The following is a 57,671-nucleotide window of genomic DNA, read 5'->3' on the forward strand; positions in this document are numbered from 1 at the left end:
CCTTCGCGCCGAGCGCAGCCGCAACGACGATCAGGGGATCTTCCGGGATCTGGCGCCGGAAGACTACGACCTCTGGGCGGTCCATGCCGGTGGCCGCACGATCCTGGACGCGGTGGAACGCGCGCTGGAGCTGCCCCCCGCAGCGCTTGGCCCTTCGCGCGACGTGCTGCGGCGCTATGGCAACATGTCCTCGGCCACGCTGATGTTCGTGCTGGCAGCGATGATCGAGAGCCATGCGGGCGCGGCGCCGCAGGACGATGAGGGCGACTTCCGCAAAGCAAAGGCCAAAGGCAACGGCATCGCCATGGCCTTCGGCCCCGGACTCGCGGCCGAGAGCTTCCGGTTCACAATGGTCCCCCGCTAGCCATGCGCGGCCTTCGCCATCGCTCCCACGAGGCGGAATGGATGGATGGCGAAGCCGTGACCGCGCAGGAATTCGCCGCCTGCATCGAGGACCTGGCCCAGGTCAACACCGTCACCCTGGCGCGCCCGCCGACCCTGGCCTTCCTGGACCGTGCTTTCGCCGCCACGCCGCCCGCCCGCACGCTGACCGTGGTGGATGTGGGCTACGGCGCGGGCGACATGCTGCGCGCGCTGGCGCGGCACGGGCGGAAACGGGGGCGTTCGCTGCGGCTGATCGGCTTCGACATCAACCCCCGCAGCGAACCCGTGGCCCGCCGCCTGACGCCGCCCGATCTTACCATCGACTTTCGCACCGGGGACGCTTTCGCCATGGCGGCGGACGAGCCGGTGGACCTGGTGGTGAGTTCGCTCGTCACGCACCACATGGACGACGCCGGGATCGTGGCATTCCTGGAATGGATGGAGCGCAAGGCCGCGCTCGGCTGGTTCGTCAACGACCTGCACCGGCACTGGTTCGCCTATCACGGCTTCTCGCTGCTGGCGGGGGCGGTGCGCTGGCATCCTTTCGTCCGCCACGATGGGCCGCTCTCCATCGCCCGCGCCTTTCGCCGCGAGGACTGGGCCCTGCTGCTGGCCGCCGCGGGGCTGGAGGATCGCGCCGAGGTCCATTGGCGCTTCCCGTTCCGCTACTGCGTGGAGCGGCGGAAATGGTAGGCCCGGACGATCCGGCCGGATCGGACGTCGCCGTGCTGGGCGGCGGCCCCGCGGGTGCCTCGGCCGCCTTGCGGCTGGCGCGGGCAGGGGCGCGCGTCCAGCTGTTCGAGCGCCAGGCCGGGCCGCACCACAAGGTCTGCGGCGAATTCCTTTCGGTGGAAGCCCAGCGTGACTTGCGCGACATGGCCTTCGAGCCGCTTCGGCTGGGCGCCGTGGCGATCGACCGGGTGCGGCTGGTCAACGGGCGCAGCAGCGCGGAATCGCGCCTGCCCTTCACCGGGCTCGGGGTGAGCCGGCTGCTCCTCGACGAGGCCCTGCTGGAAGCCGCGAAAGCGGCCGGGGCCGAAGTGCGGCGCGGGGTGAAAGTGATCGGCCTGGACGCGGCGGGCATGGACACCAGCGCGGGCCGGTTCGATGCGCCGGCGCGGTTCCTCGCCACCGGCAAGCACGATATTCGCGGTGCCGGAAGGGAGCCCGCCGGTGGCGGCAGCTCCGGCTATGTGGGCTTCAAGATGCACTGGCGCATCACGCCCGAGCAGGACGCCGCGCTGGGCAATGCCGTGGAACTGGTGTTCGTCGAGGGCGGCTATCTGGGGCTGCAGCGCGTGGCCGCGCGGGTGATGAACTTCTGCGTGCTGGTCCGCAAGGACCGCTTCGGCGGTTCCTGGAGCGCGCTGCTGGCCGAACTCGGGCGCGACGAGCATGTCGCGCGGCGGCTCGACGGCGCCAGCGAACTGTTCGAGCGGCCCTGCTCGATCGCCGGCCTGCCTTACGGCTATGTCCACCGCCCCTCGGAAGATCGCGACGGCCTGTTCCGGCTGGGCGACCAGGCCGTGCTCACCGCGCCGCTCACCGGGGACGGCATGGCCATCGCCTTGCGCAGCGCGGCCCTGGCGGTGGAGGCATGGCTCGCCGGACTTTCTTCCGCCGACTATACCCGCCGCCTGCGCCGCGAAGTGGCGCCGCAAGTCCGCAAGGCCATGGCGCTCCACCGGGTGACGGGCCTGCCCATCGCGGCGCGGCTGGCCTCGGGCCTGCTCGGGCTATGGCCGCCCCTGCTCGGCCGTCTCGCCGCGGCGACCCGGCTGCGGGAGAGCGCCTCGCGTTGAGACGCTCCCGTTACGTCGCCACAGCGCCCTGATCGAATGGAGAGGTCAGCCCGCCGCCGCCCTTTGATAGGCTTGCGCGCAAGAGGATGATAACGGCTGGTGGGCGCTGGAAAAATCGCCCCGTGAAAGGATCTGTCGATGGCGAACGTGGCAATCACCGGGGCGGGGCGCGGCATCGCGCTGGAACTCGTCAAACTGCATCTGGCGAAGGGCGACCGTGTCTTCGCCCTGCTGCGCGATCCCGATGGTGCAGACGCACTTCGCGGCGTTGCCGCAGGCTCGGGCGGGAAAGTGACGCTTCACGCCATGGACGTGGCAGACGATGCCTCGGTAAGGGCAGGCGCGGCCGATACCGGCGATGCCGCGATCGATGTGCTCTACAATGTCGCGGGCGTTTCCGGCAGCACCGATTCCGAGCTGGAGAGCGCCAATTTCGCTGACTGGCTGGATGTGTTCAACGTCAACGTCAATGGCCCGATGCGGGTGTTCCAGGCCTTCCTGCCGCGCCTCGGATCCGGCGCGAAAGTGGTGAGCTTCGGCAGCCAGGTCGGCGCCTCGACCTGGCCCTATCCGGGCTACGAGGCCTATTCCGCCTCCAAGGCCGCCCTGCACCGGCTGATGGTTTCGGTGGCCCTGGGCACCAAAGACCGCGGCATCATCGCGATCAGCGTGCACCCCGGCTGGGTCCAGACCGACATGGGCGGCCCCGCCGCCGAACTCACCCCGCTGGAAAGCGCGCAGGGCATCGCCGCCCTGGCGCAGCGGCTGACACCGGAAATGTCGGGCGGGTTCTACAAGTGGAACGGCGAAACCCACGCCTGGTAACCGGGAGAACCGTGCAATGGCCTTTACCGGACCGCTGGAAGACCGCATCCTGATCCGCGAACTGCTGGACACATATGCCCACGGCGTGATGACGCGCGATGCCGAAACCTGGGGCGGAACCTGGGCGGAGGATGCCTATTGGGCGCTTCCCGAGTTCCCGGACCTGGGCGGCTATTCGGGCAAGGCGGCCATTGTCGCGGCCTGGGTGGAATCGATGAAACGCTATGGGCTGGGCGGCGGCGAGCGAGCGATGATCTATGTCGCCCACCCGGGCGAGATTCGCGTCGCGGGCGATGCTGCGACCGCGATCTCCTATACCTCGGAAATCTTCGAAGACCCCGCTTCCGGCAAGACCCTGCGCCTGCGCGGCCGCTATGCTGACGAATTGGCGCGGATCGAGGGATCCTGGCGCTTCACGCGCCGTGAATATACCACGATGGACGCGCGGGAGGATTGAAACGGCGGCTGAACGGCAGATACCTTCCGACATGCGAATCCTTCAGGGCTCCTGCCTCTGCGGCGCTTGCACGTACGAGGTGGAGGACGACTTCGAATATGCGCTGATCTGCCACTGCTCGCAGTGCCGCCGGGCGACGGGAGCAGGGTCCAAGCCTTTCGCCGGCATTCGGGCAGAGCGGCTGCGCGTCCACGCGCCCGAGCGGCTTCTGCGTTATGGCGAGAGTGGCGAGGGCGAACGGGGCAGCCATGACGGCCACTGCGCGCGCTGCGGATCGCTGTTGTTCTCCCTCGTTCGCAAACAGCGATATGTCCATGTGACGCTGGGCACTTTGCTGGACAGCCCGACCATCCGGCCCAGCGCGCATATCTTCGCCGGTTCCAAGGCCGATTGGGACCCGATCTGCGACGGCCTGCCGATGTTCGACGCTTTTCCTCCCGACTAGGGATCGAGCACCGACACCGACTCGCTTACGCTGAAAGCCCGGATCCGCTCGCGGTCGAACAGGCGCGCCTCGTCCTCGGCGATCATCGCCTGGGTCTCGGGCTCGGCCAGGGCGGCGAAGCAGGCATCGCGCGCAGCTTCGTCGGGAAAGTCGATCTCCATCACCACGTCGGCATCGCAAGGCTGGTCCACGCCGTCGAGCGGGGCGAGGTAGCGGCGCACGTAGCGCGTGGCATGGCCGGCCAGCACCCTTTCGCCGATGCGGCGGTGGTGGCTTTCGTAATAGGCGCGGAATTGCTCCCGGCTCATGCCCTCGCGGCGCTTGAGCAGGGTGATGACGGTGACGGTCATGCCAGTCTGTCCAACCAGCCGCGCGTGGCATCGAGCACGGCCTTGGCGCGCAAGGCCGGATGGCTGAACGCCTCGCGCAGCGCGGCCGAGCGCAATTCGATGGACAGCGGCACGTCCGCCGGCAGCGCTTCCAGCAGCGCCGCCAGGGGCAGAGCGCCTTCCCCGCATTGCTCGCGAAAGTCCACGGCATCGGCGATCACGGCGGCAAAATCGCCGGGATCGGGCCGCGTCGCCCGGGCATCGCAGAACTGGGCATAAGGCAGCAGCGCCGGATCGATCGCGGCCACTTCGGCCGCCGTCGTGCCCGAGCGGTCGACATGGATCGGATCGACCAGCACCGCCGCCAGCGGATGATCCACGCGCCCGATCACCGCGAGCGCCTGCTTCAGGTTCCGGACCTCGGTAAAGATGCCGAACTCCAGCGCCACGCGCATACCGGATCCCTCGGCATGGCGGCACAGTGCTGACAGCTTCGCCGCCGCGGCGCCGTGGTCGGGATCGGAGGAAACGCAGAGCACGTTCCCAGCGCCCAGCTCCGCGCCCACATCGATCACGCGGCGATGATCGTCCAGCGCGGAGTCCGGCTTGATCCACACCACTTCCACGTCGAGCACCGGCATCCCGGTGCGCGCCAGCGCCGCGCGGGCCTCGCGGGTGTGCCGTGCGGTCCATGTCTCGGGGTCTATCCAGAGACCGACGGCGTCGAACCCCGTCGCCGCACCGGCCTCCACCACGTCGACCGCGCCGAATTCGGGCAGCACGCCCGAGGCGAGCGAGAGCTTGCGCGCCATCTGTCCCGCCCGCCCTACATCTGCGGTTCGGGAAGGGAGGCGTCGTCCTGGAGGTACCAGTTCAGCCACTCGTGGAAGTACTGGTTGCCTCTTTCATTGCGGCCGAAAGTCAGGTCGTCATGTGCGCCGGATTCCAGGCCTTTCTGGATCTCCAGCCCGATCACGTAGTCTTCCTGATAGGTCACATCGCGGAAGAAGTTCATGGCCGCTTCCACGCCCTCGCGGTCGGCCTCGTCGCGGATGGGATCGCGGCGCAGGTAGTTCAGCACCGTGCGGTTGCGGTCCGGCGTCGGCCCCGGGAAAAGCTGGGCGACCTGGGTGATCTCCGGCGCGATGAAGATCGAGACATTGGGGAAGAAGATGCGCACGAAATCGTAGCCGTAGTTCTCCTTGTTGCCCCATTCCGCGCGCGGCACGTCCTTCAGCTGCTCGGCGATCGAGTGCTGGGGAAAGCCGATGCGGATGTTCGGACCGAAGCCTTCGTAATGCGTGCAGTTGGACGGCGTGCGCGGGAAGATCGTTTCGGGATGGAGCGACTGGAAGTGATAGCCTTCCAGATAGCCGTCGAAGGCGATCTTCCAGTTCGCGCCCTCGATGGTGCGGTTGCCCAGATAGGTCCAGTCCGCGAAGTCCAGCGCGTCGAAATCCTCCAGAAAGCCCCGGAAATGGTTGTCGAGGTCCATCGGCGCATTGGGCGTGAGGCAGACGAAGATCATGCCGCTGCGCTCCTCGCAGGGAAGCTGGCGCAGGCCCATTTCGGCCTTGTCGACCTGGCCGAACGTGCTCGCCTCGGAAATGCCGAGCAGGCGGCCGTCGGCCCCGTAAGTCCAGGCGTGGTACTTGCAGGTGAAGCGCGCGCAGTTGCCGTGTCCGTCGGCGGCCACGGGCGCACCGCGATGCGAACAGACGTTGAGGAAGGCGCGCACCTGCCCCTGTTTGTCGCGGGTGATCAGCACCGGCAGGCCGACGGCCTCCATCGCCTTGTAATCGCCCGGATTCGGCATTTCCGCCGTGAAGGCCAGCATCAGCGGCACGCGCTTGAACACCAGCTCCATCTCGGCGTTGAACTGGTCCCTGTCGGTATAGCTGGCGGTGGGGACCTTGAACGTCCGGTCCGTCTGGAAGGTCTTCCTGTTCTCGACATAGTCGAGCATGATTTCGGCGACATCGCCAATCTGCTTCACGCGGTCCACTCGGTCCTCTCCCGCATCGTTATCGACTGCGATCCTGTGCGCCGCCGCGAGTGGCGGCAAGCTGCGCAAGGTGATAGGTCGAACAGAAAGCTTGGTACTTTGGCCAGTTGGCCGCGACCACCGGCAAGGGCAGTCATCGGCGATGATGGAGAGGAACGACAGCCCCTGGGCGTGGCTCGAAACGCCGCCGCAGCACCTTGCCGCCTATGCCGGTACCGGCGTCTGGGACGAACGCACGATCGCGCAGCAGGCCGCCGCGCTGGCCGAGGCGGACCCAGACTTCGTGGCCCTGATCGACGGCGATGTTTCCGTCACCCGCGCGCAGGCGTTGGCCGATGCCGAGGCTCTTTCGGCCGCGCTACATGCGCGCGGATTGCGGCCGGGCGATGTGCTGGCCTTCCAGGTGCCGAACTGGCGCGAAGCGATGGTCATCAACCTGGCCGCCGCGATGTCGGGCCTGGTCGTCAACCCGATCGTGCCGATCTACCGCGACCATGAAGTCACGCAGATGCTGGCCGACTGCCGCGCCGCCGCGCTGTTCGTGCCGGCCGCCTTCCGCAAGTTCGACTATGCCGCCATGGCCGCGCGCATCGCCGCCGATCTGCCGGACTTGCGCCATGTCTTCACTGTGCGCGGCAGCGGCGGAAACGACTATGCCGCGCTGGTCGCGGAAGGACGCGGCGCTCGCTTCGACCGGCCCGCCGTCGATCCGCTGGGCGTGAAGATGGTTCTCTACACCTCGGGCACCACCGGCAGGCCCAAGGGCGTGCTGCATAGCCATGTGTCCATCGCCCGCATCCTGCGGACAAGCGCCGCGCACTGGGGCTTCGCGTCCGGCGAGGCGGCGCTGATGCCCTCGCCCGTCACGCATGTCTCCGGCTATGCCAACGGACTGGAAGCGCCTTTCGTCTGCGGCACGCGCACGGTGCTGATGGAAAGCTGGAACGCCGGCGAGGCGCTGGCACTGATCGACCGGCACCGGCTGGTCGGCACCGTGGCGGCGACCCCGTTCCTGGTCGAACTGGCGGCGGCGGCACGCGAATCGGGCAATCCGCTTCCCTCGTTCCGCTTCTTCGCTTGCGGCGGCGCGGCGGTTCCGGCCGACCTCATCCCCGCTGCCAACGCCGCCTTCGCGCAGTGCCGCGCCTTCCGCGTCTTCGGTGCCTCGGAAGTGCCGCTGGTGACGTTCGGCTGGCCGCACGACGAGCACCTGGCCGCCACCACCGACGGCAAAGTGGTCGATTACGAAGTCCGCATCGTCGATGACGAGGACCACGCCCTGCCCGATGGCCAGGAGGGCGAAATCCTTGCGCGCGGGCCCGGCATGTTGCTGGGCTATGCCGACGCCGGCCAGACGCGCGAGGCGATCACCGCGGACGGCTTCTTCCGCACCGGCGACCTCGGCGTGCGCACGGCCGAGGGGGCAATCACGGTGACCGGCCGCAAGAAGGACCTGATCATCCGCGGCGGCGAGAATATCTCCGCCAAGGAGATCGAGGACGTGCTCCACGCCCATCCGCTGGTGCGCGAGGCCGCCGTCGTCGCCATGCCGCATGCGCGGCTGGGTGAAGGTGTCTGCGCTTACGTGATCGCGGCGGAGGGCCTGATTTCGGCCGAGGATCTGGCCGCCCATGTCGCGGGGAGCGGCCTGGCGCGGCAGAAGATCCCGGAGCGCTTCGAATTCCGCGGCGATTTCCCGCGCACCGCTTCCGGCAAAGTGCGCAAGGACCTGCTGCGTGAGGATGTGCGGGCGAAGATGTGCGTGCGGTGACGCCGCCCGGGACCTGACCCGGGCGGAACGGCGCCCGGTCTATCCTTCCAAGGCTCCCGCCACGGCCGCCTCGATCTCGCTCTTCATCGGATTGCGCCGCAAGGTCAGGCCGCCGTTCACCTGCAGGTTCTCGCCGGTCATGAAGCACTCGTCGCTGGCGAGCCAGACGGCGGCGGCGGCGATGTCGTCGGACGTGCCGATGCGGCCGAGCGGATAGCCGGCGAGGAACGCGTCGAACAGGCCGGGCACCTGCTTGGCATCGGCAGTCATCGGCGTATCGGTCAGACCCGGCGAGATCGAGTTCGCCCGCACCCCCTCGTGCCCGAACTCGTTCGCCACGCAGCGTATCACATGGTCGGTCCCCGCCTTGGTGCCCATGTAGGCGGCGTGGTCGTCCAGCATGATCGTTGCCGTGGCGGAACTGATCTGGATGATCGAGCCGCCCTCCCCGCCCCGGCTGCGCGCCATGCGCCGCAGCATCGCCTGGAAGAAATGGAACGGCCCCACGTACTGGAGCATGGTCATCGCCATCACATCCTCATGCGTGGTGTCCAGGAACGGCTTCAGCAGCCCCCAGCCCGTGGCGTTGAGGGCAATGTCGATGCCGCCCAGCTTCGCGGCGGCGGTCTCGGCCAGCCCCTCCACGCTCTGCGCGTCGGTGAGGTCGCACGCGGCCCATTCGCAGTGGTTGCGCGCAGCGAAGTCGGCCAGAACCGCTTCCTTGCGGCCCGAAACCAGCACGCGTGCGCCTTCCGCGATGAAGCGCCGGGCGATGTGCTGGCCCATGTTGTCCGGGCTGCTGGCGCCCAGAATCACGGCGCGCTTGCCTTGCAGTCGTCCCATCGTTCTCTCCCGGTTGTTCCATGGGGCTAGCACGGCGGGCGGCGCGCCGTTCCTGACCAAAATAGGAGTGGCCCCCGCCCCTTCGAGAGGCGACAACCGGCGCACAGAACAACGCGCGAAGGCAGAGGACAGGCAGCCATGGATCTTGGACTGAAGGGCAAGAAAGTCATTCTCACCGGCGGCAGCCGCGGCATCGGCCGTGCGGCGCTGGAAGTCTTCGCGGAGGAGGGCTGCGACATCGCATTCTTCTCGCGCAACGCCGAACAAGTGGCGGAAACCGTCGAGTCGCTCGCCCGCCACGGCGGCATCGTGGTCGGTGAGGCGCTCGACATGCTGGACCACGACGCTTACGTCGAATGGCTGAAATCCGCCGCTGAAAAGCTGGGCGGCTGCGACGTGTTCGTGCCCGGCGCCAGCGCCTCCGGCTCCGGCGCGACCGGAGACTGGGAAGCCTGCTTCGCCGCCGACATCAAGGGCACCGTGCTCGGCTGCGAGACCCTGCAGCCCTGGCTGGAGAAATCGGGCGCCGGCGCCATCGTCATCATGGCCTCCACCGCCGGGACCGAGACGTTCATCGTGCCCCAGGCCTTCAACGCGATGAAGGCGGCGCTGATCGCCTATTCCGGTCAGCTCAGCCAGATGGTCGGCCCGATGGGCATTCGCGTGAACTGCGTCTCGCCCGGCCCGATCAAGTTCCCCGGCGGCAACTGGGAAGCCATCGGCCAGGCCATGCCCGAGCTTTACCAGGCCACCGAAGCCGCATTCGCGCTGGGCCGCTGGGGCGGACCGGAGGAAGTGGCGCGCACCATCGTCTTCCTCGCCAGCGCAGCCTCGTCCTACACCACCGGCACCAATGTCGTGGTCGATGGCGGCTATACCAAGCGCGTGCAGTTCTAGGCGTTACCCTCCAAGCACGGAGCTGACGGCGGACCGCAAGGTCCGCCGTCTTTTTTCGCGGTGGCGCGCGGAGCGACGAGGTCTTCGGTTGATCGGCCGCTCGCAGGCCCGCGCTCAGGCGATCCGCAACACCAGCTTGCCCGTATTCGCCCCGGAAAACAGCCGCATGAACGCCGCATAGGCGTTCTCCAGCCCTTCCTGCACGTCCTCATCCGCGCGGAGCCGCCCTTCCGCCAGCCACTGCGCCATCTGCGCGCCGCCCTCAGCAAAGCGGTGGGCGTAGTCGGCGATCAGGAAGCCGTGCACCGTCGCCCGCCGCGTCAGCACCTGCCAGAGATTGCGCAGGCCCAGCTTCTCCGGCGCGTTGTATTCGCTGATGAGTCCGCAGAGCACGATCCGCGCATGAAGCGCGAGGTTGAACACTTCCGCCTCCAGCACCGGCCCTCCCACGTTCTCGAACACGATATCGGCGCCGTCCGGCGCCGCTTCGGCAATCGCGGCGACGAGGGCTGCGTGGTCCTTGCCCTTGTAGTCCACGGCGGCGTCGAAGCCGTAGTCCTCGATCAGGCGGCGGCACTTCTCCGCCCCGCCCGCGATGCCGACCACCCGGCAACCGGCGATCTTGCCAAGCTGGCCCACGGCGGACCCCACTGCTCCGGCCGCGCCGGACACCAGCAGCGTCTCGCCTTCGCGCGGCTGGGCCACTTCCAGCAGGCCGAAATAGGCCGTCAGCCCCACCGCGCCCAGCGCCGAGAGATAGTTCGAGGGGGAGGCCACCGCAGCGACGTCGATCGCCATGGTGAACCCGCCCGGCATCGCCACCGAATAGTCCTCCAGTGCGTTCAGCCCCATCACCCATTGACCCACGCGGAACTCTGGATTGTCCGAGGCATGCACCACGCCCACCGTGGTCGCGCGAACCGCATCGCCCAGCGGGATCGGCGGCATGTAGCTGGGCGCATCGTCCATCCACCCGCGCTGCGCGGGATCGAGCGAGGCGTAGTGGTTGCGCACCAGGATACCGCCGGGCGGAGCCGCCGGCACCGCTGTTTCCACAAGGGCGAAGTCTTCCGCCGCGGGTTCTCCCCGGGGGCGGCGCGCAAGCAGGAAACGGCGGTTGGCAGTCATGACAAGGTTCTCCTCTCCAGCCTGCCTTGACTTGTCGTTCACTGGCCCTGCCGCACCTGTGCAAATGGTCAGTTCGGGTATCTCTCGAATTCGTAGCATAGTGATCAAGTAAATTCGGCTACACGAATAGTCGGGGAGAGGGAGGAAACCAATGGCATCCGCACGTCGTCGCGGAGCGTGGCTTGTCGCATTGTCGACAAGCGCGCTCACTTGCATCGTATCTCCGGCACAGGCGCAAAGCGAAATTCCGGGAGAGGCACCTGCCCCCGCTTCGGAAGCCGCCGCGCAGCCATCTCCCATCGGCGCGACCGAGATCATCGTCACCGCCCGCCGCCGCGCGGAAACGCTGCAGTCCACGCCCGTGGCCATCACCGCGGTCAACGCCGCGATGCTGGAGAACAAGGCGGCCGTCAACATCGGCGACTTGCAGGGCGCAGCACCGGGCCTGCTCATCACCCAGCAGAATTCGGGCGCGCAGGCGGCCAATATCTCGATCCGCGGCCTGACTTACGCCGATATCGAAAAGTCCCAGACGCCCACCGTGGGCGTGGTGGTGGACGGGGTGACGATCGGCACCAGCACCGGCCAGCTCCAGGACGCGTTCGACATTGCCCAGATCGAAGTTCTGCGCGGCCCGCAAGGCACGCTGTTCGGCGCCAACACCATCGGCGGCGTCATCAACATCACCCGCACCAAGCCGACCATGGAGCCCGGCGTAAAGGCCGAATTCACTTATGGCCGCTGGAACACCTGGGCGGCCAAGGCCATCGTCAATTACGGCGACGGAGAGACCTGGGGCATCAAGGGCTGGTACTTCCACAACGAATCCGACGGCTTCTACCACAACGCCATCCGCGACACCCGCGCGGGCGGCAGCAAGGGAGACAGCTATGGCGCCAGCCTGCTGTTCCAGCCCACCGGCAGCGGTTTCGACGCCCAGCTCAGCGTCGAGAACGTGGTGCAGGACTTCGAGCCGGTGGTGAGCAACCTCACCAACAGCACCGAACTGTTCTGCGGACTGATCCCGGCCAACGAGTGCAACCGCAACAACACCAGCGATCTCTACACCGTCTTCACGCTTCCCGCGAAGAGCAAGTACCGTGCGCCCAACGCCACGTTGCAGATGAATTACGACCTGGGCGCGGTGAAGCTCAGCTCGATCACCGGCTGGCGCCACAGCAAGGAAGCCCAGACCCAGGACTTCGACGGTTCCTCCACCGATCTCTACTACGTGGACCGCCGCCAGCACTATACCCAGTGGAGCCAGGAACTGCGCGCGGCGGGCAATCTCTTCACCGGCTTCGACTATGTGGTGGGCGGCTACTACTTCCATTCGAAGTACGACCTGACCCAGTGGACGCGCTTCTTCGGCTTCGATCCCTCGATCCCGCCGATGGAATTCGACCAGAACCCCCAGACCAATGTCGGCAAGACCACCAGCTACGCCTTCTTCGGAGACTTCAACTGGGCCTTTGCCGACAAGTGGCGCCTCTCGTTCGGCGGTCGCTGGTCGCATGACAACAAGAAGCTGACCAACAGCTTCGCGCAGGCCGGGCTGATCGGCTCGGGCGATGCCAACTTCACCAAGTTCACGCCCAAGATCGGCGTCGACTATCGCCCGAACGACGACGTGATGCTCTATGCCTCCTGGTCGCGCGGGTACCGTTCGGGCGGCTTCAGCCCGCGCGCGGCGACGGCGCAGACCGCCGGCACGCCGTTCCAGCCCGAAACGGTGGATGCCTATGAAATCGGCGCCAAGCTTGCCGCCTTCGACAAGCGGGTGGAAGTCAACATCGCCGGCTACATCTCCGACTACAAGGACATGCAGCAGAACCTGACCGTGCCGGGCGGCCCGCTGGGCAACCAGACGATCACCGGCAACGTGCCGGGCGGCGCGATCATCAAGGGCATCGAGATGGATGCCACCTTGCGCATCACGCCCGAACTGACGATCACCGCCTCCTCCGCCTACATGAAGTCCCACTTCCGCAACTTCGTGACCGACGGCATCAACGGCGCGCTGATCGTGCCCTTCGACTATTCCGCCAACAGGCTGATCTACGCCCCCAAGTTCACCGGCTCGGTCAATGCCGACTATTCGGTGCCCACCAGCTTCGGCAAGATCGTCGCCACGGCGGGCTGGCGCCATATCAGCCCCTATGACGAGCAGATCTCGCTCGGGCCGCTCACCCTGGCGACGGACAGCGCCGGCACGGTCACCAGCGTCGTGGTCAATGGCAACGACCCGCGCGTGCGCACCACCACGCAGGATCTGGTCGACAGCAGCCTGACCTTCAACTTCGATATCGGCGACAAGGAAGCCTATTTCCGCGTGTTCGGCCGCAATCTCCTCAACGAGAAGACCACCACTCACGCCTTCACCGTCGCCGGGCTGTTCTCGTTCGGCATGGCACTGGAACCGCGGACATACGGCGCCACGGTCGGCGTGAAATTCTAGCTCCCTGGTTCAGGAGCGGCAGGCAATTTGGAAGGATCGAAAGCATGGGTCGTCTGGAAGGCAAGATCACGCTGGTTACCGGCGCCGGGAACGAACGCGGCCTGGGCGCCGCCACCGCGCGGCGCTTCGCGGAAGAAGGGGCCTTCGTCTATGTCACCGACCTTGACGCGGGCGGCGCCGAGAGCGTCGCGGCGGCCCTGCGCGAGGCCGGCGGCCAGGCCGAGGCGCTGGCGCAGGACGTGACCAGCGAAGCGGGATGGGAAGACCTGTTCCAGGCCATCGAGAAAGGCCACGGACGGCTCGACGTGCTGGTGAACAATGCCGGCATCGCCGTGCTCAAGCCGCTGACCGCGCTGTCGCTGGCCGACTGGGAGAAGCAGAACAAGGTCAATCTCGACAGCGTATTCCTGGGCACCCGCCGGGCCGTGGAGCTGATGCGCAAGACCGGCGGCGGGGGTTCGATCGTGAACCTCTCTTCCATCGGCGGCCTCGTGGGCGTGCCGATGTGCGGGGCTTACGGCGCGGCCAAGGGCGGAGTGCGGATCTTCTCCAAGGTGGTGGCGATGGAATGCGCGGCCGAGGGCATCCGCTGCAACTCGGTCCACCCCGGCATGATCGAGACGGCCATGCAGGACGTCGCCCGCAGCGACAACCCGGAAGGCTTCAAGGAGATCGTCGCCTCGATCCCGATGAAGCGCATGGGCGCGCCGCTGGACATCGCCAACATGATCCTGTTCCTCGCCAGCGACGAAGCCAATTACATCACCGGCGGCGAATTCGTGGTGGACGGGGGCGTCACCGCGATGTGACCGGCGCGGTCGGGAAAGGACGAGTGTGGATCGCGTCGCCCCGGATCGGATCCGGGGCGACGTTTCCATGAACCGCCCGTTCCGCCTTCAGACCACTTTCACCACCACTTTGCCGATGTTCTTCCCGGTCAGCATCCGCTCGTAGGCGGTGAGCACGTTCTCGATCCCCGCCGTCTCGTCGAAACGCATCGCCAGCTTCCCGGCATCGAGCCACCCGCGCAGCACCGGCAGGAACTCGGCGCCGCGTTGCAGGAAGTCGGGAATGAAGAACCCCTCGACCCGCAGGCGCCGCATCAGGATCTGGTCGAAGCGCGCCGGCCCGGGCATCGGCGCATCGCCGTCATAGCCCGCCACCATGCCGCAGATCGCCACCCGCCCGTAGTGCGCCATATTGGGCAGCACCGCATCGAGGATCGGCCCACCGACATTGTCGAAGAAAGCGCCGATCCCGCCGTCGATCGTGGCAAGACGCGCCGCCACGTCTTCGCCGCGATAGTCGATGGCCATATCGACACCCAGGTCCTCGACCAGCCAGCGGCATTTCTCGGCGCCGCCGGCGATGCCCACCACTTTCGCACCGAGATTGCGGCCGACCTGGCAGGCCAGGCTGCCGGTGGCCCCGGCTGCGGCGGAAACGGCGAGCCATTCGCCGGGGCGCACCGCCGCCACTTCCTTCACGCCGACATAGGCCGTCCAGGCATTCATCCCCAGCGCGCCGAAGTGCTGCCGCGGATCGGCCAGCCCCTCGTCCACCGCTTCCAGCCCGGCGAGCGCAGGCACGACCACCGCCTGTTCCGCCCATTGCCCGAAGCCGCGCACCAGGGTGCCGACCGGAAAGGCAGGATCGCGCGTCTCGCTGACCCGGCCGAGCACCAGGCCCACCATCCTGGCGCCCAGCGGCAAGGGCGGCTGATAGCCGTCTGTACGCGGGCTCATCCACATGCGGGTGCCCGCGTCCATGGACAGCCACGCGGTGGCAATGCGCACTTCGCCGGGTGCCAGCGGCGCCGGGGCTTCCTCGCACAGGGTCAGGAAACGGGCGAAATCCCTATTGCCTTCGGGATGACGGTCGAGCCGCCAGAAACGATTGCCGGTCAAGGTGCCTCTCCATGGGCCGCGCGGGCCGAACCGCCACCGTCGCCCGCGCCGCCCCGGCCCGCCACCTGTGCAAACTGATAGGACTATCCGTTTGCACAGGCCGCCGCGCGCGCCGCCGGGCCTACCAAGGCAGGACAAGAAGAACATGTGGGAGGTCCTGAAATGCGATTCTCGAAATCGATCCTGCTCACGTCGACGACGCTGACCATGACGCTCATGGCGCTGCCCGCCGCCGCGCAGGATACAGCCCCATCGACGCCGAGCGCCGCGCCCCCGGCAACGCAGGGCGAATCGACCACCGGCAGCCCCGTGGCGACAGGCGGCATCCACGACATCATCGTCACCGCGCGCAAGCGACAGGAAACCGCGCAGGACGTGCCGGTGGCCGTCACCGCGATCTCCGCCGAACAGATCGCCTCGCGCGATATCACCAGCGTGGAGAAGATCGCCGCCATCGCGCCGCAGTTCAACGTCGGGCGTGCGTCCAACGGCTCGGGCGCGCAGCTCACCTTGCGCGGCATCGGGTCTTCCTCGACCTCGATCGGCATCGAGCAATCGGTCGCAGTCGTCGTCGACGGCGCCTATTACGGGCAGGGCCGCGTGATCCAGGAGGGCTTCTTCGATCTCGCCCGCGTGGAAGTGCTGAAAGGCCCGCAGGCGCTGTTCTTCGGCAAGAACGCCACGGCCGGCGTGATCTCGATCACCACCGCCGATCCCACCCCCACGCCCGAGTTCCAGATCAAGGGCGGCTACGAATTCCGCAGCCAGCAATACCGCGTCGAAGGCTATGCCTCGATGCCGCTGACCGAAACTCTCGGCATTCGCCTGGCTGCGCGCTATTCCAAGATGGACGGCGGCTACTATCGCAACGTCGCCGAAGACGTCACCTTCACCGACATCGATGCCGTCAGCATCCTGGCAGGCGGCAATGGCAATCCCACCTCGCATATCGCCACGCCGGCCGCGCACAAGGCGCCGGGCGAGGAGGAATTCCTGGCCCGCGGCACTCTGAAATGGGAACCGACAAGCCGCCTGACCGTCAGCCTAAAGGGCACGGTGGACTTCAACGAGGTCAACAATTCCTCGTGGAACTACGTGGCCTATGCCTGCGGCAACGGGCAGACCTCGCAGCTCAACGGCTATCCCTGCGGCAAGGATTTCGTCACGCACCAGAACAACATGCCGGCCGACGTCGCCGCCACCTATCCTTTCGCCAAGAAGGACGGCCAGCTCTACAACCGCTACCGTTCGGCAGGCGGCACGCTCAACGTGACGTATGACGCCGACCTGCTGCAGCTCTCCTCCGTCACCAACTACCAGTGGAACAACAACCGCTGGACCTGCGCCTGCGACTTCCAGTCCAGCAACAGCGGCACCGGCCCGGGCAGCACCTGGGCGACCGAGAACTCCTCGTGGAAGGCCTTCAGCCAGGAATTCCGCGCCCTTACGCAGTTCGACGGGCCGTTCAACATGATGCTGGGCATGCTCTACCAGAAGACCAAGCGCGATTTCGAGCAATACGTGATGACGGGCGGCGTCTCCAACTCGGCCGCGCCGGCCGGTCTCGAATATGTCGCCAGCGCCAAGAGCAGCTTCACCAAGGGCGAGACCATGGCCGTATTCGGCCAGCTCACCTACAAGATCGTGCCCACCCTCGAACTGGCCGGCGGCGTGCGCTATTCGGACGAGACCAAGAACAGCTTCTTCACCCAGCCTTACAACAACCCCCTGCTGACCGGCATCTTCCGCGACCGGAACGACCCCGACGGGCTGGGCGAAGTGACCGCGCGCCAGCATTTCACCAACTGGTCCCCGGAAGCGACGCTGACCTGGAAGCCGACCGACGACCTGATGGTCTATGCGGCCTACAAGACCACCTACAAGTCGGGCGGGTTCTCCAACGGCGGCATCAATTCGAAGCTGTCGACCGATCCCAACGCCGACCTGACGTTCGACCCCGAGAAGGCGCAGGGCTACGAGCTGGGCTTCAAGTCCACCCTGCTGGACCGCCAGCTGCGCTTCAACGTCACGGCCTTCAACTACAAGTACAAGAACCTGCAGGTGGACTTCTTCAATTCGCCGATCTTCGCCTTCCAGACGCTGACCGCCGATGCGCGGACCAAGGGCGTGGAAGCCGAATTCCAGTTCGCGCCCAATGGCGTGCCCGGGCTCGACCTGCACGGCTCCATCAACTACGACAAGGCCCGCTACACCGACTTCCCGCTGGCCCCCTGCTACGCCGGCCAGACCCCCGCGGAAGGCTGCAACCTGGCGGGCAACAGCCGCCAGGACCTCGGCGGCAAGTCGCTCTCCGTCGCACCGCGCTGGACCGGCAACCTGGGCATCAACTACGAGATGGCGGTCGGCTCGGCGATGAAGCTGGGCATGAACGTCGATGCCAAGTACTCGGACAGCTACTATGCCTCGGCCTTCGGCAATCCGCTTTCGAAGCAGGGCAAATACGTCACGCTCGACGCGGGCATCCGCTTCGGGGCCGAAGACGACAACTGGCAGCTGGGCCTGATCGGCAAGAACCTCACCAACCGCTTCTACGTCACCGGCGTGGTCGACGGTCCTTCCACCGGCAGCGGCACCGGCACGCCGGCAGGGGTGAAGGCCGACCAGCTCGGCTTCGGCACCCTGCCGCGCACGGTCATGGTCGAAGTCACCAAGAAGTTCTGATCCCCGCGCAAGGAAAAGGCCCGGTCCTCCGCAAGGAGGCCGGGCCTTTTCCTGTCCGCTTCCGCCGTGCGCCGTGGCGCAGTGCACAAGGCGGAGTCAGGCACTCAGCCGACGAAGCGCCAGCGCATGGTCTCGCCCGCGTGGAAGGGCACGACGTGGATGTCGCCGTGTGTCACCACGTCCTCCACGGTCACGTCCTCGCGCTTCAGCGTCACCGTGCCTTCGTTCAGGGGCAGGCCGTAGAAGTTCGGGCCATGCTCGGACGCGAAGCCTTCCAGCCGGTCCAGCACGCCTTCCTCGTCGAAGACTTGCGCGTAGCTTTCCATCGCATAGGGCGCGTTGAAGATGCCCGCGCAGCCGCAGGCGGCTTCCTTGCGGCCGATGCCGTGCGGCGCGCTGTCAGTGCCCAGGAAGAACTTGGGCGAACCCGAGACCGCCGCCTTGCGCACCGCCAGCCGGTGCCGTTCGCGCTTGGCCACGGGCAGGCAATAGGCATGGGGGCGAATGCCGCCGTCGAAGATGGCGTTGCGGTTGATGATGAGGTGCTGCGGCGTGATCGTCGCGCCGATCTGCGGCCCGCTGCCGGCCACGAACTCGGCCGCCTCGGCCGTGGTGATGTGTTCCAGCACGATCTTCAGCGCCGGGAAGTCGCGCACCAGCGGCGTCAGCACACGCTCGATGAACACGGCCTCGCGGTCGAAGATGTCGATATCGCGGTCCGTCACTTCGCCATGGATCAGCAGCGGCATGCCGATCCGCTGCATGGTTTCCAGCAGGCCGGTGAGCTTGCGGATATCGGTGACGCCGTGAGCGGAATTGGTGGTGGCATGGGCGGGGTAGAGCTTGCAGGCGGCGAACACGCCCTGCTCGTAGCCACGGGCGATTTCGGCCGGATCGGCGTCATCGGTGAGATAGCAGACCATCAGCGGCGTGAAGTCCGCACCGGCGGGCAGCGCATCCAGGATACGCCCGCGATAGGCCTCTGCCGCGGCGACGGTGATGACCGGCGGCGTGAGGTTGGGCATCACGATGGCGCGCGCGAACTGGCGCGCGGTATAGCCGACGACGGCTTCCAGCATCTCGCCATCGCGGAGATGCACATGCCAGTCGTCGGGGCGGCGGATCGTTATCTGCGAGGTCATGCCTGCGCTCTACGCGCTTGGATGCGCGGCGTCGATTCCGGATTTGGCGCAATCCGCAGCCGGGGCCGACGCCAGTATCGGCCCAAGGATCGTCATGGCAGCCCTGCCGTCCTCAGCAGCCCTTCGGCCCATGCTGGCGGTGGACATTGCGGAAAGAGCGGCTGCTGAACAGCCAGCGCCCGTCCACTTTCACGCAGCGGTCCTCGTAGACGCCCCGGTCGCGCTTGGTCACGCCGTCGTGGTCATAGACTTCCGCCGTGTAGCTGCGCATCGTCGCGCTGTCGCCGGAGATTTCGATGGAGCCGGGCCAGGCCTGGAACAGGATGCCAGGATAGGCCTTCATCGCCTCGGTCCACATGGCGACGATGGCCGGGCGGCCCCGCGTCGTGCCCAGTTCGGGATAGTCCGGCAGCGACCATTCGGCATCCTCGGCCCAGGTCGCGCCCCAATCCTCCGCATCGCGGCGCGTCACCGCATCGGCATAAGTCTCCAGCAGCTCGCGAATGGCGAGGCGGTCCTCGAACGGTCCGGTGTAGGGCATCGTCGTCTCCTGTTCTGGTTCTCGCAAATCGGTCCGCCCATGCCTGCCGGGCACATCGTGGCGGCACCGGCGCTTTTCAGGTTTCCACCGGGCGCTCGTCTGGGCCGGGCGGAGTATCGGGCACGGCCACCGCGATCATGCCATCCGCGATCCGCAGTTCGAACCTTCGCAAGTCCGCATAGGCACCGCCGATGCAGCGGCCGGTCGCCGCCTCGAACCGCGCGCCGTGCAGCGGGCACATGATCGCGCCGCGCCGCACTTTCCCGCCGGAGAGCAGCGCCGCCTGGTGGGTGCAGCGATCGTTGACGGCATTGAAGCCTTCCTCGGTGCGCAGCACCAGCACGCTCCACCCGGCCACGCGCGCCGCCAGCTTGCCTTCTTCGGGGAAATCGGCCTCGGCAAGCAGGGGATGCCAGGTTTCGCTCATGGTCTCAGATCCGGACAAGAGTCTTTCCTATGGTGCGGCCCGACATCAGGTCGATGAAGGCCTGGGGGAGCGTCTCGAACCCGTCGCGCACATTGGCGAGCGGCTTCAGCTTGCCTTCCGCCACCCAGGCGTCCAGCTCGGCCTGCGCCTGCCCCAGCACTTGCGGGTAATCGTAAGTGATGAAGCCCTGCATGCGGATGCGGTTGACGACGAGCTGCCAGAGCGTGCGCACGCCGTGGGGATGGTCGGCATCGTTGTATTGGCCGACCATGCCGCAGACGGCAACGCGGCCATGAAGGCGCATCAGCGGCAGGACCGCCTCCAGCACTTCGCCGCCGACATTGTCGAAATAGACGTCCACGCCCTCGGGCGCGGCCCTGGCGATTTCGGCGGCGATGTCCGGCGTGGCGCGATAGTCGATGGCGGCGTCGAAGCCGAGGTCGCGGATCACTTGCGCCTTCTCGGGCGAACCGACGATGCCGATCACCTTGCAGCCCCGCGCCCGGGCGATCTGGCCGACGGTGGACCCGGTCGCGCCCGCAGCGGCGCTGACCACCACGGTTTCGCCCGGCTTCGCCTCGCCCACGGCGAACAGGCCGACCCATGCCGTCAGCCCCACCGGGCCAAGCGCGCCCATGTAGTGATGCAGTTCGGTATCGGTCTGCCGGTTGACCTTTTCCAACCCCCAGGCCTCGCCGGAAAGAACGTAGTGGTCAGACCAGGTCGCGAAAGCGCGCACGAAAGTGCCCACCGGATAGTCCGCGTGCCGGGATGCCACGACCTCGCCCAGCGACATGCCCTTGATCGGTGCGCCCAGCGCCACCGGCTCGACGTAGCTGGGCCGATCGTCAAGGAAGCCCCGGATCGCGGGATCGACCGAGCCCACCCGCATCGCCACCAGGAACTCGCCCGGTCCGGGCGGTGCCAATTCGATTTCCGTAAGGCGGAAATCCTCCCCCACGGGCACGCCTTGCGGCCGCCTCGCCAGGACTATCTGTCTGACCTTTCCCATCCGCGCAGCTTAGACGCCGCGCGGCCGCGGGGACTGCTAGTCGAAACGCTAGGTTCGGGAAATTCCGGCCTTTGTCACAGTCCCGGCCACAAGCAGAGCGCGGGAAGAGGAGCATTGCCATGACCATGAGTCCCGAACAGATGATCGATTTCGTCGACCGCCTCTATGCCGCCACCGGCGCGGGCGACTGGGACACGGCATCGGCCATGCTCACCGAGGATTTCGTGGCTCACGAGGCGGACAGCCTGCCGATGGCCGGCGAATATCGTGGCCGCAACGGGTTGCGTGAACTTTACGCCAAAGTCATGGGCCTGTGCGACGTGGTCGCGCTCGACCGGATCGAGACCACGGCGGGCAAGGACTATGCCGTGACGATCCTGTCGCTGCGCTTCGCCGATCCCGCCCTGCCGCCCGCCGAGATCTGCGAGCGTTTCCGCTTTCGTGACGGAAAGTGCTGCGAGATCAAGCCGTTCTATTACGACGCCGCTCCCTTCGTGGCAGCCAGTCGCGCCAAGACGGCCCAGGCCTGAGAAGCAGGCCGGGATGCCCTCCGGGTCGCACCGGGGCTCCGGCGATAACAGCGCCAACGATTGCGGCACACGATTGCGGCAAAGATGCCACAGCGGGGTGCGCCGCAGCGAAAATCTCGTCTGAATTCAGCGCGAAAACACCCCGACTCGGCCGATGAAACCAGGGCGAGAAGCGTCAGGAACGGCGGAAAACCGTCCCCTACTCCAAAAGAAATGCACAGAAAGGTTCGCCGGAACGTTCTTTATCGGCGCTGAAATGTTATGCTCGCATTGGCAGCAATCAGCATGGGACCACGAATGCCGAAGGACGCAACGGTTTACTCGATCGATTCCACGAACCCCCGGACCGGCTCGTCCAGACCGTCATTGAACGAACAGCTTTCCGCCATCCTGGGTGACCTGCGCGAGCGGATTGCCGAGGCGGATGACGTGACGCTGGAATTCAAGGGCAAGCTCCACGTCCATCTCGACGTCAAGCGGGGTGAGGATCTGCCGCTGGTGGAAGCCAAGCTGGCGGATCTGGGCGCGGGCATGTTCTCGCAGATCAGCCGGGGATCGACGCCCAATCATCCCTTCTCGCACCGGGTGAGCGCGCTGGTGACGATCTGAAGCTGCCGCGCCGCCGGGATCTCTCGGCGGCCGCAAGGCAGCGGCGGGCCGGTCAGGCCATCTTGGCCGCGTAGATCATGCGACCCTCGCCGAGGTGGTCGAAGGCGCGGCCCAGGAGGCTGTCCCCCACCGCGAGGCAGCCCTGGCTGCGGCCGAGCTTGCCATGGGCCCCGATCATGTTCGGCTCCGCATACCAGGCACCGTGGATGACGATCGCCCGTTCCAGCGCGTTGCTGTTGGTATCGTCCAGGCCCACGAGCCGCTGCGAACGGCCGTGGCCGCCGTAGTAATAGTCGGCGGTGAGATAGGCGCCTTCGCTGCTGGCGTTGGAGCCGGGACGGTTCGAGAAGCGCTGCAACCAGCCGGTATGGCCGGGATCGGAGCCGCTGCCGTGGGCCACGGGCAGCGACGTGATCTTGCGATTGTCCAGGTCCACCAGGTGGAAGCGCGGCTGCGAGGACGAGGCCGAGAAATCCACCACGCCGATCCGGTCGCGCTTCACGCGCCGATCGTGGCGGTCCAGCGCCTTCATCRCCGCATCGAACAGCTCGGCGCGGATACCCTCGGGCTGGAACGGCGCGGGCACCGGCGGCAAGGCGGCCGGGGACACCGGCGCGATCGAGCCCGCGTTCGGCCCGGTCTTGGGCCCGACGTTGGGGAGGACAAGCGAAGCACCACGCCCCCGCTCCGGCAATGCGGACGAGATGGCGCGGGCTGCAGAGGACGATGTCGCTGCGAACGCGGTGGCTGCAACGATCAGATTGCGACGGCTGAACTTCATATCCTCGGTGCCATATAGCGATTCCGTCGACAAAGTCTTGGCCAGATTCGCCTCCTTCGCCACAAGCTCTTGTCCCCGCATCGAAAGACGTGAAAGGTTCATACACCATGACGACAGGCCGATCCGCTAGACTTTCGAGTGAGGACTACCGCCTGGCGGTCGCTTCGATCATCCGTAACCTCCAGAAGAACGGGGATTTGTCCGACGCCCAGCTGGCTACCCGACTGGGCTGCTCCACCGGGACGATCCGCAATGCGCGCGGCCGGGCGACGAGCCTCGATCCGCTGATTCTCGCGCGAATCGAACAGGAGTTCGGACCGGGCGCGATCGACCCCTTCCTGGCCCTCGGCAAAGTGCGCGCCGTGCCGCTGGCCGATGCCACCCTGCCGATGGACCCCGTCCTCGCCATCGTCGAAGCCCTGCACCGAATCGTCGAGGTCCAGTCCGTGGACAGCGAAGGCGGCTCGCGGATCACCGTGGCGGAGCTGCGCAAGATCATCGAGGAACTGCGCCACGGCCGCACGGCGCTCGACGCGCTGATCGCCCGCGCCGAGGCGATACGCTGACGGCAACCGTCCGGAAATGGGACGCGGCAGGACCCGCGTGCCCGGAAAGCCGCCATTCCGCCCTGCCTGCCCGATTCGCCTCGCTTGCGAGCCGGCTTGAGCGCCTCGCCCTGAGTAGCTAGGCTGGCGCCAGGCACAGGGTCGCGAAACTGCATGACTTCAGACGAACGCCGGTTGGATGGCTGGAAAGCGATAGCGGCCTATTTCGGCAGGGACCGCACCACGGTCGCGCGGTGGGCGCGCGAACGGGGACTGCCGATCCACCAGCTTCCCGGCGGCAAGCAGAAAACCGTCTTCGCCTATCGGCACGAACTGGCGGAATGGGAAAGCCGCAATCCCGGCGTGGAAGAAGGCGCTGCCGGACCTGCCGCCGAAGCCGCGCCATCCCCGCCCGCATCGACATCCCTACCCCTGCCGTCCCTGCCTCTCGCCGCGCCCGTTCCGGCCCGCAAGCGCTGGTCCTGGCCCATGGCGCTGGTTATTGCGCTGCCGCTTCTGCTGGCGGCGGGACTGCTGGCCTGGCCGAAAAACCGGCATGAGCAGCTTCCCCGCGACCCGGCGGCCGCGCGCGACTTCATCGCTGCGCGGGACGCCTGGGCCCATCGCCGCCCCAAGGACCTGGAAGCGGCGATCCAGCTTTACGGCGCGGTGATCGCCCGCGAGCCGGACTATGCCCCCGCGCGCGCCGGACTGGCCGAAACCTGGCTGATCTACCGTGAATATGGCGATGTCAGCGACGCGGAAGCCTTCGGCAAGGCCAGGATCGCCGCCGCCAAGGCGCTCGAACTCGATTCGGGCCTCGCCAGCGCACACCGCGCCGAGGGGTTCATCGACTACTGGTGGGACAACGACCCCGCCGCCGCGCTCAAGGCCTTCGCCGACGCCCTGCATGACGACGACAACGACGGGCTGACGTACTTCTGGCTGGCCAACATCCTTTCCGACCTTGGCGAGAGCGACCGGGCGGAGCGCTATTACCAGCGCGCCGTGGCGCTCCTGCCCGGATCCCAGCCGATCGCGGTGGAGCACGCTTGGGCCAGATGGCAGGCCGGCCATGATGCGCAGGCGCTGGCCGCTCTGCTCGATCTCAAGCGCACCTATCCGCAGGACGCCACGGTCAGCAGCTGCCTATCGTGGATCTATCTTGGCCAGGGCGACATCCACGGCTTCGCGCGGGAATTCGCGGACTTCGCCCGCCTGCGCCACGATCCCGCCACCGAACGACTCTCCGCCCGGATGACCCGCGCGGTCGCCGAGGATCCCGCCCATGCCCACCGCCTGATGATTGCCGATGCCCTTTCCGAAATCGCGCAGGGCGGACGGCGCATTCGCCAGACACCGGCCTTCTACGCCGCGTCGATGAAAGACCGTGAGCAATTGGTGGGATTGATGCACGAGGCCGTCATGCTGGGCGAGCACTGGTACTCGCGCCCGGTCACCCGCCGGATCGAAGCAGGGTGGAAGGACGACCGCGAGGTCATGGGCCTGCTCAAGCAACTGGTGCCGCCAGTACCCAGGCAGGCCCTTCCCTGAGAGGAAAATCGGGTCAGGCGGAGTGCCTTGAAAGGCCGGGTTTTCGATCTGTGTTCATGCGCACGTTCGGCAGGGATGCCATGCCCCTATCGTTCTGACTTTCTGATGCAATTCAGCGCTCTTCCGCAATTTGCAGCAATTTGCATCATCATAGAATCACGCGTTTCGTTGTATGACGTGTGCATGGGCGCCGGGGGCGGCAACTTCCAACGAAGTTGCGGGGATCGGGGGATCTGACCGGCCGGCGCTTGCAGAAAGCGACCCATAAACTGGCCCCGTCGGGTGTAGGACCCGCGGGGCCTACTTTTTGCGTCTGAAAATAGCGCTGCACTCAGACGACCCGCTTGCGCCAGTTCCAGCCATGGCCCGCGACCAGCAACAGGCTGCCGATCACCGTCAGCGCCGTCTCGCCCAGAAGGGCATGGTCGCTGTTCAGGATCGCCAGCACGAGACAGGCGATGCCGCCCACGCCCAGGATCGCCGGCCCCGCAGCGCCGTGCCGGCGATAGCCCAGCAGGAAAGCCGCCAGCGCCGCCGGGGCCACCAGCCCCAGCGCGGCAATATGGAACAGTTCGGACTGGAAGAACGCGCCCAGCAGCCCCGGCAGCAGGAACAGCAAGAGCGGCAGCGCCAGGCAGTGGATCATGCAGAGCGTCGAAGCCGAGATCGCCGTCGATTCCACAATGTCCGCCAGGAGCCGCCCCCGGACATGGTCCCGGCTTTCGCAACGCTCGCTCATCGAATTCGGCTCCTGCTTGATCAAGTGATGATACAACATTACATTCTGGCTACTACTTGGCGATGCGATCTCCGTTGAAAAGGGCCTGCCGTGAAAAAAACTGCCATGAAGAAAGAACGGGAGCGCCCGGACGCGTGCACGGCCCTGTCCGTGGGACCGGACGCCGAGGCGCTTCACGACATTGCGTGCGGCGACGTGGACCTGGCAATCTGGACCCGCGCGCTGGACACCTCTCTGGCGCAAGAGGTGGAGACGCTCGATCTCGACCGTGCCGACGATGTGCTGCTGACGTGCCTTGCGGACCAGGCCGCAGCGGCGCTGGCCCCGCGCCTGATCGAAAGCGGCCATGCGCCCTGCCCGGCCCTGCTGGCCGACGTGGCGCTGCTGGCCCGCCTCCACGCCCGGGTGGCCGGAAAGCCGGGTGTGACGATCCGCCTCGAAGTGGTCGAGACCGACGCCTGCCGCAAATTCCACGCCGACTATGTCACGCTCCGCACGATCACCACTTATCGCGGGATCGGCACGCAGTGGAAACGCGTGGACCATGAACGCATCCATGCGCTGAAAGCGGGAGAAGTGGGCGTGTTCAAAGGCAGGCTGCTGCGCGAGCAACCGTCCATCCTGCACCGGTCACCGCCCATCGCAGACTCCGGTGAAACCCGCCTGGTGCTGGTTATCGATTCGAACCCGAGCCGCTAAGCGCTGCTCCACCGATTCGGTTCCCCGCAGAGCGACGAACGGTGCGCCCCGTGCGATCATCTCGCCGGGGCCGGGCTACCTTCCAAAATCAGAGACGTTATAACGTCCCCTCATGAAGAAGGTCTCCCTGGTCGCTGCCGCCCTCCTTTCCCTTGCCGCTCAAGCCTTTGCCAGCCCGGCTCTGGCGCAGCACCTGCAATGCGTGCCTTATGCCCGCGCGCAGTCGGGGATCGGCATCCATGGCAATGCGGCCACCTGGTGGGAACAGGCCCAGGGCAGCTACAAGCGCGGCCACTTGCCGCAGACCGGCTCCGTCCTCGTGTTCAAGTCCACTTCGGCCATGCCTTATGGCCATGTCGCGATGATCCGCGAAGTCGTGGACGCCCGCCATGTCCTGCTCGATCATGCCAACTGGTCCGGCCCCGGCGTGATCGAACACAGCGCGCTGGCCGAGGACGTTTCCGAGGCGGGCGACTGGAGCAACGTGCGCGTCTGGTACGGCCCCAGCCACGCCCTCGGTTCGCGTGAGAACCCCACCTTCGGCTTCATCTATGGCAGCAGCGACACCGGCTCCGCCACCGAACTCGCCACGGCCAGGGATGACGATGAGGCCAGCAGCGCCGGCTGAGTTCCGCGAACCGGCGTCACTGCAAGATGTCCCATTTGTAACATATTGATAACACGCTCGATCGCGTATTGAGTAATGTTATTACATCACATTAGACGAAGCCTCCTAGCCGATCCCAGGGGGTTTTTTCTTGTCCGTTCGCATTCTGCACCGATCCGCCGTCTCGCTTCTTGCGCTGGTTCCCGCCGCCGCCTTTGCCGAGGAAGCGGCGCCTTCCGCCCCGCGTGAGATCCTGGTCACTTCCGCCCCGCTGCAGGAAAGCGCCGACGAAACCGCGACACCGGTGATCACGCTGACCGGCGACGAACTCGCCCATCGCCGCCAGGGCACGCTGGGCGAGACGCTGGCGGGCCAGCCCGGCATCCACTTCGACAACTTCGGCGGCGGCGCCAGCCGTCCGGTCATCCGCGGGCAGACCTCCCCGCGCGTGCAGGTCCTGTCGGACAGCACCAATGTGCAGGACGCTTCGGGCATCTCGGCCGACCACGCCATTACCGGCGAGCCGCTGCTCCTGCGCGGCATCGAAGTGCTGCGCGGCCCATCGGCCCTGCTCTACGGCGGCGGCGCGATCGGCGGGGCGGTGAACCTGCTGGACACCAAGATCCCCACCGAAGTGCCGGTGGGCGGCTTCACCGGCTCTGCCGAAGCGCGGCTGGGCACGGGCGACGACGAGCGCTCGGCCGTCGGCGGCGTGACCGTGGGAACCGGCTCGCTGGCCCTGCGCGTCGAAGGCGCTCACCGCGAGACCGACGACTACCGGGTGCCGCGCACCTTCGGCGAAAGCCGCGTGCCCGGATCCTGGAGCGAAAGCTCCACGTTCACGGCGGGCGGCGCCTGGATCGGTCCCGACGGCTATCTCGGCGCCAGCTATACGCGCGTGCGCAGCGAATACGGCTTGCCGGGCCACAGCCACGAATACGAAGGCTGCCACACCCACGGCATCAGCCTCCACTGCGGGTCGCACGATCATGCGGAAGAGGGACATGCCGAAGAGGGGCATGACGAAGAGGGCCATGACCACGAGGATGGCCACGATCATGACCACGAGGACGAAAGCATCTTCGTCAAGCTGCGCAGCGAGCGCTTCGACATTCGCAGCGACTATCGCGATCCGCTGCCCGGTTTCGAACGCGTCCGCGTCCGCATGGCCCACACGACCTACCGCCATGACGAGATCGAGCACGACGAGATCGCCACGACTTATCGCAACAAGGCCTTCGACCTCCGCTTCGAACTGACTCACAAGCCGCTGGCGGGCTTCCGCGGCGTCTTCGGCGTCCAGCACGCGGACAGCACTTTCAGCGGCATCCACGCCGTGACCGAGAACGACGTCAAGACCTATATCCCGTTCGACATCGACAACACCGCACTGTTCCTGCACGAAAGCCGCGACTTCGGCCCGGTCCGCATCGAGGCGGCCCTGCGCCAGGAATGGCAGCGCATCCGCCCGCAGACCGCGCTGTCCGCCTTCATGCCGGCCACTGCGCACGATCCCTTCTCGGTTTCGGCATCGGCGCTCTGGAAAGTGACGGAGGGCTACTCGCTGGCGCTGTCGCTCGCCCGCTCGCAGCGCGCGCCGAACGTGCAGGAGCTTTATGCCTTCGGTCCGCACTTCGCGTCGAACACTTATGAGATCGGCATGGTCACCGGCCGCACCTTCAACGGCATGGCCTCCACCGAAAACCGGCTGGAGACGGGCAAGTCGATCAACCTGACCTTCCGCAAGACCAGCGGCGCCACCACCTTCACCCTGGGCGCCTACCATCAGAAGGTGGACAACTACATCTACGGCCAGACCCTCGACCAGTATGAGGACTTCCGCCTGATCCACTATGTCGCGGCCGATGCCACCTTCACCGGCGTCGACGGCGAAGTGCGGCACCAGGTCATGCCCGAGGTGGGCGTGGCCGTGTTCGGCGACTATGTTCGCGCCAAGCTGACGGACGATCGCGGCAACCTGCCGCGCATCCCGCCCGGCCGCCTCGGCACGCGCGTGGACGCCGCGACCGGGCCCTTCACCGCCAATGCCGAATACTACCGCACGTTCAGGCAGGACCGCATCGCCGACTTCGAGACCGAAAGCCCCGGCTACGACATGCTGAACCTCACCCTTGCCTACAAGCTGGACCTTGGTGCCGGGCGCTGGGCCGAAGTCTTCGCGCGGGGCAGCAACCTCACGAATTCCTTCGCGCTCAACCATGCTTCCTTCGTGAAGGACGCCTCGCCCTTGCGCGGACGCAACGTGGTGTTCGGCCTGCGCACCGGGTTCTAGAGGATCACTGCTCCAGGGGTCTTTGGCTGGTCAAAAACATGAAAACCCGGGCAGATGCGGCTGGAGGGCGCTGCATCTGCCCGGGTCCGTTTCCTGCCGCGCCGTTCGCCGGGTCCCGTGGCGAGCGGCACGGCAGGATGAAGGGGAGAGTTCCCGCTCTCCCCTGCAATCGGGCCTGCAACCGGGCCTGCAACCGGTTCAGAGCTTGGCTTGCATACCCACGAAGATACGCTGGCCGGGGTAGTACAGCTCCACCGGCATGTCCTTGTTGATATAGGTCTTCGAATATTCCTTGGTGATGTTCTGCATCTCGAAGAAGACGTCGAAATGATACTTCGGGAAGCGCAGCGTGATCTTGCCGTCGAGGTAGCCTTCGCCCTTGCGGTAGATCGGGTTGTTGCCATTATTGGCGTCCAGCGCGTTATCCAGCCACTTCGAGCGATAGTTGTAGCTCATCCGGAAGTTGAGCCAGTCCTTGTCGTAGAAGAAGCTCGCATTGTAGGTGTAGGACGAAAGGCCCGGATATTCCTTGAGCGGCTCGTTGGTCGCGGCATTGGTCAGGTTGGTGCGAATGGCGCGGGCATAAGTGAAGTTGCCCGAGGCGCCGAAGCCGTCCAGCGGCTTGGGCAGGAAAGTGAACACCGTCTGCGCGCTCGCCTCGATACCGTCGAGCAGGGCGCCCTGGCCGTTGACCGGCTGGCGAACCGTGTACGTGATGCCGTCCTGGAACAGGTCCACCCCGTTGCGCACGGTGTTGCCGATCACGAAGCTCGATTCGTACTTCTTGTAGTAGCCCAGGCTCAGCATCGTATCCGCATTGGGATACCAGGCCAGGTTCAGTTCCCACTGGTCCGCGCGGTAGGGCTTCAGTTCCGGGTTGCCGGCCGTGCAGATGTCGTCGGTGCCGGAGATGGTCTGGTCGTCCACGCAGTTGATGTTCGGCACCAGATCGAGCGGCCTCGGCCGGGCCAGGTTCTTGGCATAGTTGGCGCGCAGGTAGAGGTTGGGCTGAAGTTCGAGGTTGGCGTTGAACGCCGGCAGGAAATCGGTGTAGCTGTTGGACAGCGACAACTGCTGCGCGGCGATGACCACGGTTTCGGTCCCGCCGGTCGCGTTGAAGCGCGTCACCCGGCTGATATTGGTGCCAAGCCCCTTGTCCTCGGTATGGGTGAAGCGCAGGCCGGCATTGCCGGTGAGCCGCATGCCCAGGATCTCGGTATCGACATCCATCATCGCATAGCCCGAGAACACCTTCTCGGTGATCTGGGCGCTCGGGATCTGCGGATAGCCGTCTGCGAAGCGCACGAGGTCGTGATCGAAGCCGGAGAGATCGTAGATCTGCGACAGCACGTCGGAATTGAAATTGGGGAAGGCCAGGCGGCTGGGAATGCCCGAAGGCGCGTTCTTGAGGCCCGTGTAGAGCGGCGCGCCGCCCGTCACCCCGCCAATCGACGAGATCAGCGAGCCGTACTGCGCCGGCGTGATGAAATAAGTGTTGCCGTTGCGCGCTACGGCCGGATTGTTCTGGATCGTCGTGGTGTAGGACACGTTGGCGCTTGACTGGTAGGTCATGGTGGCCGGATCGATCAGGATCGAGCCGCCGCCCAGGTAGTTCAGGAACTTCTGCCGACGCGCCTGGGCACCGAATTCGAACTTGCTGATGATCGGGTGATCGATCTCCCAGTCCAGGTCCAGCTTCAACTGGTCTTCGGTGTTGTTATATTCGGCAGGACGGTATTGCACGGTCGGGCCGTAGACCGGAAGCACCTGGCCATTGGCGCCCGTGCGCGTGAAGTCGGAATAGACGCCCGGATCGGAAGGGTCGAAGTTCGACGGGAACTGGAAGACCGGGATACCCTGCGCGTTGTTGCGGTCGATCACGATGCCCGACACGCTCGTGCCCAGCGAGATCAGGTTCGTCTGGGAATCGGTATGCGCCTTGGCGTGCGACCCCATGAAGTCGATGTGAACCCGGTCGAAGTCCCAGCGGAAACCGCCCGAGAAGTACTTCGAGTCCTGATCGTAGGAGAAATCGCGACGCTGCACACCGATGATGTTCGCGGCGCCGTTCCAGTTCGGGGCCGCTGCCGTGCCCAGATTCACGGCGTTGAGCGCCGTGGTCACGCCGGTGACGACATGGTTCTCGTTCACCGTCGAGCTGCCCAGCGCCACTTGCTGGCGCGAAGTGCCGCCACCCGCGCCTGCGGCCAGCTGCGGATCGAGATTGAAGCGCTGGATCGCGCCCAGATCGACCGAATAGTTGACGTCCTGCAGGTTCTGGTTGCGCTTGTTGACCTGCACGTTGGCATAAGCGCGGAAGTTGGGCGCCACCTGGTATTGCAGGGTCAGGTCACCCGAGATGCGCTTGTCGTTGCGCACGAGGTGGCGGTAGCGCGGCACTTTGGGCGCCCAGTCGAAGAACTGCGTCTCGCAGGCCAGGCGGTTCGCGGTGGCCTTGGCGGTCGTGGAGCCACCCACGCCGGCGCAGCTTTCGTAAGTGTTGTAGGCATCGTAGAGCGGATCGGCGACGGTCTTTTCGGTCGAATGATCGAAGTCGGCGATACGGCCCCAGTTCGTGTTGCTGATGTAGTCCTGGCGCGTGTTCACATCACTGTAGGTACCGTTGAACAGGATACCCAGGCCGTCGATCAGGAACTTCGGCGTTCCGGCAAAGAACGACACGCGCGGACGCCAGGTCTCGGTGGTGTCGAGGTGCTGGCCCGATACGGTTGCCGAAAGGATCGGCTTCAGCAGGTCGAGCGGCTTGCGCGTTTCCACGCGCACCGTGCCGCCGATGCCGCCTTCGGTCAGGTCCACGGCATAGCCCTTGTAGACGTCGATCGACTTGACCAGTTCCGTCGCCAGTTCGCGGAAGTCGCCGGAGCGCTCACCGAGGGCGCTGACCTGGCTGACGCCGTTGATTTCCACGCGGTTGAGGTCAGGCTCGACGCCGCGGATGGAGACTTTCACGCCCTCGCCGAAGTCGCGGCTGAGCTGGACGCCGGTAATGCGGGCCAGCGAGTCGCCGATGTTCTTGTCCGGGAAACTGGCGATGTCGTCGGCAACGATCGAGTCGACGACGGTATTCGCCTGCTTCTTGCGGTTGATGGCCGATTGTAGCGAGGCGCGGGTACCGACGACGACGATGTCGTTGGCAGTCGTGATGACTTTTTCGGCAGTCTTGTCGTCGATCCGTCGCGGCGCATCCTGCGCCGCTTCCGGAGCCGGCGTTTCGGAATTAGTCTGAGCATATGCGGGGATGGAAACCGCCAGAGATCCGGCGAGAGCCAGGCCCGATACCCCTCTAAAGGCATGGCGACCGAGCTTCGTTGCTTGCGAATTCCTCGTATTTCCAACGGTATGCTTGCGCATATCCTATCCCCTCTTTTAGCCCTGTCGATCTTGTTTCGACGCTTTTGCATCGTTCGATCGAATCAGTTTCTAGACGGACACTTATTGAACCGATATGTGGGATGCAATGCTATAATTTGGACCAGAGTGGTTCCATAACCGGAGGATGTTGCAAATGGCGGCCCAAATCCGCGCGCTGGCCCTGATCCTGGGCCTCGTTTCATCCACTCCCGCTTTCGCCGCGACTCCGCCCTCACGACCGGCAGCGGAGCGGCTCGGCCGCGGGGCCGTGGCACTGCCGGCCAGGGACGGCGGAATCCTCGTGACCTGGCGGTTTCTGGCGGACGATCCGAAGAATGCGCGCTTCCGCGTGCTGCGCGGCGGCAAGCCGGTGCACGTCACCCGGACGGGCGAGGCGACGGCATTCGTCGACACATCGGGAACCACCGAAAGCAGCTATGCGGTGGAACGCATCGGCGACCGCGCCGGTCCGCAGCGTGCCATGATGTGGGACAAGGGCTATCTCCCGATCCCGCTCTCCCCACCCGCGGACGGCGTGACGCCCGCCGGGGAGGCCTATTCCTACACGGCCAACGACGCCAGCCTGGGCGATCTCGACGGAGACGGGCAGTACGAGATCGTGCTGAAGTGGGATCCGAGCAACAGCCACGACAATGCCCATACCGGCTATACCGGCAACGTCTTCCTCGATGCCTACCGCCTCGACGGCACTCGGCTCTGGCGCATCGACCTTGGCCGCAACGTGCGCGCCGGGGCGCACTACACGCAGTTCCTGGTCTTCGACTTCGATGGCGACGGCCGCGCCGAAGTGGCGCTGAAGACGGGCGACGGCACGGTCGACGGCGCCGGCAAGGTCATCGGCGATGCGAATGCCGACTGGCGCAGCAGCGGCGGGGAAGTGCCGCAGCAGGATCGCACCGGCGCGAAAGTGCTGGCGGACGGCACCAAGGTGGCGCCGATGCAGGGTCGCATCGTCAAGGGGCCGGAATACCTCACCGTGTTCGAAGGGCTGACCGGCAAGGCGCTGGCCACCGCGCCTTACGATCCGCCGCGCTATCCCGGCGGCAATCCCACGCCCGAGCAGCTCGCCGCCTCCTGGGGCGACGGCTATGCCAATCGCTCCGATCGCTTCCTGGCCGGGGTCGCCTATCTCGACGGGCATATGCCCAGCATGGTCTTCGGCCGCGGCTACTACGCGCGCACCGCGCTGGCCGCCTGGGACTGGCGCGGCGGCAAACTGACGCAGCGCTGGCTGTTCGACAGCTCCGCCACCGGCAACGAGGACTATGCCGGGCGCGGCAACCACCAGCTTTCCGTCGCGGATGTCGATGGCGACGGGCGCGACGAGGTGATCTACGGCTCCATGGCGGTGGACGATAACGGCAAGGGCCTCTGGACCAAGCCGCTGTTCCACGGCGACACCATGCACGTCAGCGACCTCGATCCGGCGCGGCCGGGCCTCGAAAAGTTCGGCGTGTTCGAGGACATTCGCCGCAACGGCGGGCTGGGCTCGGCGCTGCTCGATGCGCGCACGGGCGAAGTGCTCTGGACCACGCCTGCCGAGCAGGACACCGGCCGCGGCGTTGCCGCCGATATCGACCCGCGCCACTACGGCGCCGAGTTCTGGGGCTCCAATTCCGACCGCCTCTACGATACCAAGGGCCAGCCGATCGGCGCCCGCCCGCGCCAGATGAACTTCGCGATCTGGTGGGATGGAGACCTCCTGCGCGAGCTGCTGGACGGCACCACTATCTCCAAATGGAACTGGGAGCAGGGCACGTCCGACACGCTGCTTGCCCCCGAGGGGCTTGCCTCCAACAACGGCACCAAGGCCAATCCCGCGCTCCAAGCCGATCTCATCGGTGACTGGCGCGAGGAAGTGATCTGGCGCCGCGCCGACAACCGCGAACTGCGCATCTACACCACGCCTTTCGCCACGCCGCACCGCTTCGTCACGCTGATGCAGGACCCGGTCTACCGCCTGGGCGTCGCCTGGCAGAACACCGCTTACAACCAGCCGCCGCATACCGGATTCTACCTGGGCGCGGGGCCGAAGGGCGAGCGATAGGGAGAGGCGGAGGAGCGGCATTCTTCGGCCGCCCGCTACTGACTTCCCCCTTCGTCATTGCGAGCGTAGCGAAGCAATCCAGGGCAGTTCTGCGCCGCTCTGGATTGCCGCGTCGGCTTCGCCTCCTCGCGGGTGACGAAGGGGTAGGGGAAGACAGGCGGAAGGGCCGAGCAAGCACAAATACCGCCGCACCCCTGTTGACGATTCGATCCACATAATGAAATATCATCCCACATAAGGCGCTTGCAAAGCGTCACACCCAAGGGAGAGACAATGAGCAAGCTGGTCTGGAGCCGCCGCGAGATGCTGGCCCAAAGCCTGGCCACTACCGCGGTCGCCGGTTCGATGGCACTGTTGGCGGGCCGTGCGGATGCCGCCACGACAGGGCCGGTGGAGCCGCTGGGCTCCGGCATAGCGCCGGGCGACGACGTGGTCTGGCTCGACGGCGTTGCTCCCCTCGCCCATGAAGGTCAGTCGTGGGGTCAGCCCTGGCCGCGCGGCACGCGGTTCGACAAGCGCGGTTACGTGCTCGAAGGCGCGGGCGGCGCGCGTGAAGCGGTGCAGACCTGGCCGATGGCCTGGTGGCCGGACGGTTCGATCAAGTGGACCGGCCATGCGACCGGGGCGAACGGCGGGCGCGCCAATGGCCTGCGCGTGGTCGCCGGCAGCGCCAGCCCCGCGCAGACCCTCTCCGTGCGCGAGGCTGCCGATGCCGTCACCGTCACCGTCGGCCAGACGGTCTGGACCGTGGGCCGCTCAGGCGAGGCGCTGATCCGCTCCGCGCGCGTCGGCAATGCCGAAGTGCTGCAATCGGTGCGTCTGCTCGCCAGCGCACAGGACCGTGCTGATGACGAGGACGGCGCGCCCAATCTCGCCCGCTGGACCGGCACGATCGAGAGCGCCACGGTCGAACAGAGTGGCCCGATCCGCGCCGTCGTCAAGCTGGACGGCCGCCATCGCGGAACCGAAGGCGACTGGATGCCCTTCTCGGTCCGCCTCTATTTCCACGCCGGGTCGGACAGTGTGCGCCTGGTCCATTCGATGATCTTCGACGGCGATCCCGCCAAGCGCTTCCTTCGCGGCCTGGGCCTCGAAGGCGCAGTGCCGATGCGCGACAAGCTGCACGACCGCCACGTCCGTTTCGCGGGCGAAAGTGGCGGCCTCTGGGGTGAGGCCGTGCGCCCGCTGACGGGCCTGCGCCGCGATCCCGGCAAGGCGTTCCGCGACGCGCAAGTCGCGGGCGCGGCCACGCCGTCGCTTGACCAGATGGGCGCGGCCGTCCGCCAGAACCTGGAATATATCCCCGCCTGGGGCGACTTCCGCTTGCGCCAGCCCAATGCGGACGGCTTCTCGATCGTCAAGCGCACCAAGCCCGGCTTCGGCTGGATCGACGTCGATACCGCCGGCCGCGCGCCGGGGCTGGGCTATATCGGCGGACCTTCGGGAGGCGTCGCTTTCGGCATGCACGACTTCTGGCAGCGCTGCCCGGTCGGCCTGGACGTCGCCGATGCCGCCAGCGACACCGCGCGCTTCACGGTCTGGTATCACGCCCCCGATGCCCCGGCGATGGACCTTCGCTTCTATCACGACGTCATGGGCATGGAGAGCTACGAGGCGCAGAACCTGGGCCTCGACGTGACTTACGAGGACTACGAGCCGGGCTGGGGCGATGCCTCCGGGATCGCCCGCACCACCGAGTTCCGCATCTGGGCCCTGCCCGCCACGCCCCCGCGCGAGCGGCTGGCCGCGATGGGCGCAGGACTGGCCACGCCGCCGCGCATGGTCGCCAATGTCGCGCGGGTCCACTCCGCCGGGCTGTTCGGCCCGTGGAGCCCGATCGCCTCGGGCGGCCCCTTGCGCGGCAAGATCGAGACGCGCGCCAAGCAGGAACTCGATTTCTACATCGGGCAGGTCGACCAGCGCCGCTGGTACGGGTTCTGGAACTACGGCGATGTCATGCACAGCTATGACAACGACCGGCACGTCTGGCGCTACGACATCGGCGGTTTCGCGTGGGACAACAGCGAACTCTCCACCGACTTGTGGCTCTGGTACGGCTTCCTGCGCAGCGGCCGGGCCGACGTGTTCCGCCTGGCCGAGGCGATGACGCGGCATACCGGCGAGGTCGATGTCTATCACTCCGGCCGGTTCAAGGGCCTCGGCACCCGCCATGGCGTCCAACACTGGGCGGACAGTTCGAAGCAGCAGCGCATTTCCAACGCGGCCTATCGCCGCTTCTATTACTACCTCACCACCGACGAGCGCTGCGGCGATCTGATGCACGCGCTGGTGGACAGCGACTATGCGCTGAAGACGGTCGATATCGGCCGCAAGGTCATGCACCGCGCCGACGCCAGCAAGCCGCCTGCCGGAACCGGCGCGGTAGTGGCCGAACAGCCGCTGCCCGACGGCCAGATCTTCATGCAGTTCGGCACCGTCTGGGGATCGATGCTGGGCGCCTGGCTGACCGAATGGGAACGCACGCGCGACACCCGCTGGCGCGACCGGATCGTTGCGGGCATGCGCTCCATCGCCGCCCTGCCCAAGGGCTGGCTGGCGGGCGGCGCGGCCTTCGACCTGGCCTCCGGGCGCTTCGTGGGGCCGGGGAACGAAGTGAACATGAGCCACCTCAACGGCGTGTTCGGCGTGTTCGAGATCACTGCGGAACTGCTCGAACTCGTCGATGAGCCGGCTTTCCGCAAAGTCTGGCTGGACTACTGCGAACTCTACAACGCGCCCGAGGCGGAGTTCCGCGCCCGCACCGGCGCATCGGGCAAGGGCCGCGCGCTGACCCAGGCCCATTCGCGCTACACCGCCTATGCCGGGGTGCAGCTGGGCAAGCCGGAGCTGGTCAAGCGCGCCTGGGGCGAATTCTTCGGTGCGGGCGACCGCGAAGGCCGCGACCAGACGCGCGGCGCGCACAAGGTGAGCGGCGCCGCCGTGCTCAAGCCGGTGGACGAGATCGCCGAAGTCTCCACCAACGATGCCGCGCAGTGGGGCATCGCCGCCACCGTGAACCTGACGCTGATCGGGGACGTGCTGGAATGAAGCGCTTCGCCGCCGCCGTGCTGCTCATGCTGCTTTCGGCGGCGGCGAACCCGCTAACGGACGAGTTTTGCCATGGCCTTGCGCACTGGCGTGTCGAGGCCGAGGCCGCCTCGCGTGTCACGGTGCGGGACGGCGTGATGGACATCGACGCGCCGAAGGGCATTTCGATCTGGTGGCGCGGCGAACTCACCGGCCCCGTCGCCATCGAATACGAGGTCATGGCGGTTTCGGAAGGCGGGCCGAACGACGCGGTAAGCGACGTCAACGCCTTCTGGATGGCCCGTGACCCCGCCGCGCCGGATGGATCGCCGCTCGCCCATCCGCGCAGCGGGGCTTTCGCGGAATACGATAGGCTGAAGACTTACTACGTGGGCATCGGCGGCAACCGCAACACCACCACCCGGATGCGGCGCTATGTGGGCGAACCGGGTAACCGCCCACTCCTGCCCGAGCACGACCGCTCGGATCCGACCGCGTTGCTGACACCGAACCGCTGGACGCCCATGCGCGTCGCCGCCGAGGGCGGACGGATCACGGTGGATTTCGGCGGCAAGCGGCTCTTCACGATGGACGACCCCGCGCCTTACGCCCGAGGCTGGTTCGCCTTGCGCACGACCAAGAGCCACCTGCGCATCCGCAATTTCCGGATCGTGCCCCTGGGCGCGCAGAAACGCAGCGGCGCCGCCCCGTGATGGCCGCCCCCACCGAGAGTGCATCCCACCCGCGCTTTCGAAGGTTGAGCTGCACGCGAACGCGCTGCGCATTTGTGCTTTTGTGCAAAGCGAACCCGCGCCGTTCCGCAACATCATCCCGTCGTCCCCGCGCATGCGCAGGGACGACGGAGCGCTTCGGAAGCAGCCGAAAAGCCTCACGCCCCTTCGGAGGGAATCCGCAGGCCATGCCGCGCAGCAAAGCGGGCGAACCGGGTGAGCCACAATCCCGCGCGGCCGTCCGGTTCGAACAGCGGCGCGCCGTGACCGCCCTTCTCGATCACGTAAAGCTCGCTGGGAATCTTCGCCGCCCGGCACCCCTCGAACATCGCCAGGCTGTTGCCGCAATCGACCACCGTATCGTCAGCCGCATGGCCGAGCAGTATCGGCGGCGCGGTCGCAGGAACCTCGACGTTGACCGAGTAACGCCGCGACAACGCCTCGCTCGGGTTCGCGCCCAACAGCTCGCTGCGCGACTGGGCATGGGCGAGCGGCGGCACCATGCTGACTACCGGGAAGAACATCCCCGCCACCAGCGGCCGCGCGTCCAGCGCATCGGCCGCGTCGACCGGATCGTAGACTTTGGCGGCAAAGCGCGTGGCGATGCTGCCGCACAAGTGGCCGCCAGCCGAGAAGCCGATAGCCGCCACATTCGCCGGGTCCACGCCCCACTTCGCGGCACGGGCGCGGATCACCCGCATGGCGCGCTGGGCGTCCTGCAAGGGCGTGTCCGGGCCGCCGGTCCAGCCGTCATGCGGCAGGCGGTAGAGCAGTTCGAAGGCGGTCACCCCCTGGCTGGCGAACCAGCGCGAGGTGGCGGAGGGCCTCGTGCCCATGGCCACGCGCGCATAGCCGCCGCCCGGGAATGTCAGCACCGCCGCGCCGGTGGGCTTGGCGGCGGGGCAGACCGTCAGCATCGGCGTGGCGACATGCGGCCAGGCGAAATCGTCGGGGTTGCCCTTGTTGGTGCGCAGCACGCGCTCCTCCTTCACGCCGCCCGAAGGCAGCCCCGGCGGCGAGCCCGGCCAGATCGGAAAACGCTCGAAGGCAGGCGTATTCTCGCCGCTTTGCGCCAAGGCGCGACCGGACAACAAGGGCGCGGCAGCCAGCGCGCTCAGCGAACCCAGAAATTGACGGCGATCACTCGACATATTGCACTCTCCCCGAAAGGTCATTCTATGCATCGGAACATGTTGAAAATCATTCGGACTTTGCCGCACCGGGAGCCATCGGCATGATCGGCGCCTCGCTTCTCCTGCTCGCCGCCGCGACGGCTTCCGCCCCCGACGTGGCGCCCAAGCCGCTGTTCCGCGACCCGGTGCATGACGGCGCCGCCGATCCCAGCACGGTCTACGATCCCGCCACGCGCGAATGGGTGATGTTCTATACGAACCGGCGCGCCGACCTGCCGATGGAGGACGAACAGGACGTGCGCTGGGTCCACGGCACGGCGATCGGCACCGCGCGCTCGAAGGACGGCGTGCACTGGCGCTACGGCGGCACGGCGGCGATCCCGGAAAGCTGCACCGGCGCGACGCTCTGGGCACCCGATATCGAGCGCTTCAACGGCCAGTGGCACATGTGGCTGACGGTGGTGCCCGGCGTCTACCGCGACTGGAACGCGCCGCGCTTCATCGTCCACCTCACCAGCAAGGACCTGAAATCGTGGACCTGCGGTGACAAGCTCGATCTCGGCTCCGACCGGGTGATCGACGCCAGCGTCGTCGCGCTGCCCCAGGGCGGCTACCGCCTGTTCTTCAACGACGAGCGCATGGGCAAGGCGATCCGCACGGCGGACAGCACCGACCTCACCCACTGGACGGTGAAGGACCGCCTGACCACCACGCCCGGCGAAGGGCCGAAGGCGTTCCGCTGGAAGGGTCGCTGGTGGCTGATCTCCGACGCGTGGAAGGGCCTGCTCGTCATGCGCTCGGACGTCGACGACCTTGGGGGCGACCATTGGACCACCCAGCCAGGCCATATCCTCGCCACGCCCGGACAAGCGCCGACCGACCGCGCCAAGGGGCAGCACCCCGACGTGATCGTCTCCGGCGACCGGGCCTATATCGTCTACTTCGTGCATCAGAGCGGAGAGGACGAGGCCAAGGCGAACCCCGACTGGCAGCGCCGCAGCGTGCTCCAGATCGCGGAACTGAAGGAGAAGGACGGCGTGATCTCGGTGGACCGCGACAGTCCCACCCATGTTCGGCTTACCGCGCCGAAGGAGCCGAGGCGATGATCGACCGCCGCAGCCTTTGCCTTGGCGGGGCGGCTCTCGCGGGCTGCGCCACCACCCGCATCGCCCCCGCGGAACCGGAAGGCCCGCTGCTCTTCGCCTATTTCAGCACGGGGAAGGGCGAGGCAGACGGGCTGAAACTGGCCGTCAGCGAGGATGGCTTCGCCTTCCGCACGCTCGGCGGCGGCAGGCCGTTCCTGGTGCCGCAAGTGGGCGAGAAGAAGCTGCTGCGCGACCCCTTCCTGTGGCGCGGCGAGGGGGTGGACGCCCCGTGGCACTGCGTCTGGACCACCGCTTGGGAAGGCGTGACCATCGGCCATGCCACCACGCGCGACTTCGTGAACTGGACGCCCCAGCGCGCGATCCCGGTCATGGCCTCGGTGCCCGGCACCCGCAATTGCTGGGCGCCGGAAGCGATCTTCGATCCCGCCACGCGGCGCACGGTCATCTTCTGGTCCAGCACCGTGACCGGCCGCTTCGCCGAGACGGCCGGAACCTCGGAAGGCGGCTACAACCACCGCCTCTGGTACACGACCACCGCCGATTTCGAGAGCTTCGCCCCGCCGCAAGTCCTCTACGATCCCGGCTTCAGCGTGATCGACGGCACATTCGCCCCGGCCCCGGACGGCGGGCTCTGGCTGGTCGTGAAGGACGAGACGGTCGAACCTCCGCGCAAGTGGCTGCGCGCGGCCTCCGCACGCAGCCCGATCGGCCCTTTCGCGCCGCTGGGCGAACCGTTCACCGCCTCCTGGGTGGAAGGCCCGATGACCGCGCGGATCGGCGAGGACCTGGTCTGCTATTACGACGTCTATCGCGACGGCCGCTGGGGCGCGAAGTCCACGCGCGACATGGCGACCTGGCAGGACGTGAGCAACCGTCTGGCGATGCCGCAAGGCGCGCGGCACGGCTCGCTGGTGCGAATCGACCGGAAAATGCTGGGGGCGCTGGAGGCCTGAAAAAGCGGCTCCCGGATGGAGGATCCGGGAGCCGATAGTTCCGGCGTGGGAGGGCCCCGCCGTATTCTTCAAGATCAGAACTTCACGTTGACGCCTGCCGAGATCGTGCGGCCCACGCGGGTCTGGAACAGCGTGTCCTGGCGCTGGCTGTCGGTGTAGAGGCTGTTCTGCTCGTCGGTGAGGTTGGTGCCCTCGACGATCAGCTTGATCGCATCCGAGATGTTGTACGAGGCCGAGGCATCGACATAAGTGGTCGCGCGGTTGCCCACCAGGTCGCTGCCGGGCGAGGCGGGGATGCCGCGGATGAACGGTCCGCGATAATTGATCGTGCCGCGGATGGAGAACTTGTCGTTCTCCCAGAACAGCGTGCCCGAAGCCGTGTCCTTGGACAGGCCGACCAGATCGTCCTTCACGGTAACGGTGCAGACGCCGCCCGAGCTGGAAAGGCAGTAATTGATCTTCGACATGACGTGCGTGTAGTTCGCCAGCACGCCGAAGTGGCTGATGAAGCCCGACGCGAAGTTGAACGGGATCTGCGCGTTCAGCTCGATCCCCTTGAGCGGGCCGCCCGGCGTATTGGTGGGCGTGGCGATGTTGAACAGCTCGTCCGGGGTGGTGTTGCTGCCGGTCAGCAGTTCGTTCGGCAGGCCCAGCGAGCTGAACGGAACCAGCGCGTTCACGCTCTGCACGTAAGTCTTGATGTCCTTGTAGAAGAACGCTGCCGACAGCAGCGAGCCGGGACGGAAGTACCATTCCACCGCCGCATCGAACGTGTTGGCGCGGATCGGTTCGAGCAGGGGATTGCCAAGCGATCCCGAGCGCGTGGTCGCATTGATGGCCACGGTCGGCACCAGCTGCGTAAGCGCCGGGCGCGAGAGGACCTTGGCGGCGGAAAGGCGCACGAGCAGGTTCTGCACCGGCTCGATCACGATGTTGGCGGAAGGCAGCCAGTCGTCATAGCTGCGCGCAACGGCGCGGTACTGGCCGCTGAGGCCGGTTGGCGACGTGGGGTCGGACAAGTTGATGAAGCCCGAGGAACGCTGCCAGGTATGGATGTAGCGCAGGCCCACATCGCCGCGCAGGCCGAAGCCCACCGCATCGCTGAAGTCGAACGTGCCCATCATGAAGGCGCTGCTCTGTTCTTCCTTCACGCCCGGATTGGTCTCGCCGCAGCCGGTGCAGGTGCGGGCATCGAAGAGGTTGTAGGCATCGGCCAGCTTCTGCCAGTCCAGGCTGGCCCAGCTCGACGGCGCGCCGTGGCCCCAGAGGCTGTCCACGCCGGTGATCTGCGTCGTCAGGTCGGCCAGCGAGGTCCCGGCCGGCAGGGCCTGAACCAGCGTATCGGCGGTGTAATAGGTGGTGAAGCGCTGCTGGAACTCGCTGGAGCGGAACTGGCCGCCGAAGTGCAGCTTGAACGCATCGGAGAACTCGTAATGCGCGTTGACTTCGCCCAGCGTACCTTTGGTGGTGTTGCTGGCCGGCTTGCCCTGGAGGCTGAAGCCCCCGGTGACGACGCCGGCGCCCGGCGTCGGGCCGTAGAGGAAGTTGGACGGATCGGACACGTCGAAACCGAAGCCCAGCACGGGCGTCTGCCCGCCGCCGGTATAGTCGATCGCGAAGTTGTCGGTATCCAGCGCATCCATGAAGTACTGCATGCGGACCTTGTCCTTCCACACGGACTCGTTGAGGCCGAACTTGGCGTCAACGGTCAACCGGTCGTTGAACCGGTGCATGAAATTGAGGTTCGCCTGCTTGAACGTGGTCGAATACTTCGAGTGCAGCCCTTCCGAGCGCACGTCCACGCCGTCCAGCAGGGCATATTCCACCGAGCCGAGGTCGGAAAGCTGCACGTCCTTCAGCGACATCATCGGATAGCCCTGGTTCGATGCCGAGCGGCCGAACGAAATCGCCTCGATGTAGTTGTCGTCACGGGTCACGTTGAAGCGTGAGTAGAGCAGGTCCAGCGAGATGTCGGTATCGTCGTCGGGCTTGTACTGCAGGGTCAGCGTGCCGCCGATGCGTTCCTGCGTCTGCTCGGAATTCAGGTAGCGCGGGATGCGCGGGAAGAAGGCGCCGCTGCCGGGGGTGTTCGGCATGTCGTCTCGGCGGGCGTCGTAGACGGTCTGGTAGGCCGCAGCGTCGCCGGTGCGCGGGTTGCCGGTGGAGCAATTGGTGGCGCTGGCGCCGGACGCGGCGCTGTTGCCGGGGTTCTGCGGGGTGAAGCCGAGCGGCGAGCAGAACATGCCGTTCTGGTTGGCCGAAAGGATGTCCACCGCCGAATAGCCCACTTCGCGCGTGTGGCGCTTCTGATAGGCGAGCGAGCCGAGCACGCCGAAGCCGCTGTCTCCGAACTGCTTGGACACGAGCACCGATGCGCGCGGATCAACTTTCTTCGACAGTTCGTTCCAGACGCCGCGTCCCGTGGCGGAGAGCACGAAGTCCTTCGCCTGGTCCATCGGCTTGGGCGCGCTGAGGTCCACCGTGGCGCCCAGCGAGCCTTCCTCGACATCTGCCGAGGGCGTCTTGCGCACGGTCAGCGCCGAGAAGATTTCGGTCGGGAAAACGTTGAAGTCGAAGCTGCGGCCATTGTTGCCGGCCCCGTAGATGTCCGAGCCGCCGGTCTGCGCGGCGGCTTCCATGCCGTTGATGCGCACCCGGGTGAAGTCGGCGCCGAGGCCGCGGACCGAGATGTTCTTGCCTTCGCCGCCGTCACCGCGCTGAAGCGCCACGCCGGGGATGCGCTGCATCGATTCCGCCAGGTTGGAATCGGGGAACTTGCCCAGATCCTCGGCCTTGATGGTGTCGATCGCCGCCGTTTCCATGCGCTTGTCGGCCAGGGCCGCGTTCAGCGAGGCCCGGAAGCCGGTGACGATGATCTCGGAAGGGCTGGGCGTGTTGCCGGCGGCGGCCGACTGGGCGCCGGTCGCTGCGGCGCTCTGCGCGCCGTCCTGCACGGCGGCATCGGCTGCGCCATCCTGCGCGGCGGCCATGTGCGGCGCGGCGAAGAGGAAGGCGGCCACCAGGGCCGGAGCCGAGGCGCGGCTGCGCATGACGGATTTCGAGAAAGCCCTTCTCATTTCCTCACTCCCAAATCTTGTTCTTGCTTCGAACATTGCCCACTATGTGGGATTGAGTTACACAATATATGACATTTTCGCTCAGTTCCAGTCAAAATCGCTTCCCACCGGTTCCTCATCCGTAATTCCACGCATGGAAGCACCGCTTCGTCGTGAGTGAGGTGACCGGGAGTGATTGACTCTGATCGTTCCCGATATATGCCCTTGCGAACCGTCATGTGGGATAACGCGCCGGAACGAATCTGGCCAGAGACCAAAGAGAGGATCATCCGAAATGTCCCTGAGTTCGGCTCTCGCCCTGGCCTTGGCCGCGGGCACTTCCGCCCCGCCGCCCGCGATCGACATCGACCTGGCCGGCAAGACCCCCGCGCAGATGCCCGACTACCGGCCGGGCCAGGCCGAAGTCGGCCGGAGCGGCATCGAACGCCGCGATGCTTCGGGCGGTTTCCTCTATTCGGTGGCGCTGCCCCAGGGCACTTACCGCGTGACGCTGACCCTGGGAGACCGGCGCAGCGCGGGGCTCACCACGGTGAAGGCCGAAAGCCGCCGCCTGTTCCTGCGCGACATCGCCACCCGGCGCGGACAGACGGTGACGCGCAGCTTCCTGGTCGACGTGCGCGACGCCCGCCTGCCCGCCCAGCCCGCAGGCGCGCCGCGCTTCGGCCAGTCCGTGCTGCTGGACGAGCGCGACCTTGCCAGCTTCAGCTGGGACGACAAGCTGACCTTCGAATTCCTCGGCCAGCCGCGCGTCTCCGCCATCCATATCGAGCCCACCGACGCCCCGCGCCTGTTCCTGGCCGGCGATTCGACCGTGGCCGATCAGTATACCGAGCCTTTCACCAGCTGGGGCCAGATGCTGCCCGCGATGCTGGACGATCGCATTGCCGTGGCCAACCACGCCAAGTCCGGCGCGACGCTGAAATCCTTCATCGCCCAGCTCCGCTTTTCCAAGGTGCTCACGCAGGTCCGCAAGGGCGACTGGCTGTTCATCCAGTTCGGCCACAACGACCAGAAGGCCGAATGGCCGATGACCTACCTCGATCCCGAGCTGACTTATCCCGCCTACTTGCGCAGCTATATCGCCGAGGCCCGCCGGCGCGGCGTCCATCCGGTGCTGGTCACTTCGCCCGAGCGCCGCAATTTCGACGAGGCGGGAAAGATCAAGGACACGCTGGGCGCCTATGCCGCCGCCGTGCGCAAGGTGGCAGCGGAGGAGAACGTGCCGCTGATCGACCTCAACCGCGACAGCATCGCCATCATGCAGGCCCTGGGGCCGGAAGTATCGCCCCGCGCCTTTGCCGAGAACGGCAAGGACAGGACTCATAACGACAACTACGGCGCCTGGCTGTTCGCCGCGGCCATCGCCCGTCAGGTGCGCGAGAAAATCCCCGAACTGGCGTCCCACGTCCTGCTGAAGGACTTCGATCCCGCCCATCCGCCGCTGCCCGAGGATCTCCCGATCGCACCCAGCATCGCGCTGGAGGAAAACAAGCCGGAGGGAAGCTGACACGGCATTCGCCGCCAGAATGGCAATTGACGGACGCTTGTGGACGAGTTACCAAATATCGGTATTGGTATCCACATAATGGAACTTACGGGAGAGTGATGTGCCGGATACTGGGACGGGGTCGATCCACGCTTTCAGGATGCAGTTGAAGCCCGGCACGGTCGAGGAATATCGCCGCCGTCACGACGCGATCTGGCCAGAACTCTCCGCCCTGCTGACCGAGGCCGGCATCCGCGACTATTCGATCTTCCTCGACGAGGATAGCCTGTCGCTCTTCGCCGTCCTGCGCGTGACGCCGGACAACAGCCGCGAAACCCTCCCCGACCATCCGGTGATGCGCCGCTGGTGGGACTACATGGCGCCGCTGATGGAAGTGGAACCGGGCAACCGTCCGGTCGAATGGCCGCTCCCCCTGCTGTTCCACATGGATTGAGCGGCATGAAGCGCGCGTTCCTCACCGCTCTGCTGCTTACGGCCCTGCCGCTTCCTGCATTTGCGCAAGAGGCGAAGCCCACGGCCGATCTTTCCGCGCCGGTCCAGACGTTCGGCCGCGTCTCCTTCGATGCGCGCTCGCTGATGATCGACGGCAAGCGGCAGGTGATCTGGTCGGGCGAATTCCACCCCTTCCGCCTGCCCAGCCCGGACCTCTGGCGCGACGTGCTGCAGAAGATGAAGGCCAGCGGGTTCAACACCGTCGCGCTCTATTTCGACTGGGGCTACCACTCGCCGAAGCAGGGCGTCTACGACTTCAGCGGCATCCGCGATCTCGACCGCCTGCTGACCATGGCGGAGGAAGAAGGCCTGCTGGTCATGACCCGCGCCGGGCCTTACGTGAACGCGGAAGTGTCGCGCGGCGGCTTCCCGGGCTGGCTGGTCAACCAGAAGGGCCGCGCACGCACCGACGATCCCGAATACATGGCCGCCGCCGACGAGTGGCTGACGCAGATCAACGCCATCATCGCGCGCCACCAGATCAACGGCGACGGCAAGGGCCACAAGGGCTCCGTCATCCTCCACCAGATCGAGAACGAACTGGCGCTGACCACCCCGGCCCAGCGCCGGTACATGGATCATATCTACGCCAAGGCCCGCGCCGACGGCATCACCGTGCCGATCTTCCACAACGACCAGGGCCGCAACGGCTACTGGGTGCCGGAAGGTTCTTCCGTCGACAAAGTCGTTCACGGCCCCAACGACATGTACGCGTTCGACGGCTACCCCGGCGGCACTTGCACCGTGGAGGGCAAACCCACGCGCAGCGTGGCCGCGCCCGACTGGGGCTTCTACGGAGCCGGCGGCGCCAAAGGCGGCGCTTCCGCTTCGCCGAAGACGCCCGGCTTCCTGGCGGAATTCGGCGGCGGCTGGTTCGATTACTGGGGTTCCAACGGCAGCTACGCGTGCAACGCGGTCCAGCGCGGCAAGCGCTTTCAGCGGGTGTTCTACGGCACCAACCTGGCCAACGGCATCGGCATCCAGAGCTTCTACATGGTCTATGGCGGCACCAGCTGGGGCTGGCTGCCCGCCCCGGTGGTCTTCACCAGCTACGACTACGGCGCGGCCATTTCCGAAGCGCGAGAGCTTCGCGAAAAGGCGCTGGAGATGAAGCAGCTGGGCGGTCTGATCGCCTCCGTACCCGACCTTGCGGGCATGATCCCGGCGGGCACGCCCGAGATCTCCTCGCCCAACATCCAGGTCTACCACAACAAGAGCCCCGAAACCGACGCGCGCTTCCTGATGGTGACGCACAAGCCGTCGAACGGCCAGACCGACGACAGCTTCACCGTTACCGCCGCGCTGCCGGATGGCCGCTATACTTTCCCGATGCGGCTCAATGGCTTCGACGCCAAGTGGCTGGTCGCAGGCGTCAATCTGGGCGGGCAGCGGCTGGTCTATTCGACCTCCGAACTGCAATCCGCGTCCAAGGCCGGAAACGCCGACCTGCTGCTGCTCTACGGCCGCGCGGGCGAGGCTGGCGAGACCGTGCTGCGCTATGCCTCGGCGCCGAAAGTCGAGGTTGTGGAAGGCGCCGCGGCCACCGCTTTCGATGCCGCCAAGGGCGACCTTAAAGTCACCTACACGCACACGGGCCGCACTGTCCTGCGGGTGACCGGCGGCGGACGCGGCGACCTTGTGCTGATCCTTGCCGACGAGGCTGAAGGCAGTCGCTATACCCGCGCCGACACCGCGAGCGGTCCCGTTCTGGTGCGCGGGCCGCAGTTGGTCCGTCATGCTTCGCTGCGGTCCGGCGTACTCACGCTGACCGGCGACACCGACGCGGCGGGCGCCATCGAAATCTGGGCGCCCGGCGCGGCGCGCTCGCTCTCGTGGAACGGCGCGCGTATCGCCGCCAAGCCCACTGCCATCGGCAGCATCGCCTCCAGCGCCCCCCTGCCCGGCCCCGCGCCGGTCGTGCTGCCCGCACTCACCGGCTGGCGCATGGCCAAGGGGTCGCCCGAGGCCGATCCGCAGTTCGACGACAGCGCATGGCAAGCGGTCGGCGGCAACCGCCCCAACGCCAGCATCACCCAGCGCCCCGACGGCCAGCCGAACCTCGCCATGGACGCCTATGGCTTCCATGAAGGCGACGTCTGGTATCGCGGCCGTTTCGAGGGCAATCCCGGCGCGAAAACCGTCTCGCTGTTCTACGGCGCGGGCGGATCGGGCCTCGTGCAGGCATGGCTCGACGGCAAGTTCATCGGCCAGGCCGAGACGCCGAGCGGCCTCCCCCGCCCGATCACCACCGGCACCGTCACGCTGGACCTGCCGCCCGAAGCGCAGGCGGACGGCGGCCACGTCCTCTCGGTCATGGTGCGCAACAACGGCCATAACTGGGACCTCGACGCCGACGACTTCCACAAGGAAGCGCGCGGGCTGATCTCCGCCTCGATCTCGCAGCCCGGCGGGCGCAGCTTTGCAGTGCCGATCGCGTGGAAGATCCAGGGCAAGCGCGGCGGCGAGGATCTGGCCGATCCCGTGCGCGGCCCTGCCAATAACGGCGGCCTCTACGGCGAGCGCATGGGCTGGCACCTGCCCGGCTTCGACGACCGCCAGTGGACCGCCGCGCAAGTCCCCGCGAGTAGCGCCACACCCGGCACCACCTGGCTGCGCACCGCCTTCGACCTTGCCGTGCCCAAGGGTCAGGACGCCACGATCGGACTCGCTTTCGGAGACACCGAAAGCCCGCGCTCGGCCGCGAAATACCGCGTGTTGATCTTCGTCAACGGCTGGAACATGGGCCAGTTCATCGCCCATGTCGGCCCGCAGCGCGTGTTCCCGATCCCCGAGGGCGTGCTCAACCACCACGGCACCAACCACGTCGCCCTCGCGGTGACGAGCGACGGCGCGCCCGGCGATGCGTTGGAGGCGGTCAAGCTCATCACCCTCCGCAACGTTCGCGGCGGAGTGCCGGTGCAGATGGTCGCTGCGCCGACGCGCCCCGATCAGTTGAAATGACCGGCGCCGCGCTCAGCCGCCGCCAGTTGGGCGTTGCAGGCGCAGGCGCGCTTTGCCTCGCCGCCCTGCCGGGCGCGGTGCGTGCTGCCCCCAGAAAAGGCGCCCGCCCGTGGCCCTACCTGATCGGCGCGGACGTCTCCTGGATTCCCGAGGACGAAGCCGCAGGCGCCACCTATTACGAGGACGGCCAGCAAAAGGACGTGCTCGCGATCTTCCGCGATGCCGGGTTCAACGCGATCAAGCTGCGCCTCTTCGTCGATCCCGCGAAGGGTTATTCGAAGGACAAGCCCGGCGGCCCGTGGTGCGACCTGCCGCGCACCATCGCGTTCGCGCAGCGGATCAAGGCGGCGGGTTTCCACCTCTCGCTGACCCTCCACTATTCCGACACCTGGGCCGATCCGCAGCATCAGGACAAGCCCGCTGCATGGGCCGAATTGCCCTTCCCCAAGCTGGTCGATGCCGTCCACCGCCACACCGACGAGACTTTCGCGGCGATGAAAGCCGCAGGCGTCGCGCCCGATCTGGCGATCCTGGGCAACGAGACGACCTTCGGCATGCTCTGGCCCGACGGCCGCGTGCCGCTGACCATTCCCACCGGCAACCCGGTGACCGACCAAGTGCACTTGAACGTGCCCGGTGCGGGCGGCTACGACAAGTTCGCGCTACTGCTCAAGGCCGGGATCGCCGCCACCCGCGCGCAGCTTCCCGGAACGCCGATCGCGCTGCACAACCACCTCGGCCGCCACTGGCCCATCGTCCAGCACTGGACCGACAGCCTGATCGCCCGCGATGTCGATTTCGATGCGCTGGGCTTCTCCTGCTACCAGCAGGCGGCGCAGGGCGACTGGGAGCGGACGTTCACCGAATTCGGCCGCCGCTATCCGGACAAGGGCTTCTTCGCGATCGAGTATTCCTCGCGCAAGCGCTACCTGAACGATCTGATCCATGCCCACCCGAACGGCTGGGGCAGCTTCATCTGGGAACCGACCCGCCATCAGGAAGCGATCTTCCAGAAGGACGGCAAGAACGCCGGCGAAGGCCCGCGCCCCGACTTGCTCTCGCAAGGCCTCAACGCGGCGGAAGCCCCCGGCGCCACGCCCGCATTGGCATCCGACATGCCGAAACAACCCGAAAACCATGGCGGCCGGTACGACGCCGATCCCGCCTTCCTGCAACTCTACCGCCGGATGGCGCGCGATTACGGAGTCCTGAAATGACCCATCACGCCCCCCGCCGCAGCATCGCCCACAGGAGAACTTGAGTGGCCGCCCTTACCCATGACATCCCCCGCCAGCAGGTCACCGCGGCGATAGACCTGCTCATGCACAACCTCGTCAACATCAAGGACGAAACCGGCGAATTCCTGCTCCGCCTCGAAGACGGCCGGGTGATCGACACCAAGGGCTGGGCCGGCTGGGAATGGACTCACGGCGTCGGCCTGTTCGGCATGTGGCGCTATTTCGAGCAGACCGGCGACGAGAAGGCGCTGGAGATCATCCGCCAGTGGTTCGAGGACCGCTTCGCGGAAGGCACGCCCACCAAGAACATCAACACGGTGGCCCCCTTCATCACGCTGGCCTACCTTTACGAACTGGACGGCGATCCCAGCTACATCCCCTATCTCGACACCTGGGCCGAATGGCTGATGGCGCCGGACGGCCTGCCCAAGACCGAGGAAGGCGGCTTCCAGCACATCGTCTACAACGACGAGAACCCCGGCGAACTCTGGGACGACACGCTGATGATGAGCGTGCTGCCGCTGGCCAAGATCGGCCTGCTGCTGGACCGTCCGCAGTATATCGAGGAAGCCAAGCGCCAGTTCCTGGTGCACATCAAGTATCTGGCCGACAAGAAGACCGGCCTGTGGTTCCACGGCTGGGACTTCACTGGCCGCCACAACTTCGCCGAAGCGCTCTGGGCGCGGGGCAACTGCTGGGTGACGATCGCGATCCCGGAAATCATCGAACTGCTCGATCTCGAACCGGGCGATGCCTTCCGCATGTTCCTGATCGACACGCTGGCCGCACAGGTCCGCACGCTCGCCGCCACGCAGGACGCGGAAACCGGCCTGTGGCACACGCTGATCGACGATCCCACCAGCTACCTTGAGGCCTCGGCCACGGCAGGCTTCGCCTATGGCATCCTGAAGGCGGTGCGCAAGGGCTACCTCCCGCGCGAATACGAGGCGGTGGGCATCAAGGCGGTGCGCGGCGTGCTCGCCAATATCGACGATGCCGGAGAGCTTCAGCAAGTCAGCTTCGGCACCGCGATGGGCGACACGCTGCAGTTCTACAAGGACATCGCGCTCACCTCGATGCCTTATGGCCAGAGCCTTGCCATCTGCGCGCTGGCCGAGTTCCTGCGGACCTATATCTGACGATGCGCGGGGCGGCCTTTCTTGCGGTGGCGGCGGGGCTTGTCCTCGCCCATCCGGCGCAGGCGGCCGCTCCGGAGTTCGTGCATTTCACGCCCGCGCGCGGCGACTTCGCGCTGGCGCAGGACGGACATGTCGCCCAAGTCGTGACCTCGGCCGGGGACCACGAACTGGTCCGCATCGCTGCCGAGGATTTGCGCGGAGACCTGGCCGCCGTGACCGGCGCGAACGCCGCTTCGGACGTGCAGGTCTGGATCGGCACGCTGGGCCGCAATCCCGCGATAGACCGGCTTGTGGCGGCGGGCCGGGTCGATGCCGCAAAGCTGCGCGGGGCCTGGGAAAGCTTCCTGATCGTGCCGGTTTCCAACCCCGCACCCGGCGTGAAGCAGGCATTGGTGATCGTGGGCAGCGACCGGCGCGGCACCGCCTACGGCGCCTACGAGATCTCCCGCGCGATCGGCGTCTCGCCCTGGCACTGGTGGGCGGATGTGCCACCCCAGCATCACGGCAGCCTCTACGTCTCCGCCAAGGCCCGGCGCTTCGGCCCGCCTTCGGTGCAGTATCGCGGCATCTTCATCAATGACGAGGACTGGGGCCTCGTTCCCTGGGCCGAGGGCGCCGAACCCGATGAACCCGCCCCCGGCCCGAAGACGTATGCCAAAGTCTTCGACCTGCTGCTGCGGCTACGGGCCAACACGCTCTGGCCCGCCATGCACAAGGCCAGCCGCGCCTTCAACGCCGATCCCGCCAATGCCGCCCTGGCCGAGCGCTACGGCGTGGTCATGGGCACCAGTCATGCCGAACCGATGCTGCGCAACAACGTGGGCGAATGGACCGGCAAGGCGGAAGACTTCAACTACCTGACGAACCGCAATGCCATGCGCGACTACTGGCGCACGCGGGTGAAGAGCAACGCCGCCGACGAGACGATCTGGACCCTCGGCCTGCGCGGCATCCATGACAGCGGCATGATCGGCCCCACGACCAACCCGGAGCGCCGCGCGGTGCTGGAACAGGTCTTCGCCGACCAGCGCGATCTCCTGCGCGAGGCGGGGATTTCCGGCGCCCCGCAAGTCTTCACGCCCTACAAGGAAGTGCTCGACATCTACCGGGCCGGGCTGAAAGTGCCGGACGATGTCACCCTGATGTGGACGGACGACAACTTCGGCTACATCCGCCATCTCCCCGATGCCGCCGAGCGGGCGCGCAGCGGCGGCAACGGCGTCTACTACCACCTCTCCTACCTCGGCGCGCCGCTCTCCTATCTCTGGCTCTCGACGACGCCGCCTGCGCTGATCCGCGAGGAAATGGGACGCGCGTGGGACAAGGGCGCGCGCAAGATGTGGATCGTCAATGTCGGGGACATCAAGCCAGCCGAACTGGGCGTCGACTACTTCCTCAGCCTTGCATGGGACATCGAGAGGACAAGGACCCAGCCTGTCGAGACATGGATGGGACATTGGCTCGCAGACATCCTCGGGACCGGACAGGGACGCGGCGCGGAAGCGGGCACGGACCCGCAGGCCGCCGCCGTCATGAGCGACTACTACCGCCTCAACTTCGCGCGCCGGCCCGAGCATCTGCAATGGTATCTGCCGGGGCAGAAACCCCATGCCAGCCCGCTGACCACGGCCGAGGCCGACGCACGGCTCGCCGGTTTCGCGGCGATGGAGCAGCGCCTTGCCGCCCTGCGCCAGCAGGTCCCGGCCGGGCGCGCCAATGCCTTCTTCGAACTCGTGGACTACCCGGTATCAGCCTCCGCCGCCGCCAACCGGCGCTTCTTCGCCGCCGAGGCCCACGACGCGCTGCGTGATACCGCCCCCGCCGAAAGCTGGCGCCGCGCCCGCATCGCCGCCGAGGCGGACGCGGCGCTGACAGCCCTGACGCGCCGCTACAACCGCGACACCGCGGGCGGCAAATGGCGCGGGATCATGAATGTCGAGCCCGCGGATGGGCAGTGGCGCAGCTTTCGGCAGACCCCGCCGGTGGTGCCCGCGCTCGCCGCCTTGCCGGACATCGCAGCCCCGGCGCCGGAGCCGGAGCCGCGATCCGCGCTTCCCCTGCTCCGGCCCGAACAGTTCACGCGCCGCCCCTCCCCGAACGGCCCCTCCCCGCACGGCAACTCCCCGCAAGGCTCAGCCTGGCGGCTGGTGGAAGGCCTCGGCCGGTACGGTGCGCTGCTGGGCGCCGGTGCGGCGTCCGCCTCCGCGCAGGCCGCGATCACCCTGCCGGCGGGTCGCTGGCAGGCCGTAGTCGATCTGCTGCCTGCCTATCCCTCCGACAATGGCGAGGCACTGCGCCTGACCATCCGCATCGACGGCAAGCCGCAGGTCCTCGAAATCCCGCGCCGCACCGGTGACCGCGACTGGGCCGATGCCGTGCTCGACAACCGCATTTCCGTGCCGCTCTCCGCTCTTCTGGAAGCCGGCCAGCACAAGGTAACGATTGAATCCGGCGATCCCGCCGTGATGATCGAAGCCGTTCGCTTCATGCCTGCTGACAAGTCCATTACTCCGACATAATAACAGACCCAATCGGTCCGCCCACGAAGGCGGGCCAGACAAGAACAATACGGTGAAGGATCCTGTAGTGCCCCAAAGCCAGTCCGTGGCCGCGCGTCCGGTGCGCCTGAGAAACTACCTTGCCTATGGCTCCAACGACGTGCTCGGGGCCGGGTCGATGGCGGTGATCTCGGGCTGGGTGCTGATCTTCTACACCCAGTTCTGCGGGCTTTCGGCGGGGCAGGCCGCAACCATCTTCGCGGTGGCGCGCGTGCTGGACGCCTTCGCCTCGCCGATGATCGGCTATATTTCCGACCACTTCGGCACCACCGCGCTGGGCCGCCGGTTCGGGCGGCGGCGCTTCTTCATCCTGGCCGCCATTCCCCTGCTGCCCAGCTTCGCCCTCATGTGGCTGCCGGGGCAGAGCTTCTGGTACTACCTCGTCAGCTACGTGCTGTTCGAACTGGTCTACGCGATGGAGATCATCCCGTTCGAGACGCTGGCGGCCGAGATGTCGAGCGACTATCGCACCAAGGCCAAGTTCGCGGGCTTCCGCATCCTGTTCGGCCAGGCCGCCGCGATCCTGGCGGGGTTCCTGCCGCTCTGGCTGATCGAGGCGCTGGGCCGCGACAGCGCGGACACCTTCTTCTACATGGGCCTGATCTTCGCCGCGCTGTTCATGGTGACGGCGGCCATGCTCTACCTGTTCAGCTGGGAGCGTCACGGGCCCGGAGGCGTGCCGCTGCCGCCCGAACAGCGCCATTCCGCCGGCCCGCTGGAGGCGCTGAAGGCGCTTTACCGCAACTTGTTCTCGACCATGCGGATCCGCGCCTTCCGCCTGCACTTGGGCATGTATTTGGGCGGCTATATCAGCCAGGACGTGTTCAACGCGGCCTTCACGTTCTTCGTGATCTTCGCGCTGGCGGGGACCACGGCGGTCGCCTCCGGGCTGCTGGGCACGATGTACATCGTGCAGTTCGTGGCCGTCATCATCGCCATCAACATGGCCCTGCGCGCCTCGCCCAGCCGTGCCTACCAGATCGCCGCCGCCAGCTTCGCGGCGGGCGCGCTGACGCTGATCGGGCTCTGGTCCATGGGCATCACGGCAACCAGCGCCATGATCTGGCTGCCCATCGCGCTGGCAGGCCTGGGCCGCGGCGCGCTCAACTACATTCCCTGGGCGACCTACAACTACATGGCCGACGTGGATGAGATCGTCACCGGCCGCCGCCGCGAAGGCGCTTTCGCGGGCGTCATGACTTTCGTGCGCAAGGCCACGCAGGCCGCGGCCGTAGCCGGCGTGGGCTTCGTGATGCAGGCGGGCGGCTTCGTTTCCGGCGCGGCGCAGCAATCGCACGGCGCCATCCTCACGATCGCGCTGCTGCTGGGGCTGGGCACCGTGGCCATGCTGGTGTTCGGCGTGATCGTCTCGCTGCGCTTCCGCCTTTCTCCCGCGACTCATGCCGTGCTGATGCGCGAGATCGAGCATCTGCGCAGCGGTGCCCGCACCCCGACCAGCCCCGAGGCGCAGGCGGTGGTGGAGGACCTCTCCGGCTGGCGCTACGATCAGCTCTGGGGCCGCAACCCGCTGGTCGAGCAGGACAGTGCGAACGGCGATCTGGGCAAGCCCGTCAATGCCGGGCATTGACCGCCGCGGCCTGCTTCGGGCGGGCAGCGCAGCCGCCCTCGCCGCGGCCCTGCCCGCCCGAAGCCTTGCCGCCGCCGCGCAGGCCGCGCCTCTGGAACTCGATGCTTCCCGCCCCGGCCGCCCGCTGAAATCCGGCCATTTGCGCATGGGCACGGGTGAGGGGCCGGGTGGCACACTGGGCATCGACAACCTCACCCTCACCCGCGACGGCAAGCCGTGGCTGCCGATCATGGGCGAATTTCACTTCACCCGCTTCCCGGCCGAATACTGGGACGAGGAACTGGCGAAGATGAAGGCCGCCGGGATCGGCGTGATCGCCAGCTACGTGATCTGGAACCATATCGAGCTGGAACCGAGCCGCCTCGACTGGACCGGCACCCGCGACTTGCGGCGCTTCGTCACGCTCTGCGCGCGCCACGGGCTGCTGTTCTTCCTGCGCCCCGGGCCCTGGTGCCATGCCGAAGTGCGCTTCGGCGGTATACCCGACTGGGTCGTCTCCGCCACGCACCCGCGCTCCAACGATCCTGCCTACATGGCCGAAGTCTCCCGCTTCTGGCGCGCGATGGCCGGGCAGATCGACGGCCTGCTGTGGAAGCAGGGCGGACCGGTGATCGGCATGCAGGTGGAGAACGAATACAACCTCTCCGGCCCCGGCCAGGGCCGTGCCCATATCGCGGCGCTGAAGGGACTGGCGCGCGAAATCGGGATCGACGTGCCGCTCTACACCGTCACCGGCTGGGACCGCACGGTCTATCCCAGGGGCGAGGTGGTGCCCGTTCATGGCGGCTATCCGGATGAGCCCTGGTCCGCCAGCACGGAACGCCTGCCGCCCAAGGAAAACTACCTCTTCCGCTTCGACAGCCGCGTGAGCGGAGACCTGGGCGCGCAGACCCGGGCCAAGGGCCGCGGCGATGCCGACGACGACATGGAAGACACGCCTTTCCTCGGCGCCGAATACGGCGGCGGGGTGCCGGTCATGTACCGCCGCCGCCCGCTGATCGCCCCGGCCGACATCGCGGCGGCAGTGCTGACGCAATTGGGCTCGGGCGTGAACCTGCTCGGCTATTACATGTTCCACGGCGGCTCCAACCCGCTCGCCCATGGCCGCGCGCTGGAGGAAACGCAGCGTTCGGGCGGCTACAACGACGTGCCGGTGATCGGCTACGACTTCCAGGCGCCGATCGGACAATACGGCCTGCCCGGCCCCGCCCATGCCGCCCTGCGCCCGCTCCACTACCTGATCGACAGCCACGGCGCCGCACTTTCGCCGATGCAGGTCCATGCCCCGGCCGTGCAGCCGCGCGACAAG

46 protein-coding genes (2 of these 46 cut by a window edge) are annotated in these 57,671 nt (G+C 66.8%); 31 read left to right on the plus strand and 15 right to left on the minus strand.

The annotated features are described in order from the left end of the window. The 6 genes from AB4Z00_RS06220 to AB4Z00_RS06245 form a co-directional block, all read left to right on the plus strand. Positions 1–364, plus strand: the end of a protein-coding gene (locus tag AB4Z00_RS06220; RefSeq protein WP_442045336.1) for a type III polyketide synthase. The gene continues 773 nt to the left of window position 1, outside the view; the window shows 364 of its 1,137 coding nt (coding positions 774–1,137); the start codon falls outside the window, past its left edge; it ends in the stop codon at positions 362–364. Between the two features lie 41 nt (positions 365–405). Further along, positions 406–1,077: a methyltransferase domain-containing protein gene (locus AB4Z00_RS06225; protein ID WP_442045337.1), complete on the plus strand. Its 672-nt coding sequence runs from the start codon at positions 406–408 to the stop codon at positions 1,075–1,077. Next, positions 1,071–2,186, plus strand: a complete 1,116-nt coding sequence (locus AB4Z00_RS06230; protein WP_442045338.1) for an NAD(P)/FAD-dependent oxidoreductase — start codon at positions 1,071–1,073, stop codon at positions 2,184–2,186. The genes AB4Z00_RS06225 and AB4Z00_RS06230 overlap by 7 nt, the downstream gene beginning before the upstream one ends. A 138-nt stretch (positions 2,187–2,324) precedes the next feature. Then, positions 2,325–3,011, plus strand: a complete 687-nt coding sequence (locus AB4Z00_RS06235) for an SDR family oxidoreductase (protein ID WP_442045339.1) — start codon at positions 2,325–2,327, stop codon at positions 3,009–3,011. Between the two features lie 16 nt (positions 3,012–3,027). Beyond that, entirely contained in the window at positions 3,028–3,468 is a 441-nt protein-coding gene (locus AB4Z00_RS06240) for a nuclear transport factor 2 family protein (RefSeq protein WP_442045340.1), read from the plus strand. A gap of 31 nt (positions 3,469–3,499) precedes the next feature. After that, on the plus strand, positions 3,500–3,913 hold the full coding sequence (locus AB4Z00_RS06245; protein ID WP_442045341.1) for a GFA family protein: 414 nt from the start codon (positions 3,500–3,502) through the stop codon (positions 3,911–3,913). Here AB4Z00_RS06245 and AB4Z00_RS06250 read toward each other — a convergent pair. The 3 genes from AB4Z00_RS06250 to AB4Z00_RS06260 are packed head-to-tail and all read right to left on the minus strand — an operon-like array spanning position 3,910 to position 6,247. Continuing rightward, a complete protein-coding gene (locus AB4Z00_RS06250) occupies positions 3,910–4,263 on the minus strand; it encodes an EthD domain-containing protein (protein WP_442045342.1) in 354 nt (117 codons plus the stop codon). The two genes, AB4Z00_RS06245 and AB4Z00_RS06250, sit on opposite strands and share 4 nt — an antisense overlap. Continuing rightward, positions 4,260–5,054: a sugar phosphate isomerase/epimerase family protein gene (locus tag AB4Z00_RS06255; protein ID WP_442045343.1), complete on the minus strand. Its 795-nt coding sequence runs from the start codon at positions 5,052–5,054 to the stop codon at positions 4,260–4,262. Before AB4Z00_RS06255 ends, AB4Z00_RS06250 begins: the two co-directional genes overlap by 4 nt. A 14-nt stretch (positions 5,055–5,068) precedes the next feature. Continuing rightward, positions 5,069–6,247: an aromatic ring-hydroxylating oxygenase subunit alpha gene (locus tag AB4Z00_RS06260; RefSeq protein ID WP_132267566.1), complete on the minus strand. Its 1,179-nt coding sequence runs from the start codon at positions 6,245–6,247 to the stop codon at positions 5,069–5,071. Positions 6,248–6,389: 142 nt separating this feature from the next. Between AB4Z00_RS06260 and AB4Z00_RS06265 the strand changes: the two genes are divergently transcribed. Further along, entirely contained in the window at positions 6,390–8,018 is a 1,629-nt protein-coding gene (locus tag AB4Z00_RS06265) for an AMP-binding protein (RefSeq protein ID WP_442045344.1), read from the plus strand. 39 nt (positions 8,019–8,057) lie between these two features. Here the strand turns inward: AB4Z00_RS06265 and AB4Z00_RS06270 are convergent, their stop codons facing one another. Next, positions 8,058–8,861 carry an SDR family NAD(P)-dependent oxidoreductase gene (locus AB4Z00_RS06270; RefSeq protein WP_442045345.1) on the minus strand — a complete coding sequence of 268 codons (804 nt, stop codon included), beginning with the start codon at positions 8,859–8,861 and terminating at the stop codon, positions 8,058–8,060. A gap of 138 nt (positions 8,862–8,999) precedes the next feature. Here AB4Z00_RS06270 and AB4Z00_RS06275 point away from each other — a divergent pair, with 138 nt between their 5' ends. Then, positions 9,000–9,758, plus strand: coding sequence for an SDR family NAD(P)-dependent oxidoreductase (locus AB4Z00_RS06275; protein ID WP_132267571.1), 759 nt, complete (start codon positions 9,000–9,002; stop codon positions 9,756–9,758). A 114-nt stretch (positions 9,759–9,872) separates the two neighbouring features. Here the strand turns inward: AB4Z00_RS06275 and AB4Z00_RS06280 are convergent, their stop codons facing one another. Then, positions 9,873–10,886 carry an NADP-dependent oxidoreductase gene (locus AB4Z00_RS06280; protein ID WP_132267573.1) on the minus strand — a complete coding sequence of 338 codons (1,014 nt, stop codon included), beginning with the start codon at positions 10,884–10,886 and terminating at the stop codon, positions 9,873–9,875. Positions 10,887–11,037: 151 nt separating this feature from the next. On the opposite strand from AB4Z00_RS06280, the gene AB4Z00_RS06285 reads away from it, so the two are divergent. After that, the gene (locus tag AB4Z00_RS06285) at positions 11,038–13,344 is read left to right on the plus strand and encodes a TonB-dependent receptor (protein WP_132267575.1); all 2,307 of its coding nucleotides are present in this window, start codon (positions 11,038–11,040) and stop codon (positions 13,342–13,344) included. 44 nt (positions 13,345–13,388) lie between these two features. Next, positions 13,389–14,153: an SDR family NAD(P)-dependent oxidoreductase gene (locus AB4Z00_RS06290; protein ID WP_314467291.1), complete on the plus strand. Its 765-nt coding sequence runs from the start codon at positions 13,389–13,391 to the stop codon at positions 14,151–14,153. Between the two features lie 87 nt (positions 14,154–14,240). On the opposite strand, the gene AB4Z00_RS06295 is transcribed toward AB4Z00_RS06290, so the two are convergent. Then, complete coding sequence (locus AB4Z00_RS06295; RefSeq protein WP_442045346.1) at positions 14,241–15,251, minus strand: NADP-dependent oxidoreductase; 1,011 nt, start codon at positions 15,249–15,251, stop codon at positions 14,241–14,243. Positions 15,252–15,413: 162 nt separating this feature from the next. On the opposite strand from AB4Z00_RS06295, the gene AB4Z00_RS06300 reads away from it, so the two are divergent. Beyond that, the gene (locus AB4Z00_RS06300; RefSeq protein WP_442045347.1) at positions 15,414–17,933 is read left to right on the plus strand and encodes a TonB-dependent receptor; all 2,520 of its coding nucleotides are present in this window, start codon (positions 15,414–15,416) and stop codon (positions 17,931–17,933) included. Between the two features lie 104 nt (positions 17,934–18,037). Here the strand turns inward: AB4Z00_RS06300 and pyrC are convergent, their stop codons facing one another. From pyrC to AB4Z00_RS06320, 4 genes are all read right to left on the minus strand, one after another. Beyond that, the gene (gene pyrC, locus AB4Z00_RS06305; protein WP_442045348.1) at positions 18,038–19,075 is read right to left on the minus strand and encodes a dihydroorotase; all 1,038 of its coding nucleotides are present in this window, start codon (positions 19,073–19,075) and stop codon (positions 18,038–18,040) included. Between the two features lie 112 nt (positions 19,076–19,187). After that, entirely contained in the window at positions 19,188–19,616 is a 429-nt protein-coding gene (locus AB4Z00_RS06310; protein ID WP_442045349.1) for a nuclear transport factor 2 family protein, read from the minus strand. 76 nt (positions 19,617–19,692) lie between these two features. Then, positions 19,693–20,043, minus strand: coding sequence for a Rieske (2Fe-2S) protein (locus AB4Z00_RS06315; protein WP_132267585.1), 351 nt, complete (start codon positions 20,041–20,043; stop codon positions 19,693–19,695). Between the two features lie 4 nt (positions 20,044–20,047). Then, complete coding sequence (locus AB4Z00_RS06320; protein ID WP_442045350.1) at positions 20,048–21,055, minus strand: NADP-dependent oxidoreductase; 1,008 nt, start codon at positions 21,053–21,055, stop codon at positions 20,048–20,050. A 119-nt stretch (positions 21,056–21,174) separates the two neighbouring features. Between AB4Z00_RS06320 and AB4Z00_RS06325 the strand changes: the two genes are divergently transcribed. Together AB4Z00_RS06325 and AB4Z00_RS06330 are read left to right on the plus strand one after the other, a co-directional pair. Continuing rightward, positions 21,175–21,585, plus strand: a complete 411-nt coding sequence (locus AB4Z00_RS06325) for a nuclear transport factor 2 family protein (protein WP_314467299.1) — start codon at positions 21,175–21,177, stop codon at positions 21,583–21,585. 297 nt (positions 21,586–21,882) lie between these two features. Then, positions 21,883–22,194: a hypothetical protein gene (locus AB4Z00_RS06330; protein WP_442045351.1), complete on the plus strand. Its 312-nt coding sequence runs from the start codon at positions 21,883–21,885 to the stop codon at positions 22,192–22,194. Between the two features lie 52 nt (positions 22,195–22,246). Here AB4Z00_RS06330 and AB4Z00_RS06335 read toward each other — a convergent pair whose 3' ends face one another. Continuing rightward, positions 22,247–22,975, minus strand: a complete 729-nt coding sequence (locus AB4Z00_RS06335; RefSeq protein WP_442045352.1) for a murein L,D-transpeptidase catalytic domain family protein — start codon at positions 22,973–22,975, stop codon at positions 22,247–22,249. A gap of 107 nt (positions 22,976–23,082) precedes the next feature. On the opposite strand from AB4Z00_RS06335, the gene AB4Z00_RS06340 reads away from it, so the two are divergent. Continuing rightward, positions 23,083–23,541 (plus strand): XRE family transcriptional regulator, encoded by a 459-nt coding sequence (locus AB4Z00_RS06340; RefSeq protein WP_132267590.1) that lies wholly within the window; start codon positions 23,083–23,085, stop codon positions 23,539–23,541. 153 nt (positions 23,542–23,694) lie between these two features. Then, positions 23,695–25,074, plus strand: a complete 1,380-nt coding sequence (locus AB4Z00_RS06345) for a tetratricopeptide repeat protein (RefSeq protein WP_442045353.1) — start codon at positions 23,695–23,697, stop codon at positions 25,072–25,074. Between the two features lie 331 nt (positions 25,075–25,405). On the opposite strand, the gene AB4Z00_RS06350 is transcribed toward AB4Z00_RS06345, so the two are convergent. Next, positions 25,406–25,813 carry a MerC domain-containing protein gene (locus AB4Z00_RS06350; protein ID WP_166675182.1) on the minus strand — a complete coding sequence of 136 codons (408 nt, stop codon included), beginning with the start codon at positions 25,811–25,813 and terminating at the stop codon, positions 25,406–25,408. Between the two features lie 105 nt (positions 25,814–25,918). Between AB4Z00_RS06350 and AB4Z00_RS06355 the strand changes: the two genes are divergently transcribed. The 3 genes from AB4Z00_RS06355 (at position 25,919) to AB4Z00_RS06365 (ending at position 29,412) form a co-directional block, all read left to right on the plus strand. After that, positions 25,919–26,512 carry a DUF1826 domain-containing protein gene (locus tag AB4Z00_RS06355; protein WP_442045354.1) on the plus strand — a complete coding sequence of 198 codons (594 nt, stop codon included), beginning with the start codon at positions 25,919–25,921 and terminating at the stop codon, positions 26,510–26,512. Between the two features lie 112 nt (positions 26,513–26,624). Continuing rightward, a complete protein-coding gene (locus tag AB4Z00_RS06360; RefSeq protein ID WP_442045355.1) occupies positions 26,625–27,140 on the plus strand; it encodes a CHAP domain-containing protein in 516 nt (171 codons plus the stop codon). 130 nt (positions 27,141–27,270) lie between these two features. Then, entirely contained in the window at positions 27,271–29,412 is a 2,142-nt protein-coding gene (locus AB4Z00_RS06365; RefSeq protein ID WP_442045356.1) for a TonB-dependent receptor domain-containing protein, read from the plus strand. Positions 29,413–29,610: 198 nt separating this feature from the next. Here AB4Z00_RS06365 and AB4Z00_RS06370 read toward each other — a convergent pair whose 3' ends face one another. Continuing rightward, the gene (locus AB4Z00_RS06370) at positions 29,611–32,784 is read right to left on the minus strand and encodes a TonB-dependent receptor (protein ID WP_431568853.1); all 3,174 of its coding nucleotides are present in this window, start codon (positions 32,782–32,784) and stop codon (positions 29,611–29,613) included. Positions 32,785–32,938: 154 nt separating this feature from the next. On the opposite strand from AB4Z00_RS06370, the gene AB4Z00_RS06375 reads away from it, so the two are divergent. The 3 genes from AB4Z00_RS06375 to AB4Z00_RS06385 all read left to right on the plus strand — a co-directional run bounded on the left by AB4Z00_RS06375 (position 32,939) and on the right by AB4Z00_RS06385 (position 38,592). After that, complete coding sequence (locus AB4Z00_RS06375; RefSeq protein ID WP_442045357.1) at positions 32,939–34,852, plus strand: rhamnogalacturonan lyase; 1,914 nt, start codon at positions 32,939–32,941, stop codon at positions 34,850–34,852. A 273-nt stretch (positions 34,853–35,125) separates the two neighbouring features. Beyond that, positions 35,126–37,900 (plus strand): exo-rhamnogalacturonan lyase family protein, encoded by a 2,775-nt coding sequence (locus tag AB4Z00_RS06380; RefSeq protein ID WP_442045358.1) that lies wholly within the window; start codon positions 35,126–35,128, stop codon positions 37,898–37,900. Then, positions 37,897–38,592, plus strand: a complete 696-nt coding sequence (locus AB4Z00_RS06385; protein WP_442045359.1) for a DUF6250 domain-containing protein — start codon at positions 37,897–37,899, stop codon at positions 38,590–38,592. The genes AB4Z00_RS06380 and AB4Z00_RS06385 overlap by 4 nt, the downstream gene beginning before the upstream one ends. Before the next feature lie 176 nt (positions 38,593–38,768). Here the strand turns inward: AB4Z00_RS06385 and AB4Z00_RS06390 are convergent, their stop codons facing one another. Next, positions 38,769–39,761, minus strand: a complete 993-nt coding sequence (locus tag AB4Z00_RS06390) for an alpha/beta hydrolase (protein ID WP_442045360.1) — start codon at positions 39,759–39,761, stop codon at positions 38,769–38,771. Between the two features lie 83 nt (positions 39,762–39,844). Between AB4Z00_RS06390 and AB4Z00_RS06395 the strand changes: the two genes are divergently transcribed. Beyond that, positions 39,845–40,849, plus strand: a complete 1,005-nt coding sequence (locus AB4Z00_RS06395; RefSeq protein ID WP_442045361.1) for a family 43 glycosylhydrolase — start codon at positions 39,845–39,847, stop codon at positions 40,847–40,849. Further along, positions 40,846–41,802, plus strand: a complete 957-nt coding sequence (locus AB4Z00_RS06400) for a glycoside hydrolase family 43 protein (RefSeq protein ID WP_442045362.1) — start codon at positions 40,846–40,848, stop codon at positions 41,800–41,802. The genes AB4Z00_RS06395 and AB4Z00_RS06400 overlap by 4 nt, the downstream gene beginning before the upstream one ends. Positions 41,803–41,876: 74 nt before the next feature. Here AB4Z00_RS06400 and AB4Z00_RS06405 read toward each other — a convergent pair whose 3' ends face one another. Then, entirely contained in the window at positions 41,877–44,879 is a 3,003-nt protein-coding gene (locus tag AB4Z00_RS06405) for a TonB-dependent receptor (protein ID WP_442045363.1), read from the minus strand. Positions 44,880–45,153: 274 nt separating this feature from the next. Here AB4Z00_RS06405 and AB4Z00_RS06410 point away from each other — a divergent pair, with 274 nt between their 5' ends. The 8 genes from AB4Z00_RS06410 to AB4Z00_RS06445 form a co-directional block, all read left to right on the plus strand. Next, positions 45,154–46,386 (plus strand): rhamnogalacturonan acetylesterase, encoded by a 1,233-nt coding sequence (locus AB4Z00_RS06410; protein ID WP_442045364.1) that lies wholly within the window; start codon positions 45,154–45,156, stop codon positions 46,384–46,386. A 139-nt stretch (positions 46,387–46,525) separates the two neighbouring features. Continuing rightward, positions 46,526–46,819, plus strand: a complete 294-nt coding sequence (locus AB4Z00_RS06415; protein ID WP_132267612.1) for an L-rhamnose mutarotase — start codon at positions 46,526–46,528, stop codon at positions 46,817–46,819. A 5-nt stretch (positions 46,820–46,824) separates the two neighbouring features. Further along, positions 46,825–49,839 (plus strand): glycoside hydrolase family 35 protein, encoded by a 3,015-nt coding sequence (locus AB4Z00_RS06420; RefSeq protein ID WP_442045365.1) that lies wholly within the window; start codon positions 46,825–46,827, stop codon positions 49,837–49,839. Next, complete coding sequence (locus AB4Z00_RS06425; protein ID WP_442045366.1) at positions 49,836–51,056, plus strand: glycosyl hydrolase 53 family protein; 1,221 nt, start codon at positions 49,836–49,838, stop codon at positions 51,054–51,056. Before AB4Z00_RS06420 ends, AB4Z00_RS06425 begins: the two co-directional genes overlap by 4 nt. Positions 51,057–51,100: 44 nt before the next feature. Further along, positions 51,101–52,216 carry a beta-galactosidase BglB gene (bglB, locus tag AB4Z00_RS06430; RefSeq protein WP_134093377.1) on the plus strand — a complete coding sequence of 372 codons (1,116 nt, stop codon included), beginning with the start codon at positions 51,101–51,103 and terminating at the stop codon, positions 52,214–52,216. A gap of 2 nt (positions 52,217–52,218) precedes the next feature. Beyond that, positions 52,219–54,735 carry a glycosyl hydrolase 115 family protein gene (locus AB4Z00_RS06435; RefSeq protein ID WP_442045367.1) on the plus strand — a complete coding sequence of 839 codons (2,517 nt, stop codon included), beginning with the start codon at positions 52,219–52,221 and terminating at the stop codon, positions 54,733–54,735. 52 nt (positions 54,736–54,787) lie between these two features. Further along, a complete protein-coding gene (locus AB4Z00_RS06440) occupies positions 54,788–56,362 on the plus strand; it encodes an MFS transporter (RefSeq protein ID WP_442045368.1) in 1,575 nt (524 codons plus the stop codon). Further along, positions 56,349–57,671 carry the 5' portion of a beta-galactosidase gene (locus AB4Z00_RS06445; protein WP_442045369.1) on the plus strand. The gene runs 1,146 nt beyond the window's last position, so only the first 1,323 of its 2,469 coding nucleotides appear in the window; the start codon lies at positions 56,349–56,351; its stop codon lies off the right edge, out of view. Before AB4Z00_RS06440 ends, AB4Z00_RS06445 begins: the two co-directional genes overlap by 14 nt.

This window comes from Novosphingobium sp. YAF33 (assembly GCF_052113265.1).
Classification (GTDB): Bacteria; Pseudomonadota; Alphaproteobacteria; order Sphingomonadales; family Sphingomonadaceae; genus Novosphingobium.

Coding starts and splice junctions, on each gene's coding strand:
- AB4Z00_RS06420 (WP_442045365.1), top strand. CDS start 46,825: ATGAAGCGCGCGTTCCTCACCGCTCTGCTGCTTACGGCCCTGCCGCTT.
- AB4Z00_RS06355 (WP_442045354.1), top strand. CDS start 25,919: ATGAAGAAAGAACGGGAGCGCCCGGACGCGTGCACGGCCCTGTCCGTG.
- AB4Z00_RS06410 (WP_442045364.1), top strand. CDS start 45,154: ATGTCCCTGAGTTCGGCTCTCGCCCTGGCCTTGGCCGCGGGCACTTCC.
- AB4Z00_RS06315 (WP_132267585.1), bottom strand. CDS start 20,043: ATGAGCGAAACCTGGCATCCCCTGCTTGCCGAGGCCGATTTCCCCGAA.
- AB4Z00_RS06340 (WP_132267590.1), top strand. CDS start 23,083: ATGACGACAGGCCGATCCGCTAGACTTTCGAGTGAGGACTACCGCCTG.
- AB4Z00_RS06225 (WP_442045337.1), top strand. CDS start 406: ATGGATGGCGAAGCCGTGACCGCGCAGGAATTCGCCGCCTGCATCGAG.
- AB4Z00_RS06270 (WP_442045345.1), bottom strand. CDS start 8,861: ATGGGACGACTGCAAGGCAAGCGCGCCGTGATTCTGGGCGCCAGCAGC.
- AB4Z00_RS06280 (WP_132267573.1), bottom strand. CDS start 10,886: ATGACTGCCAACCGCCGTTTCCTGCTTGCGCGCCGCCCCCGGGGAGAA.
- AB4Z00_RS06240 (WP_442045340.1), top strand. CDS start 3,028: ATGGCCTTTACCGGACCGCTGGAAGACCGCATCCTGATCCGCGAACTG.
- AB4Z00_RS06405 (WP_442045363.1), bottom strand. CDS start 44,879: ATGAGAAGGGCTTTCTCGAAATCCGTCATGCGCAGCCGCGCCTCGGCT.
- AB4Z00_RS06330 (WP_442045351.1), top strand. CDS start 21,883: ATGCCGAAGGACGCAACGGTTTACTCGATCGATTCCACGAACCCCCGG.
- AB4Z00_RS06245 (WP_442045341.1), top strand. CDS start 3,500: ATGCGAATCCTTCAGGGCTCCTGCCTCTGCGGCGCTTGCACGTACGAG.
- AB4Z00_RS06395 (WP_442045361.1), top strand. CDS start 39,845: ATGATCGGCGCCTCGCTTCTCCTGCTCGCCGCCGCGACGGCTTCCGCC.
- AB4Z00_RS06320 (WP_442045350.1), bottom strand. CDS start 21,055: ATGGGAAAGGTCAGACAGATAGTCCTGGCGAGGCGGCCGCAAGGCGTG.
- AB4Z00_RS06370 (WP_431568853.1), bottom strand. CDS start 32,784: ATGCGCAAGCATACCGTTGGAAATACGAGGAATTCGCAAGCAACGAAG.
- AB4Z00_RS06390 (WP_442045360.1), bottom strand. CDS start 39,761: ATGTCGAGTGATCGCCGTCAATTTCTGGGTTCGCTGAGCGCGCTGGCT.
- AB4Z00_RS06385 (WP_442045359.1), top strand. CDS start 37,897: ATGAAGCGCTTCGCCGCCGCCGTGCTGCTCATGCTGCTTTCGGCGGCG.
- AB4Z00_RS06375 (WP_442045357.1), top strand. CDS start 32,939: ATGGCGGCCCAAATCCGCGCGCTGGCCCTGATCCTGGGCCTCGTTTCA.
- AB4Z00_RS06255 (WP_442045343.1), bottom strand. CDS start 5,054: ATGGCGCGCAAGCTCTCGCTCGCCTCGGGCGTGCTGCCCGAATTCGGC.
- AB4Z00_RS06250 (WP_442045342.1), bottom strand. CDS start 4,263: ATGACCGTCACCGTCATCACCCTGCTCAAGCGCCGCGAGGGCATGAGC.
- AB4Z00_RS06285 (WP_132267575.1), top strand. CDS start 11,038: ATGGCATCCGCACGTCGTCGCGGAGCGTGGCTTGTCGCATTGTCGACA.
- AB4Z00_RS06310 (WP_442045349.1), bottom strand. CDS start 19,616: ATGCCCTACACCGGACCGTTCGAGGACCGCCTCGCCATTCGCGAGCTG.
- AB4Z00_RS06425 (WP_442045366.1), top strand. CDS start 49,836: ATGACCGGCGCCGCGCTCAGCCGCCGCCAGTTGGGCGTTGCAGGCGCA.
- pyrC (WP_442045348.1), bottom strand. CDS start 19,075: ATGACCTCGCAGATAACGATCCGCCGCCCCGACGACTGGCATGTGCAT.
- AB4Z00_RS06325 (WP_314467299.1), top strand. CDS start 21,175: ATGACCATGAGTCCCGAACAGATGATCGATTTCGTCGACCGCCTCTAT.
- AB4Z00_RS06275 (WP_132267571.1), top strand. CDS start 9,000: ATGGATCTTGGACTGAAGGGCAAGAAAGTCATTCTCACCGGCGGCAGC.
- AB4Z00_RS06290 (WP_314467291.1), top strand. CDS start 13,389: ATGGGTCGTCTGGAAGGCAAGATCACGCTGGTTACCGGCGCCGGGAAC.
- AB4Z00_RS06300 (WP_442045347.1), top strand. CDS start 15,414: ATGCGATTCTCGAAATCGATCCTGCTCACGTCGACGACGCTGACCATG.
- AB4Z00_RS06415 (WP_132267612.1), top strand. CDS start 46,526: ATGCAGTTGAAGCCCGGCACGGTCGAGGAATATCGCCGCCGTCACGAC.
- AB4Z00_RS06380 (WP_442045358.1), top strand. CDS start 35,126: ATGAGCAAGCTGGTCTGGAGCCGCCGCGAGATGCTGGCCCAAAGCCTG.
- AB4Z00_RS06265 (WP_442045344.1), top strand. CDS start 6,390: ATGATGGAGAGGAACGACAGCCCCTGGGCGTGGCTCGAAACGCCGCCG.
- AB4Z00_RS06230 (WP_442045338.1), top strand. CDS start 1,071: ATGGTAGGCCCGGACGATCCGGCCGGATCGGACGTCGCCGTGCTGGGC.
- AB4Z00_RS06350 (WP_166675182.1), bottom strand. CDS start 25,813: ATGAGCGAGCGTTGCGAAAGCCGGGACCATGTCCGGGGGCGGCTCCTG.
- AB4Z00_RS06400 (WP_442045362.1), top strand. CDS start 40,846: ATGATCGACCGCCGCAGCCTTTGCCTTGGCGGGGCGGCTCTCGCGGGC.
- AB4Z00_RS06235 (WP_442045339.1), top strand. CDS start 2,325: ATGGCGAACGTGGCAATCACCGGGGCGGGGCGCGGCATCGCGCTGGAA.
- AB4Z00_RS06435 (WP_442045367.1), top strand. CDS start 52,219: ATGCGCGGGGCGGCCTTTCTTGCGGTGGCGGCGGGGCTTGTCCTCGCC.
- AB4Z00_RS06345 (WP_442045353.1), top strand. CDS start 23,695: ATGACTTCAGACGAACGCCGGTTGGATGGCTGGAAAGCGATAGCGGCC.
- AB4Z00_RS06360 (WP_442045355.1), top strand. CDS start 26,625: ATGAAGAAGGTCTCCCTGGTCGCTGCCGCCCTCCTTTCCCTTGCCGCT.